55 protein-coding genes and 4 riboswitches (2 of these 59 running past the window's edge) are annotated in these 57,671 nt (G+C 40.3%); of the genes, 7 read left to right on the forward strand and 48 right to left on the reverse strand.

Features of this window, described 5'->3' with window-relative positions; translation table 11 throughout:
* The 36 genes from BMZ99_RS01575 to cobS all read right to left on the reverse strand — a co-directional run.
* On the reverse strand, positions 1-1,256 hold the 5' portion of the coding sequence (locus BMZ99_RS01575; RefSeq protein ID WP_090932276.1) for a serine hydroxymethyltransferase. Its footprint begins 4 nt before the window's first position; the window shows 1,256 of its 1,260 coding nt (coding positions 1-1,256); its start codon is at positions 1,254-1,256; the stop codon falls past the left edge of the window.
* Between the two features lie 54 nt (positions 1,257-1,310).
* Positions 1,311-2,708 carry a dihydrolipoyl dehydrogenase gene (gene lpdA, locus BMZ99_RS01580; protein ID WP_090932278.1) on the reverse strand — a complete coding sequence of 466 codons (1,398 nt, stop codon included), beginning with the start codon at positions 2,706-2,708 and terminating at the stop codon, positions 1,311-1,313.
* An 18-nt stretch (positions 2,709-2,726) separates the two neighbouring features.
* Positions 2,727-3,557, reverse strand: coding sequence for a lipoate--protein ligase family protein (locus BMZ99_RS01585; protein WP_090932280.1), 831 nt, complete (start codon positions 3,555-3,557; stop codon positions 2,727-2,729).
* Positions 3,538-4,512, reverse strand: coding sequence for a radical SAM protein (locus BMZ99_RS01590; RefSeq protein ID WP_090932282.1), 975 nt, complete (start codon positions 4,510-4,512; stop codon positions 3,538-3,540). Before BMZ99_RS01590 ends, BMZ99_RS01585 begins: the two co-directional genes overlap by 20 nt.
* Complete coding sequence (locus tag BMZ99_RS01595) at positions 4,509-5,372, reverse strand: radical SAM protein (RefSeq protein ID WP_090932284.1); 864 nt, start codon at positions 5,370-5,372, stop codon at positions 4,509-4,511. Before BMZ99_RS01595 ends, BMZ99_RS01590 begins: the two co-directional genes overlap by 4 nt.
* The gene (gene gcvPB, locus BMZ99_RS01600; protein WP_090932286.1) at positions 5,360-6,811 is read right to left on the reverse strand and encodes an aminomethyl-transferring glycine dehydrogenase subunit GcvPB; all 1,452 of its coding nucleotides are present in this window, start codon (positions 6,809-6,811) and stop codon (positions 5,360-5,362) included. The genes BMZ99_RS01595 and gcvPB overlap by 13 nt, the downstream gene beginning before the upstream one ends.
* On the reverse strand, positions 6,808-8,154 hold the full coding sequence (gene gcvPA, locus BMZ99_RS01605; RefSeq protein WP_090932288.1) for an aminomethyl-transferring glycine dehydrogenase subunit GcvPA: 1,347 nt from the start codon (positions 8,152-8,154) through the stop codon (positions 6,808-6,810). The genes gcvPB and gcvPA overlap by 4 nt, the downstream gene beginning before the upstream one ends.
* Before the next feature lie 2 nt (positions 8,155-8,156).
* Complete coding sequence (gcvH, locus tag BMZ99_RS01610) at positions 8,157-8,546, reverse strand: glycine cleavage system protein GcvH (RefSeq protein WP_090932290.1); 390 nt, start codon at positions 8,544-8,546, stop codon at positions 8,157-8,159.
* Between the two features lie 2 nt (positions 8,547-8,548).
* Positions 8,549-9,649, reverse strand: a complete 1,101-nt coding sequence (gene gcvT / locus BMZ99_RS01615) for a glycine cleavage system aminomethyltransferase GcvT (RefSeq protein WP_090932292.1) — start codon at positions 9,647-9,649, stop codon at positions 8,549-8,551.
* Positions 9,650-9,719: 70 nt separating this feature from the next.
* Positions 9,720-9,802, reverse strand: a riboswitch (glycine riboswitch).
* A gap of 3 nt (positions 9,803-9,805) precedes the next feature.
* A riboswitch (glycine riboswitch) is annotated at positions 9,806-9,895 on the reverse strand.
* 135 nt (positions 9,896-10,030) lie between these two features.
* Positions 10,031-10,114: riboswitch (glycine riboswitch) on the reverse strand.
* Positions 10,115-10,374: 260 nt separating this feature from the next.
* Positions 10,375-11,586, reverse strand: coding sequence for a CaiB/BaiF CoA transferase family protein (locus tag BMZ99_RS01620; RefSeq protein ID WP_090932294.1), 1,212 nt, complete (start codon positions 11,584-11,586; stop codon positions 10,375-10,377).
* 4 nt (positions 11,587-11,590) lie between these two features.
* A complete protein-coding gene (locus BMZ99_RS01625) occupies positions 11,591-12,529 on the reverse strand; it encodes an HpcH/HpaI aldolase/citrate lyase family protein (protein ID WP_090932296.1) in 939 nt (312 codons plus the stop codon).
* 390 nt (positions 12,530-12,919) lie between these two features.
* On the reverse strand, positions 12,920-13,792 hold the full coding sequence (locus BMZ99_RS01630) for a LysR family transcriptional regulator (RefSeq protein WP_090932298.1): 873 nt from the start codon (positions 13,790-13,792) through the stop codon (positions 12,920-12,922).
* 460 nt (positions 13,793-14,252) lie between these two features.
* Positions 14,253-15,365 (reverse strand): aminopeptidase, encoded by a 1,113-nt coding sequence (locus BMZ99_RS01635; RefSeq protein ID WP_090932300.1) that lies wholly within the window; start codon positions 15,363-15,365, stop codon positions 14,253-14,255.
* Between the two features lie 58 nt (positions 15,366-15,423).
* Positions 15,424-16,677: a porin gene (locus BMZ99_RS01640; protein ID WP_090932302.1), complete on the reverse strand. Its 1,254-nt coding sequence runs from the start codon at positions 16,675-16,677 to the stop codon at positions 15,424-15,426.
* 767 nt (positions 16,678-17,444) lie between these two features.
* Complete coding sequence (locus BMZ99_RS01645) at positions 17,445-17,996, reverse strand: BMC domain-containing protein (protein WP_090932304.1); 552 nt, start codon at positions 17,994-17,996, stop codon at positions 17,445-17,447.
* A 20-nt stretch (positions 17,997-18,016) separates the two neighbouring features.
* Positions 18,017-19,348: a 4Fe-4S dicluster domain-containing protein gene (locus tag BMZ99_RS01650; RefSeq protein WP_090932306.1), complete on the reverse strand. Its 1,332-nt coding sequence runs from the start codon at positions 19,346-19,348 to the stop codon at positions 18,017-18,019.
* A 158-nt stretch (positions 19,349-19,506) separates the two neighbouring features.
* Positions 19,507-20,949: an aldehyde dehydrogenase family protein gene (locus BMZ99_RS01655; protein ID WP_090932308.1), complete on the reverse strand. Its 1,443-nt coding sequence runs from the start codon at positions 20,947-20,949 to the stop codon at positions 19,507-19,509.
* Positions 20,950-21,143: 194 nt separating this feature from the next.
* Positions 21,144-22,127, reverse strand: coding sequence for a cob(I)yrinic acid a,c-diamide adenosyltransferase (locus tag BMZ99_RS01660; protein WP_090932310.1), 984 nt, complete (start codon positions 22,125-22,127; stop codon positions 21,144-21,146).
* A gap of 47 nt (positions 22,128-22,174) precedes the next feature.
* Positions 22,175-22,990, reverse strand: coding sequence for a flavoprotein (locus BMZ99_RS01665; protein ID WP_090932312.1), 816 nt, complete (start codon positions 22,988-22,990; stop codon positions 22,175-22,177).
* Between the two features lies 1 nt (position 22,991).
* Positions 22,992-23,657, reverse strand: coding sequence for a phosphate propanoyltransferase (gene pduL, locus BMZ99_RS01670; RefSeq protein WP_090932314.1), 666 nt, complete (start codon positions 23,655-23,657; stop codon positions 22,992-22,994).
* Between the two features lie 136 nt (positions 23,658-23,793).
* Positions 23,794-24,081: an ethanolamine utilization microcompartment protein EutM gene (gene eutM, locus BMZ99_RS01675; protein ID WP_007933515.1), complete on the reverse strand. Its 288-nt coding sequence runs from the start codon at positions 24,079-24,081 to the stop codon at positions 23,794-23,796.
* A 1-nt stretch (position 24,082) separates the two neighbouring features.
* On the reverse strand, positions 24,083-24,655 hold the full coding sequence (locus BMZ99_RS27285) for a BMC domain-containing protein (protein WP_090932315.1): 573 nt from the start codon (positions 24,653-24,655) through the stop codon (positions 24,083-24,085).
* Entirely contained in the window at positions 24,637-25,140 is a 504-nt protein-coding gene (locus BMZ99_RS01685; protein ID WP_245754764.1) for a glycerol dehydratase reactivase beta/small subunit family protein, read from the reverse strand. The genes BMZ99_RS27285 and BMZ99_RS01685 overlap by 19 nt, the downstream gene beginning before the upstream one ends.
* Positions 25,124-26,947 carry a diol dehydratase reactivase subunit alpha gene (locus BMZ99_RS01690; RefSeq protein ID WP_090932320.1) on the reverse strand — a complete coding sequence of 608 codons (1,824 nt, stop codon included), beginning with the start codon at positions 26,945-26,947 and terminating at the stop codon, positions 25,124-25,126. The genes BMZ99_RS01685 and BMZ99_RS01690 overlap by 17 nt, the downstream gene beginning before the upstream one ends.
* A gap of 12 nt (positions 26,948-26,959) precedes the next feature.
* Positions 26,960-27,487 carry a diol dehydratase small subunit gene (locus BMZ99_RS01695; protein WP_090932322.1) on the reverse strand — a complete coding sequence of 176 codons (528 nt, stop codon included), beginning with the start codon at positions 27,485-27,487 and terminating at the stop codon, positions 26,960-26,962.
* Positions 27,488-27,502: 15 nt separating this feature from the next.
* Positions 27,503-28,156: a propanediol/glycerol family dehydratase medium subunit gene (locus BMZ99_RS01700; RefSeq protein WP_090932324.1), complete on the reverse strand. Its 654-nt coding sequence runs from the start codon at positions 28,154-28,156 to the stop codon at positions 27,503-27,505.
* 23 nt (positions 28,157-28,179) lie between these two features.
* Complete coding sequence (locus BMZ99_RS01705; RefSeq protein WP_090932326.1) at positions 28,180-29,850, reverse strand: propanediol/glycerol family dehydratase large subunit; 1,671 nt, start codon at positions 29,848-29,850, stop codon at positions 28,180-28,182.
* Positions 29,851-29,869: 19 nt separating this feature from the next.
* Complete coding sequence (gene pduB, locus BMZ99_RS01710) at positions 29,870-30,667, reverse strand: propanediol utilization microcompartment protein PduB (protein ID WP_090932328.1); 798 nt, start codon at positions 30,665-30,667, stop codon at positions 29,870-29,872.
* Positions 30,668-30,693: 26 nt separating this feature from the next.
* On the reverse strand, positions 30,694-30,969 hold the full coding sequence (gene eutM / locus BMZ99_RS01715) for an ethanolamine utilization microcompartment protein EutM (protein ID WP_007933527.1): 276 nt from the start codon (positions 30,967-30,969) through the stop codon (positions 30,694-30,696).
* A complete protein-coding gene (locus BMZ99_RS01720; protein WP_090932330.1) occupies positions 30,966-31,409 on the reverse strand; it encodes a EutP/PduV family microcompartment system protein in 444 nt (147 codons plus the stop codon). Before BMZ99_RS01720 ends, eutM (BMZ99_RS01715) begins: the two co-directional genes overlap by 4 nt.
* 1 nt (position 31,410) lies before the next feature.
* Positions 31,411-31,752, reverse strand: a complete 342-nt coding sequence (gene eutS / locus BMZ99_RS01725; RefSeq protein ID WP_090932333.1) for an ethanolamine utilization microcompartment protein EutS — start codon at positions 31,750-31,752, stop codon at positions 31,411-31,413.
* Positions 31,753-32,060: 308 nt separating this feature from the next.
* Complete coding sequence (locus BMZ99_RS01730; protein WP_090932335.1) at positions 32,061-33,683, reverse strand: response regulator transcription factor; 1,623 nt, start codon at positions 33,681-33,683, stop codon at positions 32,061-32,063.
* A gap of 24 nt (positions 33,684-33,707) precedes the next feature.
* Positions 33,708-34,919, reverse strand: a complete 1,212-nt coding sequence (locus BMZ99_RS01735; protein WP_090932337.1) for a sensor histidine kinase — start codon at positions 34,917-34,919, stop codon at positions 33,708-33,710.
* Between the two features lie 263 nt (positions 34,920-35,182).
* The gene (locus BMZ99_RS01740; RefSeq protein ID WP_090932339.1) at positions 35,183-36,217 is read right to left on the reverse strand and encodes a nicotinate-nucleotide--dimethylbenzimidazole phosphoribosyltransferase; all 1,035 of its coding nucleotides are present in this window, start codon (positions 36,215-36,217) and stop codon (positions 35,183-35,185) included.
* A gap of 202 nt (positions 36,218-36,419) precedes the next feature.
* Positions 36,420-36,616, reverse strand: a riboswitch (cobalamin riboswitch).
* Between the two features lie 98 nt (positions 36,617-36,714).
* Positions 36,715-37,335: an alpha-ribazole phosphatase gene (cobC, locus tag BMZ99_RS01745; protein ID WP_090932341.1), complete on the reverse strand. Its 621-nt coding sequence runs from the start codon at positions 37,333-37,335 to the stop codon at positions 36,715-36,717.
* Between the two features lie 18 nt (positions 37,336-37,353).
* The gene (cobS, locus tag BMZ99_RS01750; protein ID WP_090932343.1) at positions 37,354-38,112 is read right to left on the reverse strand and encodes an adenosylcobinamide-GDP ribazoletransferase; all 759 of its coding nucleotides are present in this window, start codon (positions 38,110-38,112) and stop codon (positions 37,354-37,356) included.
* Between the two features lie 300 nt (positions 38,113-38,412).
* Between cobS and BMZ99_RS01755 the strand changes: the two genes are divergently transcribed.
* The 7 genes from BMZ99_RS01755 (at position 38,413) to BMZ99_RS01785 (ending at position 44,657) form a co-directional block, all read left to right on the forward strand.
* Positions 38,413-39,573, forward strand: a complete 1,161-nt coding sequence (locus tag BMZ99_RS01755; RefSeq protein WP_090932345.1) for an iron-containing alcohol dehydrogenase — start codon at positions 38,413-38,415, stop codon at positions 39,571-39,573.
* Positions 39,574-39,799: 226 nt separating this feature from the next.
* Positions 39,800-40,102 (forward strand): EutN/CcmL family microcompartment protein, encoded by a 303-nt coding sequence (locus BMZ99_RS01760; RefSeq protein ID WP_090932347.1) that lies wholly within the window; start codon positions 39,800-39,802, stop codon positions 40,100-40,102.
* Positions 40,103-40,114: 12 nt separating this feature from the next.
* On the forward strand, positions 40,115-41,065 hold the full coding sequence (locus BMZ99_RS01765) for a magnesium transporter CorA family protein (protein ID WP_090932349.1): 951 nt from the start codon (positions 40,115-40,117) through the stop codon (positions 41,063-41,065).
* A gap of 80 nt (positions 41,066-41,145) precedes the next feature.
* Positions 41,146-41,715, forward strand: a complete 570-nt coding sequence (locus BMZ99_RS01770; protein ID WP_090932351.1) for a DJ-1/PfpI family protein — start codon at positions 41,146-41,148, stop codon at positions 41,713-41,715.
* Between the two features lie 318 nt (positions 41,716-42,033).
* Entirely contained in the window at positions 42,034-43,488 is a 1,455-nt protein-coding gene (locus tag BMZ99_RS01775; protein WP_090932353.1) for an amino acid permease, read from the forward strand.
* Between the two features lie 150 nt (positions 43,489-43,638).
* Complete coding sequence (locus tag BMZ99_RS01780) at positions 43,639-44,382, forward strand: MBL fold metallo-hydrolase (RefSeq protein ID WP_090932355.1); 744 nt, start codon at positions 43,639-43,641, stop codon at positions 44,380-44,382.
* 86 nt (positions 44,383-44,468) lie between these two features.
* Positions 44,469-44,657 carry a hypothetical protein gene (locus BMZ99_RS01785; protein ID WP_090932357.1) on the forward strand — a complete coding sequence of 63 codons (189 nt, stop codon included), beginning with the start codon at positions 44,469-44,471 and terminating at the stop codon, positions 44,655-44,657.
* A 178-nt stretch (positions 44,658-44,835) separates the two neighbouring features.
* Here BMZ99_RS01785 and BMZ99_RS01790 read toward each other — a convergent pair whose 3' ends face one another.
* From BMZ99_RS01790 to BMZ99_RS01845, 12 genes are all read right to left on the reverse strand, one after another.
* Positions 44,836-45,906: a 2-hydroxyacid dehydrogenase gene (locus tag BMZ99_RS01790; RefSeq protein WP_090932359.1), complete on the reverse strand. Its 1,071-nt coding sequence runs from the start codon at positions 45,904-45,906 to the stop codon at positions 44,836-44,838.
* A complete protein-coding gene (locus BMZ99_RS01795; protein ID WP_090932361.1) occupies positions 45,903-46,598 on the reverse strand; it encodes an L-ribulose-5-phosphate 4-epimerase in 696 nt (231 codons plus the stop codon). The genes BMZ99_RS01790 and BMZ99_RS01795 overlap by 4 nt, the downstream gene beginning before the upstream one ends.
* 65 nt (positions 46,599-46,663) lie before the next feature.
* Positions 46,664-48,019 carry a sn-glycerol-1-phosphate dehydrogenase gene (locus tag BMZ99_RS01800; protein WP_090932363.1) on the reverse strand — a complete coding sequence of 452 codons (1,356 nt, stop codon included), beginning with the start codon at positions 48,017-48,019 and terminating at the stop codon, positions 46,664-46,666.
* 92 nt (positions 48,020-48,111) lie between these two features.
* On the reverse strand, positions 48,112-48,912 hold the full coding sequence (locus BMZ99_RS01805; RefSeq protein ID WP_090932365.1) for an HAD-IIA family hydrolase: 801 nt from the start codon (positions 48,910-48,912) through the stop codon (positions 48,112-48,114).
* A gap of 27 nt (positions 48,913-48,939) precedes the next feature.
* Entirely contained in the window at positions 48,940-50,361 is a 1,422-nt protein-coding gene (locus tag BMZ99_RS01810; protein WP_090932367.1) for a PTS galactitol transporter subunit IIC, read from the reverse strand.
* 29 nt (positions 50,362-50,390) lie between these two features.
* Positions 50,391-50,699 carry a PTS sugar transporter subunit IIB gene (locus tag BMZ99_RS01815; protein WP_090932368.1) on the reverse strand — a complete coding sequence of 103 codons (309 nt, stop codon included), beginning with the start codon at positions 50,697-50,699 and terminating at the stop codon, positions 50,391-50,393.
* Between the two features lie 39 nt (positions 50,700-50,738).
* Positions 50,739-51,188 (reverse strand): PTS sugar transporter subunit IIA, encoded by a 450-nt coding sequence (locus BMZ99_RS01820; RefSeq protein WP_090932369.1) that lies wholly within the window; start codon positions 51,186-51,188, stop codon positions 50,739-50,741.
* Positions 51,189-51,259: 71 nt separating this feature from the next.
* Positions 51,260-54,142: a sigma 54-interacting transcriptional regulator gene (locus tag BMZ99_RS01825; protein ID WP_090932372.1), complete on the reverse strand. Its 2,883-nt coding sequence runs from the start codon at positions 54,140-54,142 to the stop codon at positions 51,260-51,262.
* A gap of 463 nt (positions 54,143-54,605) precedes the next feature.
* Complete coding sequence (locus BMZ99_RS01830; protein WP_090932374.1) at positions 54,606-56,042, reverse strand: SLC13 family permease; 1,437 nt, start codon at positions 56,040-56,042, stop codon at positions 54,606-54,608.
* A gap of 247 nt (positions 56,043-56,289) precedes the next feature.
* Positions 56,290-56,814, reverse strand: coding sequence for a 2-oxoacid:acceptor oxidoreductase family protein (locus tag BMZ99_RS01835; RefSeq protein WP_090932376.1), 525 nt, complete (start codon positions 56,812-56,814; stop codon positions 56,290-56,292).
* On the reverse strand, positions 56,811-57,626 hold the full coding sequence (locus BMZ99_RS01840) for a 2-oxoacid:ferredoxin oxidoreductase subunit beta (protein ID WP_090932378.1): 816 nt from the start codon (positions 57,624-57,626) through the stop codon (positions 56,811-56,813). Before BMZ99_RS01840 ends, BMZ99_RS01835 begins: the two co-directional genes overlap by 4 nt.
* Positions 57,623-57,671, reverse strand: the final stretch of a protein-coding gene (locus BMZ99_RS01845) for a 2-oxoacid:acceptor oxidoreductase subunit alpha (protein WP_090932380.1). The gene runs 1,100 nt beyond the window's last position; the window shows 49 of its 1,149 coding nt (coding positions 1,101-1,149); its start codon lies off the right edge, out of view; its stop codon occupies positions 57,623-57,625. The genes BMZ99_RS01840 and BMZ99_RS01845 overlap by 4 nt, the downstream gene beginning before the upstream one ends.

Consider the following 57,671-nt stretch of genomic DNA (forward strand, 5'->3'; position numbering starts at 1 on the left):
TTTATTTTCTTTGGAGCTGCTTCTTCATAAAGAGGAAATTCCTGACAAAGCAAATGTACTTCAGCTTTTGCACGTTCATGTACTTCTTTGCTTTCAGGATTTTCAAGTACCGCTGCTATGGTATTTCCTATTTTGTTCATAGCTGTTTCTTCCATGCCCCGTGTGGTTACCGCTGCCGTACCAATCCGAATTCCGCTCGTTATAAAGGGACTTGTTGTCTCAAAAGGAATGGTGTTTTTATTCACCGTAATACCGACTTCATCCAGTAATCTTTCGGCTGCCTTTCCCGTAAGCTTCTGCTTCCTAACATCGACAAGCATCAAATGATTGTCCGTTCCGCCAGATACCAGATCAAACCCTGTATTCTTTAGAGTCATCGCTAATGCCTTTGCATTACTGACCACTTGCTTTTGGTAGTCACAAAATTCCGGAAGCATTGCCTCTTTCAATGCAACTGCTTTTGCGGCAATGACATGCATGAGCGGACCACCTTGAATCCCAGGGAACACTGCTTTGTCTATTGCTTTTGCATATTCTTCTTTGCAGAGAATAATACCGCCCCGAGGTCCTCTCAAGGTTTTGTGAGTCGTGGTAGTCACAATATCAGCATGAGGAATCGGACTGGGATGAATTCCGGCTGCTACCAGCCCTGCAATATGTGCCATATCTACAAACAGCATTGCGCCAGCTTCTCTTGCGATTTCACCAAACCGTTTAAAATCAATCACTCGGGAATATGCACTTGCTCCAGCCACAAGCATTTTCGGCCTGTGAGTCAGAGCCAACTCCCGTACTTCATCATAATCAATCAGATGACTGTCAGGATTAACTCCGTAGGAAACCACATGAAAGTACTTACCGGAAATACTGACAGGACTCCCGTGAGTCAAATGTCCTCCATGGGATAAGTTCATTCCCATAATGGTATCGCCAGGTTTCAAAAAAGCAAAATATACTGCGGTATTTGCTGTCGCCCCGGAATGAGGCTGGACATTGGCATGCTGCGCCCCAAATATTTTCTTTGCCCTTTCAATCGCCAGTCTTTCAACAATGTCTACATATTCACACCCACCGTAGTAGCGATGATCTGGATATCCTTCCGCATACTTATTGGTTAACACCGTTCCCATCGCTTCCATGACCATTGGGGTTACAAAATTTTCAGAAGCAATTAGCTCCAATTTATTCTGCTGCCTGTTTTTCTCAAGCTCGATCGCTTCAGCAAGTTCAGGGTCAAATTCTTTCAATTTGATCATTTCTTTCCCTCCACCTTCTATATGTACTGGCTTTTCTTTAGTAGAATCATCCAGTTATGCTTTTCTTTTCACTTGGTGCACAATCGCGCCGTTAATTCCATGGGCACATTCCATAATGGTTTCAGACAAACTGGGATGCGGATGGATAGTGTGTGCAATAGCCTTCACTGGCAGTTTGTTTTGAATTGCCAGTACCCCTTCCATAATTAAGTCACTGGCATGGGCACCTAGAATATGCATTCCCAAAACCTCATCCGTTATCGTATCGGCAATGATTTTTACCATGCCGTCGGTTTCCCCCATTGATACTGCTTTACTATTCGCAGCGAAATTAAACTTGCTGACTTTGAACTCTTTCTCCTGGGCTAGTGCTTCCTGTTCAGTCAGTCCCACCATAGCGACTTCAGGTGTCGTATATATACACCCTGGAACTGCTTTGTAATCTACCTCTACATTTTGTCCGCAGGCGTTTTCTGCAGCAATCATCCCCGCAGCCGAGGCAGCATGTGCCCACATGAATTCGCCTGTGACATCCCCAATTGCATAAACGCCCTCAACGTTTGTCTCCATTTTTGCGTTGACCTTAATACCTTTTGAAGTGTACTCAATTCCGACCTCATCTAAGCCTAATCCAGAAACCATCGGTATTCTTCCGATTGACGCCAGCACCTTTTCTGTTTCGATTTGCTGCGTAGTGGTTCCATTAGAAATCTCTACAATGGCTCCCCTATTTCCGGGTTTAATTCCAGTGACACGGGTATTGGTCAACATGTTAATTCCCTGCTTGCGCAAAAGCAGCGCCATACGTTTTACGATTTCATTATCGATATTCGGCAATATGTTCGGCAGCATTTCAATCACCGTAACGTTGCAGCCAAATGACTGAAAAATTGCTGCAAATTCAATCCCAACTGCTCCGGCACCAATAACAACCATATTTCCAGGCACCTGGTTCATTGCCAATAATTGATCACTATTGATAACCGCTGGCAATTCGCTTCCCGGTACTGGCAAACCCATTGGCACAGAACCAGTTGCCAATATGATTTTCCGAGCAGCATACTGCTCAGTCCCTGAATTCGTGTTCAAGCTTATTTGATTACGGGCTGTAAGACTTGCCCTTCCGATTTTATAATCAATGCCATTACTTTTTATTAATTGTCCAATACCTTTTTGCATCTGCTCTACTACCTGACTCTTGCGCTTGTTCACCAAATTAAAATCGAAGCCAATATTGTCAGCCATAAGACCAAATTCATTGCATTGTTGTAGATCATGCCATTTTTCGGCGCTTTTCAATAGCGTCTTGGTAGGAATACAGCCCTGGTTTAAGCAGACACCGCCTAGTTGATCTTTCTCTATCAAAAGAACCTTAGCGCCTAACTGGGCAGCCCGAATGGCCGCTACATATCCGCCGGGGCCTCCGCCAATAACGGCTACATCGTAACTCATGCCTTTCCTCCTCTCTCCTTAACGCAGTAAATTCCATTGCGATTGACTATATTTGGATTCTATGAGCATATTGCTGGTTTCTACTTCTTTTTGGGTCAGGCATCCTCTTTGGGTATCAACACCGATCTTCGGACCAAATTCAGCCATTACAGCATCACGTGTCTCCTCCCATGTTGTATGGCACCCTCGAATTTGATCAATCGATGTCACGCCGCTAGACAGCATGCCAATCATGAATTGTCGTCTCTGGGAGGAAGAAACCTTCAGTACAGCGGCAAGTTTTTCAGCAGAGAACTGTAACAAAATGGATCCATGCTGAAGTATAACGCCATCTTTACGAACCTGGGCACTGCCAACCAGCTTGCGCCCCTCAACAGTAATTTCATAATGAGATGGAGCATCAAAACATGCGGCAGATGAGTGCTGATCTTTTTCTCTTACCTTACCATCTGCCTTACGCGGCATACTCATCTGCGCTTTGATGCCCATCTTTTCCAAACCGGCAAGAATTCCATTACTAAAATACCGATATGATGCCGATATGGTTTGAGGTATGAGAGGATCATCCTCTTTGACGACAATACTGTAGGTCAATTCCGTTTCGTGCAGTACTGCCCGGCCTCCCGTCAATCTTCTCACTACATCGATGCCCAATGTAGCGCATTGTTCCAGATCAATCTCGGATTTTGCTTTTTGAAAATATCCCAAACTTACTGCGGCTGGCTTCCAGCCGTAAAACCGGAGAGTAGGAGGAACATCTCCCGCGCTATGAGCCAACAGAATTGCTTCATCGATTGCCATATTCAAGGCAGCATCATTTATGCCAGTGTCAAGAACACGCCAGATCATAAGATACACCGCCTATACCGCTCTCCGTTATCGCTTGCTCAACTTCCTTTCTAGTGAGCGGCCGGGGATAATTATACATAATTCCGCCAGGCCGTTCATTATAGTAAGGTCGATTGCAGTCAGCGCAGCCCGTGGTTTCAAAAGCCTTTCCATCGGCCAGCATCTTAGCTAAATCTGAAACGTTGCAGCTGCTAATTTTTCCGTTGGCAAAGCGGATTGCACTGCGGCAATAGCCCTTACGCATAAGATAATGAGCAATTTGCACCCGCCGGTAGTGAGAGATGGAAGGGGGTCTCTTGTCAGCCATAGCCGTACCTGGTATCGGCGTAAAAGCAAATAACCCTACAGTGATTCCGAGTTCAATACAATCAGCGATAAAATTCACCGCTTCTTCTTCCGTCTCACCAAGTCCGATGATCAGGTGCGTCGTTAGAGCTCCCGGAAAAGTACTGGCACACTCTTGTAACAGATGGAGTTTTTCTTCCCAGTCCTGCCCTTTAACAAGTTGATAGATCTCCGAAGTGGCAGCATCCATTGCAATACAAATTCTTTCAGCTCCTGCTGCAATCATTTCGGCGGCCTGCCCGGTATCCGCAATATGATTTGACACGCAGATAGGCTTAGGACCATCCTCACTTAATTTTCGCACTGCTTCTAACGTAGCATCCCAGCTATTTTCGCTGTTAACAACCTGGAGGCAGACTCTTTTTAGATCTCCTTTCGAATAGGCTGAGGAAATACCTGATGTAATTTCATTCGCATCAAAGGCAGGCCATGTTACTCTGGATAAAAGATCTCCTCTTGCACTGCTGCTCTGAGACTGGGAACAAAAGCTGCAGTTGTTGCGACATTTTCCCCCCAGCATAATATAGGCGGTATTGGGAAGCGCTTCACTTTTGATTCGCTTTTTACCAATTACACTGGCTGTTCCCGCAGATAACTTCCATAAGGTCATAATACACAGCACTCCTCTCGCCGCTCTATCGTCAATCCGAGATTTTGAGCCAACCGTACCGCTCCTGAAACCGGATTTACAATACCGTTGATCCCTAAGCGAACTGCCCATAAGTCTAATTCCTGACGATAAGCACCTCCTGGCCGCATGCATCCAAGATGAATCGGCAGCGCGGGAAGCTCTCTTCTCGCGCTGGTCAGTATGTTTACTACATTTTCGATAGAAGGGGGCTTGCAATCGGCAAAACGTGTACCTTTCGTTGGAGTAAATACAATAAAAGTAATCCCGTCTACGCCAAGTGCTTTCAGGTGCCTGATCGCTTCGTATTCACCTCTAATCTCGCCGCCATGAAGTCCAATGCATATATGAGGGATCACAGAACAACTTTCACTAAGCTTCTGATAGCATGCGACATAATCGGAAACGGTACGATCCATTCCTAATACTTCTTTTATCGTCGCATCATCCCCGATAAAATCAAAAGAAACTTTGTCCGCTACCTTAGCTATTTCTTGGATATCTTCCTCGTCAACCAGACCAACATGTACGTTATACTTCATCCTTTGTTTCATTGCCGCAATTCGGGCAATATGCTCAGCGATGGGAACCTTGCCTTCGGCTGTACACCCGCCGCTGATTAAAAGGCTGCGTGCTGAAAGTCCATTCCCCTCCGGGATATCTTTAAGTGCCTTCATCCCCTTTAAATAGTGACCTCCGCAATGCGCGCAGTTTAGCTCGCATTTGCCTCCTGTAACACTTACAGCTTTGGTTTCATTGGGATATGAAAATTTGATATTTGACTGAAAATTTTTCTGCCTGATCCGCCACCCCTCTTGGGCCAGCAAATCTAAGGTTTCCATCTTACTACCGGTTTCCGTGCCGCCGCAGTTTCATCAAGCCTTCCCACAACGGTATCGTGAGGAGCATCAAGAATTTGCGTTACGTCCGTTCTCGCTTCTTTCGCTATTTCCCGCATAGCCTTAATAAAACCATCCAGCGTTTCTTTGCTTTCTGTCTCGGTAGGTTCAATCATGATCGCTTCCTCTACGATAAGCGGAAAGTAAATGGTTGGCGGGTGATACCCATAATCCAACAGCCGTTTTGCAATATCCAGCGTCTTTACGCCAAACTGCTTTTGGTTTTTAGAGGTGATTATGCATTCATGCATGCTATACCGTTCAAAGGGTGCATCGTAATCTTCTCTTAATTGACTCAAACAATAATTTGCATTTAGAACGGCGTCTTCACTTGCCTGCCGAAGTCCATCTGGTCCCATTGTCCGGATATAAGCATAGGCCCGAACAATCACTCCGAAATTGCCGTAAAAAGAATGCATTCTTCCAATGGAGAGCGGCCTATTATATTCCAAATCGTATTTCTTCCCATCGTAGGTTATGATGGGAACAGGTAAAAATGGAATTAACTCTTGTTTTACACCGACAGGTCCGGAGCCAGGTCCGCCGCCGCCGTGAGGCGTGGAAAACGTCTTATGGAGGTTAATATGCACTACATCAAATCCCATATCCCCTGGACGCACAATCCCCATTACCGCATTCGTATTAGCACCGTCGTAATATAACAGTCCTCCGGCAGCATGAACGATTTGGGCAATTTCTTTGATATTTTTTTCGAACAATCCTAATGTACTCGGGTTCGTAAGCATAAAAGCTGCAGTATCTAAACCCACAGCAGCCTTTAGCGCATCCAGGTTAATTGAGCCGTCATCATTGGACTTAATTTCAACGATTTCCAGTCCGCAAACCGTTGCGGTGGCCGGATTTGTACCATGAGCAGAGTCAGGAACAATCACCTTAGTTCTTACTTCCCCCCGGGAGCGATGATACTGCCTGATGAGTTTTAATCCTGTCAACTCACCATGGGCACCCGCCACAGGCTGCATTGTAACCGCATCCATTCCGGCAATTTCTGCTAAATACTGTTCCATTTGATATAGAAGTTCTAACGCGCCTTGGGTTGACTCAACATCCTGCAAAGGATGAATATCTGCAAAGCCCGGATACCGGCAAACATCTTCATTCACTTTAGGATTATACTTCATCGTACATGAACCAAGGGGATAAAATCCTGAGTCAACGCCAAAGTTTCGCTTCGAGAGAGCGGTATAATGCCTTATTAAATCAGGTTGGCTTACTTCCGGAAGTTCCGCGTATTTGGATCTCAAAAGATTAGCTGGTACAAGTGTTTCCATCTCATAGGCGGGAACGTCACTTTTGGGCAGGTCTAAGGCAAAGCGACCAGGTTTGCTGATTTCAAATAGAGTCGATTGTTTTGTTTTCATAACACTTCCCCCATTTCACGAACCAACCCGTCTATCTCTTCTTTGGTACGTTTTTCAGTCACACAGACGAGCATGCAGTTTTCAAGTTCAGGATAGTATTTACTAAGATCCAGTCCTCCTAAGATTCCTTTAGCCAGCAATTTTCTATTAATTTGGGAAACTGGTTTATTCAGCCTAACAGCGAATTCTTTAAAAAAAGCTCCCGAGAATACTGGTTCACAGCCTTTTAAACTTGTCAGTAAACGATATGCATAATGCGATTTTTGAATGCACTGTTCCGCAGTCTCCTGTAAGCCCACTTTGCCCAGCGTGCTCATGTAAACGGCAGACGTCAAAGCACAAAGGGCTTCGTTAGAGCAAATATTAGAGGTAGCTTTTTCACGCCGAATATGTTGTTCACGAGCTTGAAGCGTCAATACAAATCCACGATTCCCTTTGTTGTCTACTGTCTGACCGACAATTCTGCCAGGCATTTTTCTCATAAGCTTTTCCGTTGTTGCAAAGAAACCGAGATATGGACCGCCAAAAGATATTGGAATGCCCAAGCCTTGACCTTCCCCAACTACGATATCTGCACCTAGCGCACCGGGAGATTCCAGAAGCCCCATAGAAATAGGGTCAACAACAGCAATCAGATATGCTCCCTTAGCGTGGGCCATTTCTGCGATGCTTTTCAAATCCTCAATGCAGCCAAAAAAATTAGAAAATTGCACGACAACAGCCGCTGTCGAATCATCTATCAGCTGGGGTATCTTGTTTAAATCAGTCAAACCATCGCTATATGGCGCCAGTTTAAGCTCGATCTTTTTATCCTTGGCATAGGTCAGAAATGTCTCCCGATAATGGGGATGGACAGTTTCGGCCATTACAATTGCCGTTTTCTTAGAACTGGCACACGCCATCATAGCGGCTTCAGCAACGGCGGTACCTCCGTCATACATGGAGGCATTAGCCACTTCCATGCCTGTAATCTCGCAGATCATTGACTGGTATTCCCATAACGCCTGCAAGTAGCCCTGGGAAATCTCTGGCTGATATTGCGTGTAGGCAGTGTAAAATTCAGAGCGTCCAATGATATGATGAACTACACTGGGAATATAATGGTCATAAGCTCCTGCACCTAGGAAGCAGGTTAACTCTTGAAGATTGGTATTCGCTTTTGCCAGTGCTTTGAGATGTTTAACTAAGCCCTGTTCAGGCAGTGCTGGCGGCAAATTTAATGTCCTGGTCATTCGCAAATCAGCTGGTACATCTTCAAATAATTTTTCCGCTGAATCGACACCAATGGCATCCAGCATCTCACGTCTATCAGCTTTTGTATGAGGAAGATAACTCCAAGCCATTTCTAATGTCCTCCCTCCGCCGCCAACTGAGCATATGCGTCGCTATCTAAAAGATCATCCAATTCACTGCTGTCGGACATTTCAATAACAACGATCCAACCTTCACCATAAGGTTCCTGATTGATCAGGTCGGGCGAGTCTGTAAGAGCTTGATTCACTTTCACGATTTTTCCGGAGATCGGTGCATAAATATCCGATACTGCCTTTACTGACTCAATAACAGAAAAACCATCTCCCACTTTCACTGTACCTGACTCATCTGGCAATTCTACAAAAACCACATCACCTAACTGCGATTGAGCAAAATCAGTTACCCCAATGATAGCAACTTTCCCTTCTACCTTGACCCATTCGTGATCCTTGGAGTACTTTAATTCTTTTGGAATATTCATGATTACTTCCCCTCTCTTTTATAAAATGGTTTGGAAATGACTTGGGCGGATACCTTTTTCCCGCGAATTTCAATATCTATTTTTTGTCCAACCTTTGCGTATTCAGCTTGAATTATGCCCAATCCAAGGTTCTTATCAAGGGATGGAGCATAAGTTCCTGTCGTTACCACTCCAACATAGCTGCCCTCTACCAAAATCGGATATTCAGCCCGTGCTACTCCACGATCAACCATTTCAAAACCAACTATTCTGCGTTTTGGTCCATTGGTTTTCTGTTCCTGCAGCGTTCCTTGTCCGTTAAATTCCTCTTTATCAAGCTTTACAAACATTCCGAGTCCAGCCTCAATGGGCGAAATATCTGCCGAAAGTTCGTGCCCATATAAAGGAAAACAAACTTCAAATCTCAATGTGTCACGACAACCTAAACCAGCAGGAAGCAATCCAAGGGGGCTCCCGACTTCCATGATTGTATCCCATAAATATGTAACATCTTCTGGACTGCAGTAAATTTCAAATCCATCTTCTCCCGTATATCCAGTTCGAGATAATAGTACTTTTTTGCCAGCAACATCGATTTCAGGCATAAACCAGTAGTATTTTAGTTTTGAAAGTGGTGCATCAGTCAAATTCGATAAAATCACTTCTGCTAAAGGTCCTTGCAGTGCAATCTGAGCCGTTTCATTTGAGATATTGGTAAGCTTAACGTCAAATTCCTCAGCATTCTCCTGCATCCAATTCCAATCTTTTTCAATGTTTGCTGCATTGATAACCAAAAGATAATGATCCGCATCCTTTTTGTAAACTAATAGATCGTCTACCGTTCCTCCGTGCTTATAGCACATTGGCGTATAGAGTATTTGATTTCTTTCAAGCTTGGAGACATCATTGGTAACTAACGTTTGGAGAAAGATAAGTGCATCTGGCCCATTGACTACTACTTCCCCCATATGGGATACGTCAAATAATCCTGCTTTCGTTCTGACGGCATTATGTTCATCCTTGATTCCTGTATACTGAACTGGGAGAGACCAACCGCCAAACTCTACAATTCTGCCACCATACCGTAAATGAGTCTCATAAAGCGGTGTCTGTTTTACTGTCATGAAAATCACTCCAATCTTTCGTTAATACATAAAAAAGGACAGAGAACAAGAGTGAAAACTCACTCTTGTTCTCTGTCCTTTTACCTGAGAGATTCGCCCGCAGCGGGGCTCCCCATCGGCGACACTTTCAATTACGAAGTGTACTCTCCAGAGTTCGGTCCAGTTACGGTTTTTTTACCTGAGAGTTTGAACAAAGCTTTGCTCCTTCGGTGACGCTAGTTAAGCGTTCTCTCCCGCAACCATCATTCCGTATGTAGTTAATTCCAGGCTAAAAAAATAAGACGGAAACCAACGTAGTTGGCCTCTGTCTTATTTACCTCCAGAGAATCCCGAATATCCCGGTTACTCTTTGGGTGCCGCATAGCGATCTTTCCAGAGTTCCATTAGAATACGGTCCTTTTGCCTGAGAGTTTATTGCCTTTGCTCCTTCGGCGCCTGAAAACAGATCTCTCCCGCATCCCTCACATGGAATATTATTAAGTTTACGAATAATTCGAATATTCCTTACTATGTTTTTCAGTATATCGGATTGCTTTTAATCTGTCAATATTGTATTTAACTTATGAGAATATCACTATGAGTATAAGGTGCATTTGAATAAAATTATTAATGAGCATCGCAAGCATTCTCAGGTGCTATTAAACGTGATGCTGCCATGTCCGCGGAATTTGGCACTTCATATTTTATAGATTGATCCATATTTTTTAGTCCTCCCAAGTAAATCTTCATATAATTTTACAGGCTTTTAACTCCTCAATTTGCTGTTCGGACAGCCCCAGCATTTCGGTGTAAATCTCTTGATTATGCTGCCCTTTTACTGGTCCCACGCTCCTTACTTCTCCCGGAGTCCTGGAAAATTTCGCAAGTACGTTAGGAACCCTTATTTCACCAAAATCTTCATCTTGCAAAGTCACAAAAGACTCGCGATGCTTATAATGGGGATCATCAAACAATTGACTCATATCGTACATCGGTCCAACCACTGCACCGCTTGTAGTCAATATTTTAACAATCTCATCAACATTCCGTTCTCCGATCCAGCTGCCAATGATTGCATCCAATTCTTTAACATTTTTCATCCTCGCAGCATTGTTTACAAAACGTTCATCCGTAATTAAGTCTTCCCGCCCCATTGCTGCAAATAATTTCTCAACGATAGGCTGTGCAGCGCCAGACAGAGCCACCCATTTTCCATCTTTGGTTTGGTAACCATTCCTGGGGGCAATGGACACACTGCCGTTCCCCACTGGTCTGGCAATAGTCCCTACCTGATCAAAAGCCGTGATATGGGGTTCTACTAGTCGCATTAATGGTTCATATAAAGAAATATCGATACATTGTCCCCGATGATCAGGCGAATTATTTCTTTCATAAACAGCAATCATCAGTGCTAGCGCCCCAGAAATACCGTTCACTCCATCGGCTAAAGCCATTCCAGGCAGCGTAGGTGGACCACCGGCCGCACCATTTATAGAGGCAAAACCGCTCATTCCTTCTGCTACAGTGCCAAACCCTCCCCTGCCTGCGTATGGACCACTTTGACCGTAACCTGTTGTTCGCAACATAATTAGGGACGGATTGATCTTTGATAAAACCTCCCAACCGAGACCCCATTTTTCAAATGTTCCAGGTCGATAGTTTTCAATTACGATATCTACCTTAGCCACCATTTTCTTGAACAATTCCTGTCCTTCTGGCTGACCGAGATTCAGCGTAATACCTCTTTTATTTCGATTTAATGATTTCCACAAGACCCCAATGCCATTTTTTTGCTTGCCATATTTACGGGCAGTGCAACCCGTTTCTGGATGTTCAATTTTAATAACCTCAGCACCATAGTCGGCTAGAAAAGTAGCAGACCAGGGAGCAGCCAGCATTGTGGCGGTATCAAGAATTGTAAGCCCCTGTAAAGGCAACCGTTTTTGTTCTCCGCGCATTCTCTCATACCCCCACTAATTCCCGTGCTTTTTGCTTTTTCTGCTCAAAAGCCTCAACTACAGCATATCTGTCCAATAATGTTTTCGCTTTTTCATAATGAACATAGTCAATCATCTTACCTTCAAAAGTTGCTGATGCTCTGCCTGCTGCTACCGCTTCATCAAATGCAGCCATAACTTTCTTGGCGTGTTCGACTTCCTGTATACCAGGAGTAAAACATTTATTTAAAACCTCTACATTACCCGGATGAATGCAACTAGCTCCTAAATAGCCATGTTTATAAGCGAGTGCTGCACTTTGTTCGAATGCATTAGGGTCACTATAATTAGCCAATGAACCGATTAAACCCATCGGCATCTTGCAATGCGCACGTGCAATCAGCACTAATTGCGTCCTTGGTACTAATAAAGCGTGATAAGTATCTGCACATTCTACCATTCCGACATCTCTCAAAAAATCTTCATTACCAATAGAAAGTGTATCAATCCGTTCACTGGCCTTTGCAATTTCATTTAAGTTTACATATCCTTTTGCAGATTCTATTAATACTGATATCTTAATTTGCCCTACTGGGATGCCTCGCTTTTTTTCCAATTCAGCAATAAGCTTCTCAATACCATGAACTTCGGCAGTGCTTTCTACTTTAGGAAGATAAATCCCTTCTACACCCGGCCAGACAGAAGCTTCAATATCATCTTTCAGCAACTCTTTCACATTGTTAACCCGGACAAATACATCACTACCTCCTTTGCCGACAACTGGGATTAAATCTTTAATTAGTGCACGTGTAGCCACTTTTTCAGAATTTGGAACACTGTCTTCCAAATCAAGGACAATTGCATCAGCATTTCTCAAATACGCCCTTTCAACAAACTTAGGCGCATTGGCTGGCATAATTAATCTAGATCTGCGGACAGTGTTTTTTGTGTAATTAAATTCCATTATCTAACTCCCTTTTCTTTCGATTCTTATTTATCAGTTTAGCAAAATGCAAAAGAGCCTTGTCTCTTCGCACTTATGCTATGTTTGAAACATGTCCCGAGTTAATAGTAACTTCAATTCAGAAAATTTTAAAATATATATAATTGATAGCAGGTATCTGAAATAACGATTTCAGATATTCGAATTCACATTGCAATATCGACTATATTTATCTAATTTAACCATCAGCTCATTCATATGAACTAAAAAAAATCCTATAACCGTTAAGGTCATAGGATTTTTTTACGTAAGCAGAAAGGATAGCACCTTCTAAGATTCCAAGTAAGATTGACTAAGGCTTTGGCATAAACCAAGCTTTTTCATATAATACTGTAATAGAGAAAAATTGATCTATATTAAATTATTAAAATCTACCGTTTTGGCAAAGTCAATAAATCGCCTTACCATCTTCAATTCCAGCATTTCTTTTTGATACATTATCAATGTTTGCCTTAATATGGGTTTACCGTCATTATCCATTAGAGCTATTTGGTGTATATTCTCATCATTCTTAAATATAGTACTGGGTACTATGGCATATCCTAAGCCGTTTACAACCATGCCTTTACAGATATCAAGGTGACTAACCGTCATGCCAATTTTAGGTGATTGTGAAAAGTTCTTCCCCCACCAATTATTCAGTAACATTTTATATGAAACATCAGTCTGATAGTCAATTCTCGGCAATTGCGGAAGATCATTAAATTTAATTTCTTGCTTAGACGCAATACAGATCGGTTCCTCATGTAAAATGTGCTTTTCACCTCGCCAGCCATGATCCATGCGTACAAACCCCACATGTATATCTTGATTCTGCAATAAGCTGCAAATATCACTACTCCAAGCGGTAACAACATTAAATTCAACATTTGGGTATTGTTCTTTAAAAAGCCCAAGCAATCGTGGTAGTTTAAACTTAGTCAGATAGTTTGGAGACCCAACTAGCAGTGTTCCTTTTATGTCAGTACCCATGCTGACAACTTGTTCTTTAATTTGACGAATATTAGTTAGCATATTTTGTGCACATTCTGCAAGGTAATCGCCCTCTGGAGTGAAATGAATGCCTCGGCTGCCCCTATAGACCATTTTGACATCAAATTCCTGCTCAATCTGACGTATGCGGGCCGTTAATGCTGGCTGAGATATGAATAATACTTGAGCTGTTTTTGTAATATTTTTCTGTTCATGCAATACTTTTATAATTAGCCAGTCCCGATCTTCCATTCTAGCCCCCTTAATTCATAAGTTAGAGAACATACGGTACTATTGCGCTGATTTACCACTCTTTGTAGAGAAGACAATTATAACTTATCAATTTGATACCTATTTAAAATTATTAATTAATTCTGATTTCTAATCCCTTTGTACTAGGAAAAAATTTTCCCACTTTGCCGAAATTATAATTTGGTGGTTCTTTTAGTACCTTAATCAAATGCTCATTTATGCTAACTTGGTGTAATCGAGTTAACCATCTTTGCCTAACAGTCTCATTAAAAAGTTGTATCCATCAATGGATTACCATGCCTATAATCCAGCTGTGACTAGATCTATCCTATCATACTTATACCAAAAAAGGAACGTCCCCAACGCCAATAAGAATTCCTGCAAATTCTCGATTGAGTTTTGCAGGAATTTATTGTTGCTGCTGTATTATTTGATTGGTACTGTCCAAAAGTATTTTGACTTATATCAGATTTTCTGGATTTAAACCTTTTAGCTCGGCAACAACGAAAGTTCCATCCTTACGAATGAGTCGATCATCAAACCATATTTCACCGCCACCGTATTCAGGAGTCTGGATGCATACCAGATCCCAGTGTATAGCAGATCGATTGCCATTGAAGGCATTATCATAAGCATTTCCAGGAGTGAAATGAAAGCTGCCTTTAATTTTTTCATCAAATAGTGTATCCTTCATTGGTTCTGTAATGTAGGGGTTTACACCTAAAGCAAACTCACCTATATAGCGGGCTCCTTCATCCGTATCCAACAGTTTATTAATTTTTTCAATCTCATTTGCGGTAGCTTTTACAATTTTTCCATTAATAAACTCGAGGCAGATCTTTTCATAAGTAAAGCCACCTTGAATTGAAGGGGTATTATATGAAAGATAGCCATTTACTGAGTCTTTTACTGGCGCAGTATATACTTCGCCATCTGGAATATTCACAGTACCTGAACATTTTATAGCTGGAATACCTTGTATCGAAAAATTCAGATCAGTACCAGGACCTATGATGCGTACTTTGTTAGTCCTCTGCATTAACTCAATCAGAGGATCCATTGCTTTTTCCATTTTCTCATAGTTCAGATTGCATACCTTGAAATAAAAATCTTCAAAAGTCTCTAAACTAGTATTTGCTAACTGAGCCATAGAGTTATTGGGGTAACGAAGAACACACCATTTTGTTTTAGGAACACGGATGTCTGTATGCACTGGCTTATTCCAATATTTTTGGTAAAGCTGCATTTGTTCCGATGAAATATCAGCTAACTCACTACTATTTTCTGCAGCCCTAATAGCAATATACGCATCCATACGGTTCATACGTGCTGCTTCCCACTCTGCAATCATCGCTAACTGATCAATGCCAGCCCCTTTTAATAGTTCCCGGATCATCTTATAATTTTTTATTGTTACAAAAGGAATTCCTCCTACCCGATATACCTCTTCCACCAATGCCTTTGTTAGCGGTAATCCGTCATCAAACATTTCAATTAAAATTTTCTCACCCTTTTGTAACTTAATCGAATACCCGATTAAGTTCTTAGCTAACTCTCGAATTCTCTGGTCCAAAATAAAATCCTCCTATACATTATGTAATCTCATCCGGCATTTTCATAAAGTAATTGCACTAAAATTTATAGCTAAGGTTACTGATAAAATATTGACGATCATTACTATCATTTCCAGCATAATTTTTCATATCACCATAACTCAAATGAAGTATTGCACCTTTCATCGGAACATAATCTATGGCATATTCAATGCCTTGAATATCATTCATAGCATTGACATCCATAGCATAGGTAGCATCTGCTGTACTCCAGTATTGTGGATCAAATCCTGGTGCGGCCTTTCTGTAAGTAACACCTACATCCCAAGAACCTACTTTTTTACGGTCAGCCTGCCTGAATGTCAAGCCTGCCATCCATGCTTTAGCATTTTCAACATCATTTTTGCCATATTCACCAACTACTGCAAGATTTTTAAATCCGTTATAGCCAAACCCTGCCGTCCAAGCCTTATACTGGGCAGTAGTTGTTTTATCATCAGAATCCTTTAAATAGGATGCCGTAACGTCAAAATCGTTGGTTAAATTCGTCGTAATATCAGTAAAGAAGTACTTTTTCTTATCGGCTGCACGGACATAACCGATCTGAGTTTTAATCTTGCCATCAAAATCAATCTTGGCCCCATCCCAATTCTTATCAGTATCCACTAGTAAACCTTTCCCTAGTGCCAACGGCAATCTGCCAACAGCTACACCCACCTCACCAACGGTACCTTTTATAAAAGATAAATCGACTTTTGTAGCTGAACTTCCGCTGTCATGCTTTCCATCAAATGATGTAATGTTGTTGCTATTAACAAAGCGAGTGCGAAAATTCCAACCATCGCCCATATCAACATCAATATTAAATCTTGTTCTAAAGTTTACGTCATCCGAATATTTATTACTCTTTGTATACTCATAGCGGAAACGAGTATCACCAGAAATCTTGACTTTATCAATAAGAGCAGCAGCAGTTCCAGTAGCTGGTGCAGCCGGTGTTGTTGCCGAAGTATACACCCCGAGATTGCTTAGTTCAACCTTAAATTCTGCGGCTAATTTATCTATAGTGGCTTTTTGTTCTGCATTGGCCTTATTTTGATTTGCTAATGCCTTTCCAACAAAAGTAGCCAATTCGTACCGGGTAAAGGTTTGCTGTTTACTGAAATTCATGTCTCTATATCCTTCATAGAGATCAGCTTGGACTAGTGTGTCGATTGCATCATAGGTCCAGTTACTCGTTGGAACAAGTTCGAAAGGATTCGCGGCAAAAGCTGTTGCCGACATGCTCAATAAGTATCCAACAACTAAGGTCTTAAGTAAATTCTTTCTCATTGTATTCGCTCCCTTTTATTATCGTTTTTTAGTTAGTTCATTGTTTGAGCAAGATTGCTTCTTTTATGGCTTCCTTGTGCTCATAACGATAATACATATATAGCTGCTATAGATGCTCTCTCGCCCTAATTAATAGAATAAAAGCAATTGCCATAATTCACTAACTGCTCTTAGCAGTAACACAACATTAAGTAATGCAACATCAGTATCACCTATTGAAGTCATCTTCAGGATAAAGATCTAATCTATTTTTTTCTTGTAAGCACAGACATAATGATCCCCCCCAAAATATTTTGATATTAGTTATTTATAAGTTAACATTCTACCCTCCCGTTTAAATAGTAAATATACTTTTAATTTTTGTTTTAATATTCAAAATATTCAATGTATATTTCCGATTGCTTTTAATGCAACTATTATGCCAAAAGAAAAATGTATATAGCAGGTGTTTCTTTATAATAAAGAATAGCAGTCGCCTACTATAAATTTAGGCGACTACTCAATAAAATGTATCTCATTTAGTAAATGAAATCAGATTGAAATGGGATTTATAGGTATTTAATCTCACCTATTAATTAACCTATTATGTTTTTCATTACTCATTTTATAAACCTTAACAGGCATAAAGTCATGACGTTGCTTACAACCTAAGTTACCATCAAATAAAATACGTTATTTTTATAAAGTTATCCGATATAAAGCAGCGAAGGGTGTTAGAAAAAATTTTCTAACACCCTTCGCTGCTTTATATCATTCTATAATTATTGTTAAAATAATACTTTATGTAAAGCACTGTGAGGTGCTGGCAATACGAGTTGATCGACTAAAAATCCGCTGTCATGTATAGCATTGCTGCCAGCCTTAATGGCAGCCGTTACTGCTCCTACATCGCCAGTTAGCGTCACCATAGCTTTGCCGCCCATTCCTCTTGCCAGACGAACTTCAATCAATTCTACATTGGAAGCTTTTACAGCCGTATCTGCTGCAATAATCGCAGAAGCTACAGAATAACTTTCAATTACCCCTAAAGATCTTACTTCTTTGACTTCGGTACAGCCTGACAATGCTGGAAAAATACTATCATGCAAATTAGGAAGTATAAATTCATCCACAACATTTTCAGCGCCGCTTACTGCCGTTCCACTTCTGACTGCGCTTTGGACGGCTCCTACATCACCTGCAATCATGACAACATACTTGCCAGGGCACATGGCTTGTGCCATGAGGATCTCTACATTAGCTGCCTTTAGCATGGCATCTGCTGCTAAAAGGCCTCTGGTAATATTCTTTAATTCTAATAGACCAATAGCACGCTTCATCTTATTTCCCCCCTGTTATCCTAAACCGCCCGGATACCAATACTAGTATCTACTCTACAGATCTCTCCTGATATACTGGCATGTAAATTAGCTCCTACCGCTGCGCCTTCAGGTATAATTCCAATTAAATCACCTTTTTTAACCGTATCCCCTACTTTAACAATGGGTAGGGCTGGCGCTCCAATATGCTGTGAGAGAGGCAACGTAACTTCTTTTGCAATCACCTCGTTTGCACTCAATGGTGCTTTTACATCATATTGAGCAATACCGAGACGGGCTGTCAAACGTTTGGTAGGAATTAAACGATTTATACGGGTTGACAGAGTCTGCTGTGGTTTATTATTATGAGGATTCTTTATCCCGGCTTTTCCCAATTGCTTTTTCAACTCTGCATTCACTCTGCGGGGAGATAAACCCATGGAACAGCCAAAAGTATCACATGCACCACATTCTGAACACAGCAAGGCACGAGAAAAAATAGCCGACTCCCCTACCTGTCCTTTACCAATCGCCTGCATGATACGATGAGGTTCTAAACTATGACCTAACAGGTGACGCGGACAAACATCAGTACAGGCTAAACAATTACAGCATACTGCCTTCGCCCGATTGGCAATCATTTGCCATGTTGTATTTTTCTGTGTAATTAAGGAATGATCCATAGGTAAGATCAAAATTCCTCCTGTAGTTTTAGTAACCGATGCATCTGCGGTAATTAATTTTCCCATCATCGGACCGCCGTCAATAATGGCATACGGATTCACAAGTGCTCCCCCTGCCAGCGTAATCAGTTCCTGTACTTTCATGCCAATGGGTACTTTTAACGTGACTGGTTTCGCCACGGCGCCGCCAACTGTAACATATTTATCCGTTACGCCTTGACCTTTTAAAGCGTCCGCAATATTGATCAGGGTTTCAACATTAGCCACTACCACTCCTACGTGGAGAGGTATACCACCTTCAGGTACAATTCTGCCCGTAACCTCATGAACAAGAACTTGTTCATCTCCTGCTGGATAAATGTCAGGTAAAAAAAACAATTCAATTTCCTGTTCACCGATCTCTTTTATAGCAGCCTGGAGGTTTTTCGTGGCTTCTTCGTACTTACGTTTTAAGCCAATATAACCGCGTTTTGCCCCAGTGGCCAGCATCACTGTTTTCAAACCTAAAACCATTTTTGTACTTTCTGCTGCCATGATATGCTGATGAGCCCTTAATAAGGGTTCGCATTCCGCACCATTAACAATCACAAATTCAACAGCAGCGTTGATTTTAACATGGGTAGGGAAACCAGCTCCGCCAGCGCCTACTACACCTGCTGCTTTTACCGCGGCGACAATCTCGTCACGCATTTTCTATCAGCTCCCAAACTTTCATCTATCCACTGACTAAATCGCTCTAAAACTTCCAATTATATAGTTGGAAGCACTAGAGCGACTAAGCCTGAAAGATAAGTTCACTCTAGATTCGGATGGAGTAAATACTCCATCTAAATCTAGAATTTTTTTAATTAAACAATGGAGAAAGCATCAACAAGAACACATCTTCTCTGCCGAGTAAAGCTGCGTGGTGAGGTAATTCCTTCACCTGTTGGGCCGGCAAGAGTAAAACTGGTAAAGCCTTCTCCGCCTACTCCAATTCCTGCATAGGAAGGAGCATTCTTGACGAAAATTGTCGTTTCAACCGCTCTGGCAAATCGAGTTAAGTGATCAACGTTTTTAGAGTGCATCGCTGCTGTATGGCGATTGCCATGCTCTACTCTTACAGCCACCTCAATGGCTTCATCAATGTCTTTTACCTGCACTACCGGCAACACTGGCATCATTAACTCTTCAATGACAAAAGGATGATCTGCTGGTGTTTCGCACAGAACAACTTTCACACTATCCGGTACATCAATACCAATTTTGCTTAATAGATACTTTGCATCTTTACCAACATAATCTTTATTAATGCCATAGCTTCTTTTCGGCTTATCTGTGCACCCTTCTGCTATCTTTTCTTCCTGCACTGTCATGATAACGTCAAGCAGACGATCAATATTAGATCCTGAAATCAGATAGGCACCATATTTTTGCATGTAGGTAATCAATCGATCTGCAATGGATCCTACGGCAATTACTTCTTTTTCTGCAATGCAAGGCAAGTTATTATCAAAGGAGCATCCCGCGACAATATCCCGAGCTGCCTTTTCAATATCTGCAGTTTCATCTACGATAACAGGTGGATTGCCAGCTCCCGCACCAATGGCCTTCTTACCAGAAGATAAAACTGCCTTAACGACTCCAGGACCGCCTGTTGCTACCAACATATTGATTCCTGGATGTTTCATCATTTCATTAGCTGCCTTGATGGAAGGATTCGCAACTGAAGTTAACAGGTTATTGGGACCGCCAGCTTTGACGATGGCATCATTTAATAGTGTGATGATCTTTATGGATGTATTTTTTGCAGTAGGATGCGGACTGAAGAATACAGTATTCCCCGCTGCAATCATGCCGATACCATTGCAGATGACGGTTTCAGTTGGATTCGTAGTAGGGGTAATAGCACCAATAACGCCGTAAGGTCCCATTTCAATTAACGTTAAACCATTGTCGCCGCTCCAAGCCTGGGTAGTCAGATCTTCTGTTCCAGGAGTTTTAAGAGCAGCTACCTGATTTTTGATAATTTTATCAGATACTCTTCCCATACCAGATTCATCCACAGCCATTTGCGCCAAGATTGTGGCATTCTCATACGCTACATCCCGCATGGCTTTAATGAGAACTTCTCTTTTTTCTAAAGATAGAGTCTTTAACTCCTGATATGCCTTACGGGCTGCAGCCACCGCTTCATCCACCGTTTCAAAAATTCCGCTGCCATAACCAGTTGGAGCTGCCTTTGCGCCGGTTTGCATTTTCGATAATATTTCTAATGTTATTTTCTCAATTAGAGCTTGATCAATACTCATATAATCTCCTCCTACTAGTATATTGAGTCATTTAGAACATTGGATAAGTTTGCAAATATTTTTTCGCCCAACATGGCGAAGTATCGGATCAGGCCAGTGAAGCTGTAAGGTGGTAAGAACGAAGCAGGGCGGAAAAAGACTGCAAAATTACCATTGCTTTTAGATGACGCAATGTACTAAATACCATCTACTACTTAATAAGCAGCTAGTGCAGCCTTAGCAACTGTTATGTCTTCCTCAACTGTACCGCCGCTTACACCTAACCCGCCAATTACATTTCCTCCAGCAATAAGAGGAAAGCCACCGCCAAAGGTGATAAACCTGCCATTACTTGACGTATTTAAACCAAAGAGCGGCTGTCCTGGCGCTACCACAGAAGCAACTTCTTCTGTAGACATTTTTAAGGCAAGAGCAGTGTATGCTTTATCAAGGGCTATCGAAATACTCCCTAGTAAAGCGCCATCCATACGATGCTGTGCTACCAGATTGCCCCCTGCATCGACTACTGCAATTACCATAGGTACTCCTATTTCTGCTGCTTTTTGCTCTGCGGCTGTGATCAGTTGTTTTGCTTTTCCTAATACACTTACGTGTTCTTCCGCTTTATCCTGTGATTTTCCGCCTTCTAATGCTGCTAATACCTTGCTCTTAACAGTTAGTATGACTTCCTCTTGTTCTACACACCGCGCTAAAACATATAGGAAATCGGAAAGGCGATTTAAGTATAAGGAAACTGGCACAGTAACTTTTTCTTCTCTTTTCAGACGAATAACACAGCGTTCTGCCCTCCGTACCATTGTTCGTGCCAGATCCAGTGCTGCACTGGCAGAACAAGTGCCAGGAGTTATAAAATAGTTTTGAGGAATCCGCTTTTGTTCTAGCTGATCAATCATCAACTCGATTCTGGCAACATGTGCTTCTGTAATACGATAGTCAGCAGCTTTTAATGATTCCGTTGCCAAGTCTGCATTTAAATCAATTAACTCTTTTTGAACAGAATCAAGCATATCAGCCGCCCAAGGTGAATGATGAATTAACGACTTGCCTAATCCCATAGCAGAAGTTGCTTCATCTACTGTTCCATACGCTTCTACACGTAAACTATCTTTATACACTCGCTGCTTGCTCAGCAAGCTGGTTTGTCCTTCGTCTCCCGTTTTTGTATATACTTTCATCATACACTACTCCTCGAGTAAAACTGTATTTAACTCGATATTATCATTTTCTACCCCTGCACAAGCTCTACACCGCATTCTCGGGCAATATCTCTAGCTAATGGCGTCAGAATGGCTCCTTTCGGAACCGTGATACTCTTCGTGCCATTTTGTGCAGCAGTCTGTATTGCGGCGGCATCCAGCACAGTCTTTTTATGAGTTGACTTACTTACTGGCTGCTCTGTTGTATGACTCACTTTCATCTGCGCTTCTTGGCATAGTCGTTTTTGGCTGACTGCTGCGATGCTTTCTACAGGAACGAGTTCCATACCAAAATCCGCTAATTTCTGCAGATTTCCCTGCAATGCTTTAATAAGACCTGGGGATGAGTTCCCCATAGTATATTGCGCCCGCCAGCTATCCAAAGGGTCGGCAGCATTATACGCTGCTATTACTGGTTTTCCCATCATTAATCCTTGCAGAATCAGCGTTGAAACCATCGTATCGGATAGGGTATGGGATAACTTCGCTGCTGTATTTTGGGTGAGTACAGGAACGATCACAATATCTGCTTCACGCAATGCTTTTCCTGGATACGGCGAATGGGCAGTAACAATATCAATGTGACTGCCCAGTGCCTCTGTTACTCTTTCAATTCCCAAGATTTGTTCAGCAGCTGCAGATAAAACTGCTGTTATCGCAAAACAAAGGCCCTGTAATTTTTTTATTTCGGCTAAACCTTGTTCAAATCCAATGGTTCCGCCAGTGAAAATAACTAAAGCCTTATGCTTAATTTGGACAGATTGTCCCTGGGCAATAACAGGATTTTGTTGCAATTGGCGCAGAATTTCGGCTGTGACAAGCTGCACCATTTCTTCATTATCCATGTTACACCTCCTGGCATCGAGCTATGGTTACCACGTCACCACTTTTTAAACCAGTGGCGTTTGCTTCATCCGTATCAATATGAAATTCTAATCGAAAATCAGGCTTTACACGCACTAACACATTCTTTAATATTGTCGACCTAGTTCCACTAGTTTCAACCCATACACGCTCTCCATCGGAAACACCAAAATGCCGAGCATCATCTGTATGCATGTGAATATGTCTGGTTGCACAGATCAAACCTTCTGATAAAGTAACTGAACCCTGGGTACCAACAATCGTTATACTTGCTGATTGTTCAATATCACCTGAATCACGTAAAGGCGGCACAACACCAAGACTAAATCCGTCAGTCCGAGATATTTCAGCTTGTGTTGTTTTGCGCACAGGTCCTAAAACCCGTACACCGCGAATGACACCTTTTGGTCCCACCATGGTAACCGTTTCCGCTGCAGCAAATTCACCAACTTGTTTTAGATCTTTTTGCCGCGTTAAGGTATGACCAGCACCAAACAATATTTCAATATGCTCAGCAGAGAGGTGGATGTGACGGTTCGATACTCCCACAGGAATGTCCATACTTCTTGTCTCTAGTGAGGTAGTCTTCTCCAGAGCCTGCATGACTTGTTTTACGACTTCATCCAATATCTTCTTTTCCACTATCACACCTCAATCCACCTATTTTTCTATTTTATTTCAAGAATTGTTAAATCATCCTAAGACTTCCACTTTTTTCGCAAATGGAAGTCCTAGTATAACTACGATTCATATAGTGCTTACACATCAATGAGTCGTAACTTTTTTATAAAGATTCGTCAATTTTAGGAAGTATTTTCTCAATATCGGTATGAGGACGTGGAATGACATGAACTGAAATCAGTTCACCAACTCTTTGAGCTGCTGCAGCTCCTGTATCAGTAGCTGCTTTTACTGCTCCTACATCACCACGAACTAAGACAGTCACCAAACCAGATCCAATTTTTTCATAACCTACTAATATTACATTAGCCGCCTTAACCATTGCATCCGCAGCTTCTATTGCACCTACTAAACCTTTTGTTTCAACCATTCCTAAAGCTTCTCCGCGCATATTATTCCGCCTCCTTATTATTTCTATCATAATGAATACAAGTTATCTTAGGGTCACCCTTGACTCTAGGGCAAGCAGGATCGCCGCAAATATTACAATAACCAGATACCTTTTTGGATTGTTCTATAATTGGCAATTGTTCACTCGGCTCTATCTTTTTTTTTTCTGCCGCTTCGATTTCCTCCTGTACTTCTAACTGCAGTTCATCTACTGCAACAATCTCTTTATTTTTCTGAATTTCTTCAATTTTTTCTTTTTCAACGATTAAACTCTTTTTCTCTTTGAATCCCACTGTATCCTTGGTTGTTACAATGCCGGACAACGTTTCGTGAGGTCTAGGTATAATATGTGTAGCAAATACTTTATTTACCTTACTGCCAGCTGCTTTACCAGCTTGAATTGCAGCTGAGACCGCACCAACGTTGCCAGTCAGTTTAATAACTACCATTCCGCCACCTTTTGTCATCTCATAACCAATTAACTGTACATTGGCTGCTTTCAGTGCCGCATCAGCAGCTTCCAATGCTGCAGCTAATCCAACGATTTCAATGAGACCTAAAGCGTTTTGGACCATGCTTTCACCTCCCCATGGCCTTGTGCACTTTCTTGAAGAACCTTTTGAACGATACGGTAGACTACCTGGTATAAATCATCTCGAAGATTTGTTTCGTAGTTTTCATTTTCCGACGGTCGGTCTTTAAAAGGAATTCCTTTTACCAAGCGTGCAGCATTATAGCCAAAATGCCGCCAATGAACAGGGCTTCCAACTTCTTGTAAGGAAAAGAGCGGTTTTGGGGCAGGCAGTTTGACATAATGGATGCACAAGCCTTCTGGTCCAATTCCGACACCGACTCCCAGCTTTGATTTAGAAGCTCCTTCATACGATAGTGCTGCGGCATTTGTTTCATTGCTTTGCACCACAGTATAAGGTATTCCCTCTTCTTCCATTCCCGCTTGCACTTCTCGTAACTTCTCTTCACCGCCTGGGTGAGGAGCTAAATAGATGAGGATACAAGGTTTATTTTGATCTGGCAGCATAGCATCACGCCTCTCTGTCAAGATATGACAGTACCAGTCCAGTAGCTACCGCATTGCGTGAGCCTTCGGAACCTCTAATATTTCCTCGTCCGCATACAATACTATATTCAGCCAATGCATCGGTCACCATATCTCCTACTTCAAAATCCATGGCAGATCCTCCTACTAATACAACAAACTCAATATGACGAATATTGCCTGTAGGCGCTACACGGCTCAGAGACCGAATTGCATTTGTTACAAAAACGCGTTTTTTAGCCTCTCGCCTTACATGACGAATCTTATCCAAAGGGTGAGAACTAGGTATTGGAACCATTTCTCCATCTTTTAAAATTACCACACGAGAAAAAACTTGTGGAGGAAGGTGCTGTTCGTAAAAACGCACGGTTCCGTCTTCCAGCCTAATATGATATAAACTTTCAACTTTGGCTAATGGATATTTTTTTATATCTTCTGCCAGATCAAAATCATTTAATCCCAGTTCAGAATTGATCAGCATGGTAACCATATCACCAGCACCAGCCAAATGGATGGACAATACACGTTCATCTCTTGTGATAATCGCAGCATCTGTTGATCCGCCGCCCATATCAAGGATTGCCAAAGGTTTATCAGTACCGGGAGTTGTTAATGCCCCGCGAATCGCCATATTAGCTTCAACCCCAGCTATGACCACTTTTACCCCCAAATTACTTCTCAATTGATTTGCAATTTGTTCCATGGGAAGACGGCTTGTTTTTACCATAGCCGCTAGAGCCACCGCATTTTCCAAAGCAAATTCTCCTGCTAAGCCACCTTGTACTTTTTGCGGTACAAAAGTATCAACAGCCAGAATATCTTGTATTTTCATATCGCCAAGATGCTGCTCGGTAAGCTCGCTCATAACCTGACGAACCCGTTCTAACATTCCACTTACATGAGTGCCAGCTTCTCCTTGCACATCAAGAACTGGCTGCACTCGCTCCACCGTTTCCATAATTTTATTAGCCCCAGATTCAACATCAATATCAGCTTTACCCTTTGATCCAAAGATTGTGATAAATCCAGCAGGGATGGTTCGTGCCTTTACATCACCTTGGGGGGTGCGCACAACAACCGCTGAACGATTGCCAATTAAAGCACGAGCAATGGGTACCACCATCTTTGTATCACCAGCTGACAACTCAAAAACTGTGGCAATTCCGTAAGGATTTGATAACGTTCGAATGGTTTGCCCCGGTTCTGCCACTTCTACAGCTGCCAACATCCCAATGGGAACCTTTTCAATCATTGTTACTTCATCCACTACGGGTATTATTTTCTGCAAACGATTTGCAATAAGTACAGCATCATCTTGCCGTACAATGACCCCTTGAAGATCAATACCTCGCGCTAAGGCTTGATTTAAAACACGAGCAGCATCTTCAAAATCAATGTTTTCGGGGATGACACAAATCACTTTTTCTCCAGAAGTAAGGCTTTCCAGCTGAGTAAAAGAAACGGTTTGCCCAACACCTAAGCCTACACCCCCTGGGGTAGATGGATTATGTCCAATCATTGTAGATTCTGTAATAATTGTTTCGGTAATGGTTTCCATTGCCAAGTCACCAATTACAGGTGTTGCTTCATTCAACCTGATTTCAGACAAGTCCGCCATTGTCATTCCAGCTTTTTTCAGCGCTTCTTCTAAAGCAATGACAATGCCTGGAATATTTGCCAGCGTACCTTTTATACCAGTAGTCTTGACAATACTGCTGGTATAAAACTTTGTTACTTTTGCTGATTCCATTGCAGCCAAGCAAACTTCTGTTGTAGAGTTTCCAATATCTACACCTGCAATTATAGCCATGAAAATTCCACCTTATTCCGCTCTGAGACGATTGCGCCGTTCGTATACCCCTGCAGCCTCTCTCACAAAAGCGGCATTTATTTTTGCATTGTATTTCGTATCTAATTCATCTGCAATAGCTATTAATTCTGCTCTTGTAGACCTGTAAGGACGAAGAGCATTGTAAATTTGCAGGATTCGTTCATCAGGAATGGCCGTTAATTCAGCAGCCCGGCGCAAATTGTCACCAAACTGCGTTCTGCCAACACCATCAGCAATTTCGCCTTGCATGCGTAATGTTTCAGGAGCAATACGTACATCTTGGGGTTTAACATCACCATTCAGCACATTTGCTAAGGTAATATCTGAAAGTTTCTTCCCAGTAGGAGATTTCAATAACTCTGGTCTTTTTGTAGCTAAAGGATAATCTCTATCCGGATTTAATCCTTGAGCACCCACTGTTGGAGCAGTTTGCGCTGTTTGTACTGCTGGCGCACTGCCTTTCGTCATGGATTTTAATACTTCACGAACCATATCTTCAATCAATTTTTCTTGAGACATATCAATCACCTCCGCTTAGTTAAATTTCACTTCGATTTCGACTGGTTTAGCGCCTTGAATTACATGTTCAGTTTCTTTTATATGCAAGACGGCTGCCTTTGCTTGAAACTTTGGTCTTGCCATTTGATCATTTTTGGTTGGTACTGGCACTGGAGACTCACCTTTTGCGTATTTTGCCGCATTACGCCCAATAGCACGATAAGCCTGCAAATCCAATAAAGGAGATTGAGAGAAAAGTTCCAAATTACTAAGTGGCGGCAAATCTTTCTGATGGATAACCGTTGTCCCTCTGGATTGTATACCAATGGCAATTCCAGATCCGCTTAGCTTAGTACCATCATGAGCATCAAAAGCAACGTCAGAAGTACGCAATACTCTGATTACTCTGGCAGTTAACCCTTCTTCTTCAATGCCTGCGATCATTTCACGCAATACGTCACTATGAGGAATATTTACAATGGTTTTATTTTGATATTTTCCAAAAGCTGGAGCTAAGGCAATTACTACTTCATCGGCTCTTGTACCGGGACGTGCTTCTCCTTTTTCCACTAAGGTCATGGGACGACCTGTCGCAGCAGCTGTTGCTGTATTTGTAGTAGGTTTAGGCTGTTCCATACCTTGCAGCACTTGCAGAATGATTTCCCGAATCACTTGCTCGTTAATTTGCATTACACTACACCTCTCTTTCTAACTTAAGCATCATAATCAGACGGATTGATTGCCTGACTGATGTTTTTGATTTCATTCCATCTTTCATCACTCATCTGGTAGCCAGTTCCTGGACCTTGATAGTCATTACGGCTGTTTACCGCACTGATAACATTAAAGTTTTTGTCCAGAATCGCGGATGTATGGAGATAATCTCCGGAAATACGCTGTTTCAAAATATTTAAGATATGTTCCGCCAAATCGGTAAAGCCAGTTTTAGCCAATGCTTTGACGATATCGATACCTGTAATGCCGCGGCTCATTAGTTCTTGAGCAGCTTTTAAATCTTCAACAACATTACGTGCTGGCACATCTTTACTGCCGTGAGCATAGGTTGCAGCCTCCACTTCTTCATCGGTAATTGCTGGGAAGCCGAGTTCTTTAAATACAGCCTGAAGTCCTTTAGCTGCCTTATTACGAACTGCGATGACTTCTTCTTCTAAAGCTGGACGCAAGCCGCCATCTACTTTCAAGTCGCGCTGTATAATATTCCAATCATCATAATCATCAACATCCCAGTTTGAACCGGCAAACATATTATCATAATTTGGTGTACCGCTATAGCCAGAGCAGATAAAGTCTGTACCAGGCAGGAACTGCATTAAAGTGCGGGCTGTTTTGCGAATGTCCGAATGTGTAAAGGTTTGGTCATTACTAGATGCTACTTCCATGTCTAACATCGCTGCGCAAAGATTTTCTGCCAATACAGCGCGAATACCAGAAGGAACAGCTGCAGGAACGCCAATACAACTTACGGAACCATTCTGCAAGCCTTGAACTCCAGCACCTCTGGTAAGCATGATGCAGCGAATTTCTAGATACAGCATGGATTTGCCTTCTGCATACCCCATCTGTACTTCTGAGCCAGTACCGGAAGTAAACCTCATTTTTAATCCTCTTGAAGCATAGGCTGAAGCAAGAAATGCTTTTGACCATGGTGTATCATCACCATCAACAAATACATTTTCTGTTCCATATACGGAAATCGTTTCTGCATAGGCAGTAATGCCACGCATGCCAAGTTCTAATTCTGTTGCTTCTTCCAAAGCACATTGAATCAGCGTGCCACCTCGTCCAGCTTGGCTGCCAATTAATAAAGCCAAAGCATTGAAAGGAGCATAACGTACGACAGCAACGGTAGTTTCCATTTCATCAAAACCACGTAATGCAGCTTCTGCACCATCAGCTGCAATCAACACTGGATTATCATTTACATTCGTAATATGACATTGGTTGGACGGAGTTTTGCGTGCCCGCATTTTCTGTAAGGCCATCATCATTTCTACTACATTCATGGTATTAAACACAGCTACCAGTTTAGCAGCAGTTAAACCACGCACAATGTCAACCACTTCTTTTCTGGAAACATTGACATCAACAAGCATTTTAGCGATTTGACTTGCTTCCATTGCCATTGCTTTCTCAGCAATCTTCACATCGATGGCGTAATCGGCAATGAACTGTTCAATAAAATCAAAGTTACTCCGAGTAACGCCGTCCATTTCTACGATTTTGCCATTCTCAATTTTAATGCTAGGCACCGGATCGTTTGGGCTGCCCATAGCGATCAGGCCAACCTCTGGCCATTCTTTTACGAAACCGTCCTGATTTACAGGGCGGGCAGCTAAGACTTCAAAACGTTTTGATCTCTTCATTGTTTTTCCCCTCCCTGCTTTAGATATATGGTTTAGTTGATGATGGAGCCGGACCAGCCATAGCTTCCAATAATTTGACACCTACTTCTTTAGCAGCAAGTACTGCTTGGCGTACGGCACCAGAATCACCAGTAACCTGAAGAATTACTTCATTGGAATAACTCGTCCCACCTGCTGGGCTGCCATAGCCAACCACTTCTACATTAGCAGTTTTTACAGCAACATCAGACATAAGTACGCCAATGGCAGCAGGAGCACCAACAATCAATCCAAAGGCTTTTCCCACTGGAGCGCCAAAGGCTTTATTAATTGCATAACTTGCCCGAGCTGTATACTGTAATTCAATATGCCCAGCATCATTGCCATACACATCACCAAAAGTACGATTCAGTTCTTTTAGTGCTACTTCAATTGCGCGACGAGCATCTGATACTTCTTCTGCACCAAAGAGAATCAAGGAACCATGTCCTGCTCCACCTTTTGTGTCACGAGGCAATTCAATGGATATAATCTCGGTATTCGTTGCTTTTACAGCTTCATCAGCAGCCATAATATGTGGGCCAGCGCCAGTACGAGCACCTAAAATACCAATGGAACGATATTTAGGATCGATTTTCATTTTTTCATGCAGCATAGGATCCACATTGGCAATCACTAAACCAATGGTATCGCCAATTGCAGTTCCCACAAATTCAGTGATACCAGGATTTCCTGTTGCTTTAGGTTTTTCTTGAGCCCCTTGGGCAGCAGTAGGAGCATGATTCTCCATACGCTTTTTAATTTCATCCATAACCTTATCAATTAATTGCTCTTGCATATAATTTCTACCTCCACATTAAATTCCTATTTTATTTTGGGAAGAATTTTTTCCACATCGGTATGGGGACGTGGAATAACGTGAATAGACACAACTTCGCCAACTTTTTGAGCCGCCGCGGCACCAGCATCTGTTGCCGCCTTGATGGCACCAACATCACCACGCACCATTACTGTCACCAAGCCAGAGCCAATTTTTTCATATCCAACTAATTCAACATTTGCAGCCTTTACCATCGCATCTGCAGCTTCAATAGCACCTACTAATCCTTTTGTTTCAATCATCCCTAATGCTTCGCTCATGAATTACACCTCCCTTCCCCAAAGTGTGCAATTAATTCTTCGATCCCTTCTCCAGTACGAGAAGAAACGAAGAAGATTGGTTCTTTAACTCCGATCTCCATCAAGCGAGATTTAGCTTTGTCTCGATCAATGCCAGGTGCATCGACTTTTGTTACTACCCCAATAACAGGACGGGAAAACATTCCGGCAAACCCAGGCGGCAGAGTTACTTTCAGATTGGTTGCATCCTGCACAACAACGACAACAGATGCTTGCATAGCCGTCGTCATCAATGCTGAATAGAAACGCGGTATCTGAGCATATTCTCCCGGAGTGTCAATGGCTCCATCTGAAAACTGAATACTTTGGGTCTTTTCGGCTGATCGGACATCTTTTTGCAGCGTATGGATCAAAGATGTCTTGCCCGCCCCTATGGCCCCAACTAACATTACCTTCTGCATATCATGACTTTGTTTGTTTAGGGCCACTAAACCCCAAACTATTGACTAATAAATTGGTCACCTGCCTAAGAGATGCTTCCACATTGGATACAGTACCGACCAGTACTAGTGATCCAGTAAAACGATCCATAAAGCCAATTTTTACATCTGCTGCTTTTGTTGCCACATCCGCTGCAATAATAGCAGCTTCACTAGGGGTAATGGTTAAGATTCCAATCGCCGATGTGCTCTCTAACCCTAACTTCTCACATAATTCTTTTTTAGGATTAGATATGAGGTGAGCTAAGGTTACTTGTTTGCCTGGTACATATTCTTGAACCACTCTTGCCTTTTCTTCCGACATACCATTTCCTCGCAATCCTTACATTAGTTTGACAATTATAACTATTTCTCATTTTTAGTTTTTTACCTTGCATATTTATTGCTTAGCCACTGGACATAATTGCTGCATCCATTTCAACCATAATCTAGATATTTTTTTCACACTCGTCTTACAGGATTATTTTGTTTTATTATTCAAATATTTCTACTACAAAAGCAAAATAGGACTACTTTACCGTAGTCCTATTTTATCTTTCATAATCCTTTTTTATTCAAAATTATCTTTTATTCTTTTTTTGCTTAAATATGGAACTTTTTTGCATTCGTTTTTTATTCTTGCTTAGTATTACGAAATTCATTTCGATACTGATTTGGTGTCATTCCCATTGTCTGACGAAATACACGGCTAAAATAGCTGGCATCTTGATATCCTACCTCCGCAGCAATTCGCACTGCCGTAAAATCAGGATTCTGCAGCATTTTTTTGGCTTTTTCAATTCTAACTTTCGTTAGAAAGTCTACAAAATTATATCCTTTTTCTTGTTTGAAAAGCCTGCTAAAATAAAAAGGACTTAAATGAACCGTTTGAGCAACTTCTTCTAGCGATATATTCTTATGATAGTTTTTTACAATGTAGTCACATGCTTTATTAATAACCCTCAAATTCATGCTGCTTCTATTTTCCAGCATATTGTCCATAAAGTGATCCAATGAGGCAAGCATCCATGCCTCTACCTGCGTTTTATTATTACACTCGTTCAAGTGATTTATGCAATTTAAATTTAATAGCGTCAATTGTTCTATGTTAGCACCACCTTCCACTGCTGACCGCGACAATACAATTAACAATTCCAGCACACATGCTTTAATCGTATCCATATTAGCCTTACTAGAAAAAATTCCATCTAATAATTCATGCAGCGCTTCTTTAGCTTGCTTGCGATCACCGCATCTCACCTTGTCTAACACATTTCGCTCGTAGTGAAAAGGATAGTTAAAAGGTCCTGTAGTCAGATAGGGCACATCCTCTACGTGAATAATCTGGCTATCACCTAAATAAAATCGCTGCCGCTGCGCATGCAGAGCTTCTAAGTAGGACTTATGAATTTCTCGTGGATCATCGTAATATCGTCCAATTCCAATAGTAATACTGATATTCATAGCTTGCGCAATGCACTCTTGTATATCGGCAGCAACTTTATGTGCATTATCTTTTATTCTTTCTTCACTTTCTACTTCAGCAAATCCTAACAAAACAATCAAATTATCACTGCCAAAAGGAGTAACCAATGCATCATCGCCAGCGACACTAGAAATAAGCTTGTGAATTTTTTGTTTAATCATTTGTTTTTCCAATTCACTATCACTAGAGGTCAGCTGTTTAAAATTGTCAACATCAATCACTAAGACCACACCAGGATCAACTCTCATTCCCAAGAAACGGGAGCGTTCTTGAAAATGTTCCATTTCTTTAATATTCCCGGAAATCAAATCATAGACAAAAGACATTTGAATAAAAGGAATGGCATCTTCCACACTTTTTCGTAAGGAAGCTTCTTCTTGTTTTTTTCGTTTCAATTCCTCCACTCTTTGAATTGTCAGTTCTAATGTATGCATAATATCATCCGGGCGGACAGGTTTTAAGAGATATTCAACGACTCCAATGGTTAATGCTTGTTTTGCATAACTGAATTCATCAAAAGCTGTAAGCATGATAATTATTGTATCAGGCGACAAAGCGCGAATGCGCTTTGCTGCTTCCAGTCCGTTCATTTCCGGCATACGGATATCCATTAACACAATATCTGGTTTGTGCGTTGCAGCAATTTGGACAGCACTCTTCCCATCTCCTGTTTCGCCAATCACTTTAATAGTAGGACATTTTTGCGAAACAATAAAATGTAACGCCTGTCTTTCTAATTGTTCATCATCTACAATCAATAATGTATACATTCTTTTCTCCTTGCTAAGCTGCTCCTACATCGGACTGTAAGGAAGGCAGATGTAAATACTCGTCCCTTCTCCCAGTTTACTCTCCATTGTAAGGCCGTATTCATTACCGAAGTAATGCTGAATTCGCTTGTGAACGTTAATAATTCCCAAACCTGTCGTCTGTCCATGAATTTGCTTACGTTTTTCCGCACGAAAAATAGTTGCAACTTCTTCAGAGGATATCCCAATGCCAGTATCCTTAACAATGAGAATCACATGTTCTCCTTCAAGTCTCCCACTAATTTGAACCACTCCACCTTCCACTTTACTTTCCAGTCCGTGAATAATGGCATTCTCTACTAAAGGTTGAAGAGTCAGAGGAGGTATTTTCATTTCCATAATAGACGTATCCACATCAATAAAGGTCTGTATACGTTCACCAAAACGCATCTTTTGAATGAGCAAATAATCTTTTATCGATTTTACTTCTTGCTCTAAGGTTCTTAATATTTCAATATCACGCAAATTATTACGTAATAAATCCGATAAAGCATAAACTACTTCCTGAGTCTGACCCGCTCCTTCCAGCATTGCTAAACGAGCGATGGTGTTCAATGTATTAAATAAAAAATGCGGATTCACCTGAGATTGAAGCGCTTTTAATTCCGTAGCACGAAGCATTGTTTCTAATTCCGCCTTGGCCTTTATCTCTTTTACAAGGTGCTTCCCGGCAAGATTAGCTACGCCAATTTCTACAATATAATTTGACATTATGTAAATTAGATCAGCTGCTGCCTTTATGCGTTTTTCCGGTACCACTTCCACAATATCAAAAAATTCGGATAATCGTTCTGCTTCCAGTCCCAAATCTTTTGTACAGCAGAACATATTACTTTTAACATCCTTATCTTCCTGAAGTAAAATAACTTGTCCTGCAAGAAATGCACCAATATATTGATTTTCTACAACTATGGGAGCTGCTAAATCTGTCAAACCAGCATGGCATGTATACACAAAAGGTTTCTGATTACGGCGCCCTCCCTCATCGTCACATTGTACACATCGAGTTAACCCTTGTGGCAAAGAACGAACATAGCTGCAAAATTTCGTAAAGTTGCTGGGATTCGTTATCGGATTACCTGCAGGATCAACGATGACTGCCGCTAATCCAGTTGCTTCAGAAAATTTATCTTGTATTTCTTGTAAAATTTGAGTATTGACAATTTCGCCTAAGGTAAATCGATTTAATGCTTGCACTAGCAATCCTCCCCTTATCAAAACCTCTATACTATATCATTTTATTGCTATCATCCAACGGCCACTCCATTCCAAGGTCCCCATCTTTGATAAGCAAGGTCTCTTCGAGTGGCTGCATCTTTTGATAAACGACTTCATGCAGCTAATGCAATAAAGATCAGCTGAACTAAGCCTTCTTTAACATGATAAGTATTAGATAAAGGGGAAACCAGTTCCTGCAAACAGCAATATTTTACTATATTACAGCAAGTAAAGATAATGCATTATACAGCAGCAGTCTTTGCAGAGGCGGATTCACTTAATACAAAATCAGAAAGTCTTGCCATGTTTTGCATTGTGTATGATATGGTTTTCAGCATAGAGACCATAAGAATCGCACCTGTGCCCTCACCTAAAGCCATGTTAGCGTGAAGAATCACATCCTCTGCCGGAATATTCCCTAATAATAATGAATAAGCCATACCTGGTTCTTTTGACATATGAGAAGGAATCCCGTACTTTTCAATTGTTTGGTCTATGCGGAATGCACAAGCATAGGCCACTGCAGTAATAAATCCGTCAATTACGAAGGGAACTCCTAATTTGGCACATTGCAGCATTCCTGAACAAATACCTACAATGTCAAATCCACCTACACATCGTAAAATATCTTCAACTTTTTGCATTTTATTTTTATGACGCTCAACGCCTTTTGCTACTATATTTCGCTTATGCTTTAAGAACTCATTACTGCTCAACCCTGCCCCGTATCCAACGATAAATTCCGGAGGCATTCCTGTAAGAGCATGTAAAACAGCCGACGAGGTTGTCGTATTACCAATCCCCATTTCACCAAAAGAGAAGATATTTACTCCTTCCCGCTGTATCAGATCTGCTACCATTTTTTCTCCAACAGTCCAAGCTCGATCAAATTCTTCCTGCGTCATAGCTTCTTCTTTCATAAAATTCTTCGTTCCAAAAGCTACTTTATGATCTATACCAGCCTCTTGGGCATTATTAATACCAATATCAATCACACTATAAGGGATCTGATTACATTGGCAAAAACAACTTATCGTTGCTTTGCCATCTGCCATATTCTTGGCTTGCAGATAGGTAATTTCTCCAGGATAATTGACAACGCCTTCCTCAATGACTCCGTTATCAGCCGCAAAGATGATATGATGCGGTTTCATCTCCGAACGAATTTCTCCCCATGCCAATATGACTTTCTTGAGATGCTTCTCTAATTTTCCCAAACTCTGAGGTGGCTTAGCCGCCCCATTCAGCAATTCATCAACTCTGGCTTCCAAATCCATATCTACCCCTCCTAAAATTATAGTTAAGAAAAATATTAACAAATCCTAAAAAACAAAACATTTTGAACCGCGAAGATACGAAGAATAAGAACATAAAATTTAATGAATCGTTTTAAAAAATATACAAAAAAACCTAGCCCAAAAGGCTAGGTTTTTTTGTATAAAAATCCCATCCTTCTGGCATTACCCCTTACGCGGAGGTAAATGACAGCCATAACAGGCAGGTCTCCTGACTTACGGATCCTTAAAATCCCTGCGCCTTCCTGGTCTCCCAGTGGCATTTGCAGGACTTTCTCCCCGATTACAGTGGCGCGACCGCGTCGTTTAAGGAATATAATTCCCTTCCGAACTTCCCTATTCTCCTCTAGCTAAAGAGGCACCTGTTTGGTGGCAATTTATTATTCTGTTATCACAATAGTACTACAGTTTATCTCATTCTCCTATCTATTATTCGTAGATGAGCAATATAATCAAGTAGTTCGTTAAAAAAATCCCATTTAGTCTAAATTAATATTTCTGACATGCCAAGTATCATTCACTAACGCTACTATTGCTCGATTATCAACATACTCAATTATATTGATTGCCGAGCTATCCTGCCGCATAGACCACATTTTATCTAAACCAATTGCGAGTGCAGCACAAAGCAGCACTCGCATCGTTCCCCCGTGGGAAACAAGCACAATGTTCTGCTCTTGATGCTCTTTAATACACTCTTGCAATGCATAAGTTACACGCTGTTTAACAGCCTGAAAACTTTCCCCTTGAGGCGGACCAAATTCACCAGGCTTATCATACATCGCAGTTAGGATTTCTGACCAATCTTCCATAATCTCCTGATAGGTAAGTCCTTCCCAAATGCCAAAATTAATTTCTCGAAATTCAGGCTTCGTTATAACGGACAATCCGTGATACCCGGCGATTGCCTCAGCGGTCTGCTGTGCCCGAAGTAAATCACTGCTATAGATTGCGCTAATTTTTTCATTTGCTAAGCGTTTTGCTACTAAATTCCCCTGTCTTACTCCCCTTTCATTTAGTGAAATATCGCTATGCCCTTGATATTTCCCCTCTTGATTCCAAGAAGTCTGGCCGTGACGCACAAAAATTACCCTAGTCAATGAATCACCTTCTTTCTGCTATGAATAAATAATAAATACCAACAAAGTAACAATTTCAGTCAATTCAATCGTCGCTCCATATACATCCCCTGTTAAACCGCCAAGACGTTTACTGACATACTCAGAAAAAAGATATGCAAAAACAATGCCGATTACTCCACTTGCTATTACAATTTTCCCCAAAGGAATTAATAGCAGTGCTGCTAATATTCCTGCTATAGAAAGGGTATACTTATGTGAAGATTGGTAAAATGCTTTCCCCAGCCCTTCCGGTCTGGCATAAGGATAAAAAGTTATCGGAATGATAACGGCCGTACGTCCTATAATTGGCATAACTAAAATGGCTAAAGGCAATAGCCTAGGGTCCATATCCATAATTAACGAATATTTCACAAATATTAGGAGACAAAAAGACATTGCACCAAAGGCACCAACTCTACTGTCTTTCATAATTTCTAACATTCTTTCACGAGATTTTCCTGAAAAAACACCATCAATAGTATCCATTAACCCATCACAGTGTAAGCCGCCAGTCAATATGATTTCAAACAAAATTACTCCGATGGCCAGAAGGTGTACCGGTACATTTACTCCCCAAAAAGCCTGTGCTCCATACACACTCCCAGCTAATAGCAAACCAATTATCCCACCGATAAGAGGAAAATATTTAACGCTCTGACTGAAGCTATCTGGCGACCATTGGGTTTGTGCTTTGATTGGAATTCGTGTCAAAAATTGAAATCCCGTAATAAAATCACCAATCACATTTCCAAACAAAATTTTTGCCTCCCTCGTACCTTGCTGCACTTTCCATAATATAATCATTCCGTAAGGCGAAGTTCCTTTCCTTCTCAATTTAGATAGTTGGCAATATTTTTTCCTAATGTGTTAATAAATTTCCATACTTTTACTTACTCTTACAACTGGGCAAGAGAAAACACATATAGGTTCTCCTTTGTTATTTTGTATTGATTTATTGCTCAATCACCAAAACTAGCCATAATAGACCTTGCTGAAATAAAATAGCAATGATATGGTTATTTTAATTATGCTGATATAAGGAGGTATACAGAAGCCATGAATAAAAAAGTCATCGAATATTTTATGACACCTATTAGTATTCTGGGCGTTGGCTGCTTAGAGCAGATCGTAAACTATATAAAGCCTATGGCATTTCGAAAGGCTCTTATCGTAAGCGATAAAATCTTAGTGGAAATGAAATTAATTGATAAACTAACAGATGTGTTAAAAAGCGCAGGTGTATTTTACATCATCCATGATGATGTTTCCCCCAATCCAACAATTCCGCAAGTGGATTATGGCTTAAAATTATTTCAGGATAATGGCTGTGATTTTCTAATATCCTTTGGCGGAGGTTCACCCCATGACTGCGCTAAAGCGATTGCCCTGCTCGCAACCAATGGAGGAGAAATTAAAAACTATGTAGGACTTAATAAATCCAAGAAAACCTCGGCTCCTTTAATTGCCATCAATACAACTGCCGGTACTGGCAGCGAATTGACTCGTTTTTGTGTAATTACAGATGAAACAAATCATATTAAAATGACAATTACAGATTGGCATGTAACACCAATTATCGCCGTAAATGATGCAGAACTGATGTTAGGAATGCCGCCGAGTCTTACTGCCGCTACAGGAATGGATGCATTGACTCATGCGATTGAAGCCTATGTATCTACCAATGCTACCCCTGTGACAGATTGTAAAGCTCTAAAAGCCATTGAACTGATTGCTGGTTATCTAAAAGCAGCCTTTTTAAATGGCAGTGATATACATGCCCGAGAAATGATGGTTTATGCTGAATATTTGGCTGGAATTGCTTTTAATAACGCCAGCTTAGGTTATGTACATGCTCTAGCACATCAGCTAGGCGGAATGTATAACCTGCCTCATGGCTTAGCCAATTCAATTATGCTGCCTTATGTTGTCGACTATAATCGCCATGCCGTGCCTGGACACTATGCCTCTATTGCACGCGCTTTAGGCAAAGATACGAAAGATCTCTCTGACGAATCTGCAGCTTTACTGGCCGTAGCAGCAATCAAAGAGCTAATTCAGGATCTTAATATCCCTAAAACCCTCTCTGAGGTAAAGGGATTTAATGAAAGAGATATTCCAATGCTTGCAGCAAATGCTCTCAAAGACATCTGCTGCGTAACCAATCCTCGCCAAGGTCCTCAAGAGGATATTGAAGGTATCTTCAGATCAGCTATCTAAAAATAAGACTTTCCTCTCTTTAAGAAAATAGGACATACTTGAATCACAGAAGCAAACTCCTACTTGTAAAAATATCATTTCCAATGTAATTTCTTTTATATTCATAATGGCAACACAATATTATTCCATGGTGACACAAAATAATACAAAGGGAATTGCAATCTTTCATCTAATAAGATTATAGATAAGGTAAACTTAAATCGAAAAAGGACTGGGAGGAAATTTTATGTGGCTTGGCAAAGTGGTAGGAACTGTTGTAGCCCCAACCAAAAATGAAAGTTTAGTTGGTAATAAATTGTTAGTGGTTCAACCCTTAAATTTAGACGGAATGAACACCATCAGCCTGCAAGTTGCAGTCGATACTGTGGGAGCTGGCAATAGTGATACAGTATTAGTATCCACTGGAAGCTCTGCACGCCGGGTAATGAACAACGACAATAGTGCAGTTGATGCAGCCATTGTCGGAATTGTAGAAAATATCGATTTAGAAGGTATTTCTAAAGCACAATATTGGGTGCAAAAAGGCTAATAGGAGAAAAATATGCTGACAACCTACAGAACATTGCAAGACAAGCTCCAGGAAGTTCCATGGGACCCTTCTGAAAAGGGAGTTTGGATAAAGCTCATCGACCCAACAGCAGAAGAAATCCTACAACTGTCAGCTGCAGCTCAAATTCCCGAATACTTTTTTCGATTTGCAATCGACGAGGATGACTGTCCTAGAATCATATTAGGACAAAATTGTATTCTTGCTATTATTCACGTACCTCTTTCCCTAGGAGAGGATCGTTATGAAACGTCCCCTCTTAGCATTATTCTTACCCCCTATACAACGATCACTATCAGTGATACGTTAGTACAAGTGCTCCCAGATTATAATGAGCGCAGCCGTTTCTTATTTGATACTGCCAGGAGAACCCAATTTTTCTTTCAAATCTTGTATCATGCAGATACGGTATTTTTAAAGTACATACGCCAAATCCGCAGACGAACGGATGAAATTGAACTTCATCTACGTAAATCAACAACAAATGAAGAAGTATTTCAACTCCTTGATCTAGAAAAAGGGCTCACCTATTTTACTGCTGCCTTGCGCGGTAATGTAATTGTGGCTGAAACAATACTTCGGATGCGCTCAGACCCACAGATGCGCCATTTACTTCAAATGCATGAAGAGGATGAAGATGTTTTAGAGAGTGTTATTATTGAAAATAAACGGGCATTAGAACTTGTGCAGACCTATAGTGAAATTCTAAGCAGTATGATGGATGCCTTTTCTTCCGTTATTAATAACAATCTAAATCATATTATGAAATTCCTGGCTTCCGCAACCATATTGATCTCCATTCCAACAATGATTTCAAGCTTCTGGAGTATGACTCTTCCTGTACCCGGAAATGATACTGCAATAGGTTTCTGGCTTGTTTTGCTTCTTGCTCTAACTACAAGCTGCTGTGCTGGTCTTTATCTTAGAAAAAAAGGAATACTTTAATCATTTATCGATGGTATTTGCAGGAAAGATAGCTTATGATCTAGAAATCCTGTGGTAATTAAAAAGGAGGTTTTACAATCATGACAAAAAAGATCTTATTGTTAACGGGTGACTGTGCAGAAGACTATGAAGTGAAAGTACCTCAGCAGGCATTAATGATGCTAGGCTATCAAGTAGATGTCGCCGCTCCAAACAAAAAAGCAGGCGATACCTTACAGTTAGTCGTACATGATTTTGTAAATCTAGATACCTATATCGAATTAACTGGTCATCGTATCCCCGTGGATATAGCAGCCGCCGATGTAAATCCTGATGATTATATAGGTCTTGTCATTCCAGGCGGACGGGCCCCTGAATATATTAGAATGTATGATGAAAGTATTGCTATTGTGCAAGCATTTTTCACAGCAGATAAGCCAGTTGCCGCTGTTTGCCACGGTACACAGCTCCTCGCTGCGGCTGATGTGTTATCGAATCGCAGTGTTACCTCTTACCCCGCCTGCTCTGCAGAATGCCGTTTGGCAGGAGCCGCTTGGCAGGATCAGCCCGTTGTCACCTGCGGAAAATTAGTCACAGCTCAAGCTTGGCCGAATCATCCTGCTTGGCTCAAAGCTTTTGTTGACTTATTAGGTGCTCAGATTACAATTTAATTCAGTTAAAGGTATCAGTGCTATGCTGATACCTTTTATTTTTAAATATTTCATATTTTTATCTACTAAAATACGTCCACATAGAGGACGTATTTTCCATTCACAGTGTACTATAAGTGAAATTATTACCTTAATCGATCTTTTTAAAATTCTTTTTTGTAAAAACTGTTTTACAGCAATGAACTTAAGCTTCCTTCCAGAGGTTGAATCAATTGAAGTATTATTAGTTTAGCTTATAAGCCTGATTGCCTCCTTTCAAAAAGAATGATAGAATAAATTGTCTTCTGTGAGAAGACAATTCGAAAGGAGAGATTATATATGACGACCCAAGATGATGCAAAAAAACTTCGATGGTATAATCTTGCACTCATGGTATTTGTTATGGTGTGGGGTTTCGGCAATGTGGTTAATAACTATGCCAACCAAGGACTCACAGTAATCGTTTCATGGATACTCATTATTTCACTTTATTTTGTTCCGTACGTACTCATGGTAGGAGAAATGGGTTCGACATTTCAAGAAGGTAAAGCAGGTGTTAGTACCTGGGTAGCTTCTACGATGGGACCATTGCTTGCCTATTTAGCCGGCTGGACCTATTGGGTAGTACATGTTCCCTATCTTGCTCAAAAGCCACAGCAAATTTTAATTGCCCTAGGCTGGAGTGTATATCAAAACGGCACTTTTATTAAAACATTCACTCCTATGGTATTACAGCTTACAACATTGGTATTATTCCTCTTTTTTATGTGGATTGCCTCTCGAGGTATTACATCCTTAAAACGCATAGGCATGGTTGCTGGTACTTCAATGTTAGTCATGTCATTTATGTATGTACTCTTAATGCTGGCAGCCCCTTCTCTTAGAGGAGTTTCCATAGCAACCACTGATTTAAGCTTACATACCTTTATCCCGAATTTCGACTTTACCTATTTTACCACTATCTCCATGCTGGTTTTTGCAGTTGGCGGATGTGAAAAGATCTCGCCTTATGTAAGGAATACCTTCAATGCAAGCAAGGAGTTTCCTAGAGCCATGATTATAATGGCAGTTTTGGTTGCTCTCTCAGCGCTTTTAGGCTCGCTTGCTATGGGTATGATGTTTGATTCTAATAATATTCCAAAAGATTTAAAAATGAATGGTCCATATTATGCTTTCAAACTATTAGGAGAATATTATGGCGTTGGCAACTTATTCCTTGTCTTATATGCAATCACAAACTTTCTTACCCATACCTCTGCATTGATATTTTCCATTGATGCACCTCTTAAAGTATTGTTGGCCGAAACCGATTCCAAATACATTCCTAATGCATTAAGCAAAACTAATGAATACGGGGCACCAATTAATGGCTATAAAATGACTGCAGTATTAGTCGGCATCATTATTATCATTCCTGCGTTGGGCATTGGCAATATGAATGATTTATATAATTGGTTACTCGATTTAAACTCAATCGTAATGCCGCTTCGCTATCTATGGGTATTCGCTGCATATATAGCAGTTCGTCGCCTTATCGGTCAATTTTCTTCCGATTATAAATTTGTAGAGAATTCATTCGCAGCAAAAACGATTGGTTTGTGGTGTTTCCTCTTTACCGCTTTCGCATGCATCATGGGCATGTTCCCGAAAGGCGTACAGCTTTATACTTCACAATGGTATTTTCAATTGACACTTAATTTATTAACCCCTTTTGTCCTTTTAGGTTTAGGGCTCATACTGCCTTCAATCGCTAAATGGAGCAATCGGAAAGATAGTAATACAATTTCAAACTAAAAATGAAGAAGCTGTTATGATTTTTTCATAACAGCTTCTTTATTTTTAAAATATCTGAACTAATGCTATAATGGTTTTAAAAATAGATGTATGCTCTTTAAAATTACTTTTTAAAAAGTAATTCATTAAAAATAGTATGGGGTGAATAAAATGAATCCTTCGAAAGCAAAAATTACGTACTTGTTCCATAGTGGCTATGCTGTAGAAACGGCAAATCATTTTATTATTTTCGATTATTATCAGCCTTTTGCTGCTAATAATCGCAGTCTCGCTGATGGAGTGGTTACCGGTGAATTTCTAAAGAACAAAAAAAATGTAATGGTGTTTTCTTCTCATGCCCATGCCGATCACTTTGACCCAACGATACTAAAATGGGAAAAAGATAACCCTAATATTCATTACATACTCAGCAGTGATATACAGGCTAAAAGTAAAAGTCAGCATCTTCATAGCGTTTCTGCATATGAACAACTGACAGTCGATAATATCGCTATTGAAACCTTTGGCTCCACAGATCAAGGTATTTCCTTTCTCATTCAGGCAGATGGTATATCTATTTTCCATGCAGGAGACTTGAACTGGTGGCATTGGTCAGGAGAAACAAAAGAAGAACGAGATTATGCTGAGAAAATCTTCAAGGCAGAAATGATGCGAATAGAAGGAAAGAAAGTAGATGTTGCTTTCTTCCCAGTAGATCGCCGTCTAGAAGAAGCATATTGCCTGGGAGCAGAATATTTTGCCGGAAAGGTCAAGCCTAAACTATTGCTGCCTATGCATTTTGGCAACGACTATGATGCCAGTAAAGATTTTACCCAAAGAGCTAAACAATTAGGAATCACTACGACCCAAATTAGTCACAAAGGGCAAGAAATCATTTTTTCATCGGATAAATAGTTCTCTTATTACGTGGAACACTACTCATAATGAAGACTAATTTTTTCAGATAAACACGTAATTATCAAGGAGGTATAGTATTTATTATGAAAAAAAACAAGCCTGCCTATGCTCCTAACAAAAGAGGCTTTTTCGAACAAAAGCCTCGATTTATGAAATCCTACTCTCAAAAGGATTATACCTTATTACCCGATCCAGTAAGAGATCCTATCGTATCAAACAATATATCTAATGTAGAGTTTGATTATACCTATGACCGCGGAGAACAAATATAAAGAATGCTAGAATGACGAAACTAGGTGCGAAGAATGATTCTTCGCACCTAGTTTATTAAAGTAACACTAATCTGTCGTTGCGGCCCTGCTTAGAGATTGCTTCACTCTGTTCGCAATGACAAAACGACACAAAGGACACAGAGGTCCACAGAGAAATTCGGATTCTCCTCTTTGTGGTTCAAGGCATCCAGCCTCTCCAATTGATACGATCATAATTTACTACCATATCGCTTTTTCCATGATCTAAGAATGCAATCATCTCATTGACTAATAACTTGGGAGCCTTAGGTATGGCATCGACGGTATCTCCGGCTATATGAGAGGTTAACGTTACGTTTTCCAGCTTTAAAAGAGGATGATCCTTAGGGATGGGTTCCTGCCAGAAGACGTCTAATGCTGCACCAGCAATTTTCTTTTCTTGCAGGATCTTGATAATCGCATCTTCATCTATAATTCCAGCTCGTGCTGTATTAATCAGATAAGCACTTGGCTTCATGAGAGAAAGTAATTCTAAGTTCACCATGTTTTGGGTTTCCTTCGTTAAGCGTGTATGCAATGATACAATGTCCGCTTTCTGAAATAGCTCTTTAATCGAAACGAAGTCAATCTGAATGCCTTCTTGCTCCAAACTTTCTTTCGTAAGATAAGGATCGTAGGCAATCACTTGAACCCCTAGATTACCCATCTTTTTCGCCACTAACTTTCCAATAGCACCTAATCCTAATAAACCGATCTTCTTTTCTGAAAGAACAGTAGTAAATTCACTATTTGGAAAGGTCTTAAGCCATAGTCCTTTTTTTATGGCTTCATGACTCCGTGTTATGTTTCTGGATTCATTTAAGATTAGGCTAAGGGTAAACTCTGCTACGGGTTCTGCATTGCGAATAACGTGAATCACAGGTATATTTTTCTTTGTTGCTGCTTCTATATCAATATGCTCTATCCCGCCCCGACATGTACCAATCAGTTTCAAATTTCTTGCATGATCCAATATCTCTTCTGACAAGGGAGCAAAGTGACCAAGAAAGACTTCTGCTCTTTCTAATTCTTTTATAATGGGATTGGGTAATACTCTCGCTTCAGGTCCATTTTTTTCTAAATCAAAAATGATTTTCTGAAATTCTTCTTTTGTCGTTACTTCCCAATCAAATTTTACAATTTCTTTATCAATGCCTGGAAGTAATCGTTTCGCTTGATCCTCCATATAGTCAGCACTAACTAAGGTATCTCCTACTACTAGGATTTTCATAATGTTCCTTGCCCATAATAGGCGTTTTTTCCATGTTTTCTTAAAAAGTGCTTATCAAGCAGCACTTGATCAATTGCCTCAATTTCTTTATTTAAGATGCAAGTATGAAGAGCCATTTTAGCAAGCTCCTCTAATACTACACCATGATAAACCGCTTCATGAGCATCTTTCCCCCAGGAAAACGGGCCATGGTTCGCTACTAAAATTCCCGGAACATGAAGAGGAACTCTTCCCTTCATCGTCTCCACAATGACGTTTCCGGTTTCATCTTCATACCTTCCTTCGACTTCTGCTGATTTTAATTTACGAGTACATGGAACCTCACCATAAAAATAATCTGCATGAGTCGTGCCAAATGTAGGAATGCTTTTATTGGCTTGAGACCAAATCGTGGCGTAAGTAGAATGAGTATGTACAATTCCTCCGATACCAGTAAATTCTCGGTATAGTACTAAATGAGTAGGAGTATCGGATGAAGGGCGAAACTGACCTTCTACTTGATTCCCTGCTAAATCCAATACAACCATATCCTTGGGTTCTAATTTTTCATACTCAACACCGCTGGGTTTAATGACAACCAATCCACTTTCCTTGTCAAAACCGCTTGCATTACCCCAAGTATATAAGACGAGCCCTCTTTTTTGCAGCTCTAAATTAGCTTCCCATACTTGTTCCTTAAGTTCCTCCAGCAACTAAAAACCTCTCCTTTCTTTTAGCATAAAGAATTTCTCCCTCAAGAAGATTTACCTGCAAAAGATTATAAATAGTACTTAGCAGTTATCATTTCTGCCACTTCTTCTAACAGTCCCAAATCGTCCAGCATTTGCATTACGCCGAATCGCTGACGAATTTCCTTAGCGGTAATCAAACTCAAACGGAAGGATTCTCGGTCCAGTTTTAGATCCAACGGCCCCAGATGTGATCCAGCTTCTTCCATCATTTTACGGTAAGAAGATGGGGAAGGCATTTTTAAGAAAACATGTTCTTTCATCTCTTCCCATTTGTCTACAATATGTTTGGCAGCTTCTTCGCGATCCGTTTCACTAAAGTTCACATAAGGTTCCTTCTGCTTGATAATTTGAGGTGCAACATCACCAAATAATTGTTTTATATGCCTCTCCCATTTCTCTCGTGTAAACGATCTGAATTTGCCGTCCGCATATACTTTATGTATATCCAGCTGTAGTAAAAATTGGTATACATGCAGGATAATTTCCGTTCCAATCCCAACTTGATTGCCATGTAAGTGGGTTTCCTGCCTTCGAATGAGCCCCAACATCTCCCAGGTATGAGATAAGAGATGTTCTTCACCTGAAGCGGGTCGGGAGCTTCCTGTCATACCGATGCACATACCAGATAAAATTAGACCTTCAATGATGCTGCGAATGGATTCTACTGACCTTGCCATAATACCAGGAGCACTAGAAACACACTGTTCAACAGCCTTTTCTACTAGCTGAGCTGTAATCTCACAATAATATTCATCATGAAGAATATTGGCTAATTTCCAATCTGCCAGAGCGCTGTATTTCCCTACAATATCACCCAGCCCTGCATGAATCATATGAAATGGTGCCTCTTTCATAATGCTAAGTTCTGCAATAATCGAATATGGATACACTGCATTATAGGTCACCTTAACGCCTTTGGTAATCATCGGTGACACCATAGAAGCATATCCATCCATAGAAGGCGCAGTACACACTACAAGATAGGGGACTTTTGTTTCAAAACTGACATAGCGGGTAATATCATTCAATGTTCCCGAACCCACAACGATAATTCCTGTAATATCTGGATTCATGGCTGATCGCAGCTGCTCAACGGACACTTCATCCGGATGGAGATGAGGATTGGAATAAATCAGTTTTTCTATTTTAAAGTTCTTGCTAAGAATGTCTTCAACCTCTCTTCCTCCTGCCTCAAAAGTATTGCAATCTGCAACCAGCAGCAATGTACCCTTTGGAAAAGACTGCAAAGAATCTGTAATATCTGTAAGGATGTGATTACCAAGGCGAACATCGTTAATATCAATACTATGTTTTTTTCCGCAGGAGCACACAAATTTCAAACCTGCCAACTCTTGCAGATTTTTCTGCAATAATTCATTCATATCACTAACCACCCCATATTCTTATTTATATAATTTGTATAAAAGGCTGCTGCAAGGAGCTCGCTGGCGCTTCTTGCAGCACTTCTTTACATTTAGCATACTTTTTGCAAAGCGTTCTTTACTTCTTTGAGTGAGTCAAAAATCAGGGTTGGCTGTATCTTTGATCCTTGTAAATCTTCTAACTTCGTTTCTCCGGACAAGACTAAAATTGTAATCGCATCATTGCCTTGACCGATAGCAATATCGGTATACAATCGATCGCCAACAAAAGCAATCTCCTCTGCCTTAAGTCCAGTTTTATTTAAAATATACTGCAAAGTGTGAATGGACGGTTTGCCAAAATACTCTGGTTTTACTCCCGTAGATGCCGTAATCATCGCACAAATTGACCCGCAGTCCGGAATAAAACCATTTTCAATCGGGCAATTAAAATCCGGATGTACCCCTAGAAAAATCGCACCATTTCTAATAAATCTGCAAGCTTTCGAGACATTCTCATAGGCTAAGGATGTATCAAAACCAACCACAACAACATCAGGATCCTCTTCTACTACATTAATATCAGCGTAAATAAAATCACTCTTTAAATATTCATTACCCAGGACAAAGATTTTTTTATCCTGCATTGTATTTTGTATATGATTGATGATAACTTGATTGGAAATCAACATCATGTCATCTTTTGCATCATATCCCATATTTCTTATCTTCTTCACATAAAATTTTGCATTTTTAGATGAGTTATTGGTAAAAAACTTGAACTGTATGTTTTTTTCTCCTAAGATTTCTAAAAAATCCATTGAACCATCCAACACTTTTTTTCCTAAGTAAACCGTTCCATCTAAATCAAGAATAAAGCACTTTATCTGTTTTAATACCTGTAAGTTATCCACCCTGCATCTCCTCTCTGCCTTTATGTATTATGCAGTTATTTCTGATTTTGCCTCTTCTGCTGTATTTTTCAGGGCACTTTGATCTAAATAATCATACACAGCCTCTTTGTTCTTTCTGAACAAGACATACAAGATCAGATAGACTGCTACTGCAATACCAATTAATACTGGGGATTGACTGAGGAAAGCTAAAAAGACTAAACCCATCAACGGTTTTCCTAAGATATTAAAGCTGGTAATCAATAAAGCACCTACTGGTAAATGAACGCCTACGGATGCACAAATATCAGTGAACATGGGCGCTGTATAGGTACACATATACAAACCAGCACTAAACCAGATGGTACCTGTAATTAGAACTTTGAAAATATTACCGTTTACCAGAGGTACAATCCCTTGTACCATGAAAGGCAATGCTAATAAATCAACGACGGGCAATACTTGATTACCTGGTAAAGCGAGGGCCATAAAGACCATAATGGGAATGAGAATGATACCGGAAATTAAAGTCGCTGGTTCGCCATAACCAGTCGCATCGTTTACGCCAAGATACCATTTCCGTGATTTACTGCCGTTCTTAACGGACTTTTTAGCAGCATCCGTTATTGGCAGAAAGGCTTGGGCAAATAAGCCTGCAACTCGAGGAAAGATCGCCATGATCGCACTTGTAGCAATCCCCATTGTCGCAACCTGCCCCCATGCTGCTAATGTACCTAAGGCTTTGAAATTCCCCATGATGCCGATAAAGATACCTAGCAGTAAACCAAGGGAGACAGGTTCACCAAAAAAACCTAATTTTTTTTGCAGCTCCTCAGGACTCAATTTAATTTTATTCAAACCAAAAGCGTTTAATATCGGATCAAAGGCTACCGTGAACAATGCCGCTTCAATATTATGCATAGCAATAATGGTACAATTAGGGTACTTATAATAGGTTGACCAGCGCTTGGCAATGAGCTCCGCGATGAGCAGACTATACATATTTAATAAAATCATACATCCTAAGGATAGGATCATATTTTTAGTTGCCATATAGATCATTGAACCCCATACCATATAGGAGTAGTTATTCCATAAGTCACCAGGCTGAAATACATCAGTCCATCTGGTCAGAAACAATACTGTCTGTACTAATAATCCAACTCCTAAGAAGATCATACCGGCTTCTGTAGAGTAAGCTACCAATGCGGTGGCCTGCCAGCCTACATCAAATGCAGGAAGTTGAATCCCCGTATTTTCTACCATGCTTTTAACGACGGGTGTAATAATCGGCGTAAATGCATTCAACAGAAGTGTAAAACCTTCTAATCCAACTCCAGCATATAAGGCAGCGAAGAAAGCTTTTTTATTATTCACTTTTAATATCTTTGAAATAATAAAAATGATAACTGGGACAAATACAGGCGATCCAAAAGTCTGAAAAACCTCTTTTAATGTTTCAAAAAACATATTGATTTCCCCCTTTAAGTTTATTTAGTTCAGTATTTACTTTCGATTTCTTTAATGACGCGTACAACCTCTTCCAAAAATTCTTCCTCGCCAAAGCCAGTCAAAAAACCGACGGCATCAATAGTAGGTACAGGATAGTTACCCTTTGGCAGCGGACTTGTATGGGTGATAAAATCATAATTACCACCTTCGGATAATTGCAGTGCTTCCGTTGGCTTTGCCTCTGTCGCCGTAATTTTAATTCCTTGCTCCTCCATTGCTTCCTTTAGTTTCTCAGCGATCATTGATGAAGTAACTGTACCAGAACCACACACTGATAGTACATTAAACTTTCTCATTTCATTTCTCCCTTCTCACTCTTACTTTATTACATTGCCTTATTGGTCCAGGCAACTTAATAACTCCGAAATCTCCTCTTTGGAGCTGGCATCACGAACTTTAATCAGCAGCTCTTTATTCTGAAAGACAGACATTAGATTCTTTAATAATTGAATTTGCAAGTTAGGATCTTTCACAGCTAATAAAAATACGACTTCTACATTTAATATTTCTTCTGGATTTACCATCGAATGAAATATAGTTGGTTTTTTCAGTGTTGTTATAGCAATAGTCGACCGATTGACATGACCCGAATCCGTATGAGGAATCGCTACACAAAAATCACCTATAGGAAGTCCAGTAGGAAGATTTCTTTCTCTTTCTAATACCGCTTTAATATAACTATCCCTAACATAGCCTTTGGCGAACATTAAAGCCCCCAAGTTCTGAATAATCTCATTTGAAGTTTCTGCTTCCATATGTAATATAACTAAATCCAAATCCAGCATAATGTATAACCACTCCTTAAATTAAATATCAATATGTTTAACAAAAATCAGAATGCATACCACTTTTTCTTTTATTCCTTCATCTTTTCATAAAGCATTTCTTTAAATTGATTCATATCCCTTACCTCTTTCCATTTCTCAATAAATCCTAGATTTAAAAAAGGTTTTAAAAGACTCTTTACAATTTTTTTATCATTAATTTTAAATGCAGGTAAGCATACAACATTTACATAACCTCTGCCCCACTGAATCGGCTCTTTTAATTTAGCAACCACAATCGCCGATTTCATAACGACATGGGAGTCACCATGAGGAACAGCAATTCCCCCTTTCAGAAAGGTAGGTGACATCTCTTCACGCTGCACGACAGATTCCAAAAATTCTTTTTTTACATAGCCTTTGTTAATCAGTAATAAGCACATCACATCGATCAATTCTTTTTGAGAACTCATATCCGATTCAAAAACAAGCAGATCTTCTGTCGGGAAGTCTACCCATGCATTCGTTCTTTCGGCATTTAAGAATATATCAAACTCTTTAATACCGCTATCAAGCAAGTAAGGTTCATATACAACAAAGTTCATTCCTTCAATCTCCGGATTAATGGTTCCTATGATCGCCAATACTTTATATTTTTCCTGAAGCTCTTTTATTTTTTCTTTTAGGCGCTCATCCATAATACCCATTTGAAACACGGTGACATTGGCATATTTCCTTTCAATTGCCTGCCTAATGTTTTGCGCCGTGCCTTCACCAGTAAGGCACAAGGCAATCAATGCTATTGGTTTGCTGGTTTCTTCTATGCTCAATAAAGGATAGTTATAGCGTGTCTTCACTAAACTAGAATAAATTTGCATCAAATTATTTTCAGGAATAGATGCCTTGCGCACCGCTTCTATCACCGTAAGCAAATCTACTCGGTCGAGAGTTTGAGTTGGTATCCCCAGCTTGTCGGTAACCATCTTACCAATGCCTACAAGGGAACCCATGTCCACTAAAAACAAGATCCCTCTTTCCTCATCCACAATTCTTGAAATCCCAATAATTTTTTCATAGACTACAGATGGACTTTCATCTAAAGGCATATCGATAGCGATGGGAAAATTCACATTCAGCAATGCTCTCACTACGTTGATAATTTCCGTAGCAATACGCCCATGTGATACTACAATAACTCCTACCCTGTTTTGAGGCAGTTTTTTTTGAAGAGCTGCTTTCACATACATGGCAATAAAGCCAATTTCATCTTCAGGTATTTCTACCTTTTTCAATTCCTGCAGCCAGGCAGCAACTTGAATGGCAATTTCATATTCTTTAATAAAATCTTTTTTTATTTTTGCTAAATTGATGTTAATAATTTGCTGTTTCAATCGGACTCGTTTGATGGTTTCATTCAGATGGATGGCTAAGTAAATAAAGATATTTTCATTAATGTCATTATGCATATGTTCATTCAACAATAGCAGCCTTACTTTTTTCACCAAATCAATTATGTCTTTATCTACGATATTTACTAATTCATTTAAAGAGAAGTATTTGTGATGGCTTGTAGATTTCGGTTCAAGATTACTAAATTTATTGATAATAAAAGTCCATAATATTTCTTCTACTTCTGAAAAATCGATATGCAGTTTGCTTAATTCATAATACTTCTTCTCAATCTGCCGATAAAAATCTTCCGGCAGCAGGCTTTCACCATCTTGATTTCGTTTCATTATATTCACGTGATTCCTAAGGAAGGGGATAAACAACATATCCTGTATATAATTTCTGATTTCTAAAATATTAATATCTTCTAAAATAAAATCATGCTGAATGCTGTTGGTTTCTAATATATCCTCATACCCGATACTGATAATGTCTTGATTCTTTCCTATGTTTTTCATAAAGGCTCTAGCGCAAACCACTTGGATTGTACTTTTTAATTGACCAATGTTGCCGCTAAATCGCTTTAATGTTAAAATTTCGATTACTTTCGACTGCACGAAGATTTTCACATGAATTCGATTGCATTCCTGTTGGAGAAATTCATAGATAATCTCAACTTTTTCAACGAAAGCACGTTCATGCAGGGATGGAATCGAAATGATCATGGGTATACGTCTTCTGAAACTTAACAGTAAGCTTGATTCCAAATTTTCTGTAGTAGCACCAATAAAGAGGATTTTTACTTTTCTTTCATCTCTGGTTTCACCTAATCTTCTGAATTGTCCCCGATCTAATATTGAAAAAAGAATTTCTTGACCTTTCGGCGGCAGCCTATGGATTTCATCTAAAAATAAAATACCGTTATCAGCATGCTCTACCAGTCCCTCCGTATCATTATCAGCACCGGTAAAAGCACCCTTTTTGTAGCCATATAATAGCGACAAAAGAAGCTGGGGATTGTCACTGTAATCGGCACAGTTGAAAACGATAAATGGTATATTGTCAGCTATGATTTGCTGCTGCTTTGCAAAATGGTACATACATTCAGCAAATTGCGTTTTACCAACGCCGCTTTCCCCGATAATCAGCGTAGATAACCCGAAAGGAGGATATAAGATTGCTGATTTTGATTGTGTAATACTTTGTTCCAAGCTTCCATCATGGCCCACCAAATTTGAAAAAGGATCTTGCATTACGTGGATCTCCTCTTGTACTTGTAATTCACTGCTATTTACTTCACTGAAGAATTCTTCTACTACATGTCTGGATATATCAAAGCCAGACTCCATTAGCTTCTTCGTAAGTTCAGCAATGTTTAACTTTCCATTTTGGGCTATGATTCTTTCCATCGCTTTTTTCAAATGAGGTCGTCGCCGTTCTCTTGAATTGCCAATCCCTAATTCTTTGCGTAAAATAGTAATTTGTTCCCTTGTAGTAGATAGCATTTTCCCTAATTTTGCATCTGTAAATGGTTCCTTTCCATTTTCCGTTTTTATAATACTTAACATCTTATCCTTTACATCCATTACAAAACCCCTCTTCTGCTTATATAATACGCAAGTCCCGTGCCATACAAAAAATGATTTTTCAGATCGCCGCAATCAGTATTTTCTCTGTACCCAAGTGACTTTTCACCATTTTCTGAATATTTTATACCAATCTTCAATATCAAATGAAGATTGGTAATCTACACGAAAATTCCAGTGGATACAAAAAATAAAAACTCATCGGAATCTCCAGATAATGGTTGAGAAACTACCCAAACACATTATATAACGATTCCCATGAGTCAAAAAGATTGTATTATAGAAACAAAAGTTTAGCCCACGCTGCTATAATAGCAGCGTTAAGTGCCATATGATCTGCTCACCTCACCACTTACTTTTCTCATTATTATAGATGAGTCCAGTATATTATCTTCCCAAAAAGGGAACTTAGACCTAGAACCTAACAACAAAACAGATGTTGTTAGGTTCTAATCTGGCTATTTTAATATAGCCCAAGCCACTTCCAATAAGTCATTGCACACAAACCATACACTAAACATGCTACAGTACAGATAATAAATCCAACCTTAGGAAAATCTCCAACTTTTAATTTCCCAGTTCCATAGATAAGAATATTAGGTAAAGTGTTGTAGAACATCAACAGAGGATATCCACCAATAATCATACCTGCTGGCAAGGCAAAGATAATCGGATTTATATTCACCACCTGAGCCATACCAATCACGATAGGTAAAAATGCTGTTGCCATCGCAGTTGTTCCTACAAACAATATATGCATGTATTGAATAACAAACATGATAAGTACCAGCATTAAAATCACAGAGAAACTTGATAAACCTAAACCGTGAAATATGGTTACAGCCAACCACTTTGCCGCCCCAGTTTTCATAAGCATTTCTCCTAAACTAATTCCCCCACCAGCGACAAATATGATTTGCCAAGAAATTCCTTTGTTGGCATCCTCCCAAGTCAAGAAGCCAATTTTAGGCAGAAATAATAATGTAACTCCCACCAAGCAGGCAATCGTCGTATCAATTTTTGTTATTCCACCAGTTATCCACAGACCAACAACAACCGTGAATACAACTAAAGCTCTTATTTCATTACTTGTTATAGCACCAAGCTCTTTTAGCTTTTCCTTTACATAGATTTCACCACCAGGTAAGTTATCAATTTCCGCTGGATAATACTTTTGGATGACCCACCAAGCAAAAAATGTCATTAGTAGAGCTGGGGGAAAACCATAGAGTAACCACTCTCCAAAATTGATCCCATGACCGCTAATTTTAGTGATAAAATCAACCGTAACTGGATTAGGCACTGTCGCCGTTAAAATCCCTGCACTAATGGTAGCGTTGGTAAAAGCTAAAGTAAGCAGCAAATTAACAGCAAAATTAGTACGTCCTTCTTTACCAAATACATTAATGATACCAATACAAACTGGCAGCAGAATTGCCGTACGTGCCGTTGAAGACGGAACCAAAAAAGCCAATACAATATTAACTAAGACAATTCCAAGGGTGATTCTCGTACTACTAGTCCCTACTGCCTCCATGATTTTATAGGTCATCCTTTCAGCAAGCTTTGATTTAACCATAGCTGCTGCTAAAACGAAGGCCCCGACGATCAGATAAACCGAAGTAGACGCAAATCCCAGCAATGCTCCGGTTGGCTTTTCGATTCCCATCAATACCGCTAGAGGAACAATCGCTAAACTGGTAATGGGTAGTGGAATGGATTCCGTCAGATATAACACGAATATCCCAGAAAATAAGGCTAATGCCTTATGAGCAACAATGGATAATTGGGGAGGAGCTTGTAGCATCAAGACAAAAATGGTCGTCAAAATTGCTACCGGTAGCCCTAATCTTTTTTTCCATTCTTCAAAAGATACTTTTTTTATAGAACTTATATGCATAAATAAAGTCTCCTCTCATATGAATAATTTCACTTCTGCTTAATCTATAAACAAGATTGCTAAAACCCTTTACTGTAAGCACCAGAAACAAACTCTGAAAATTTAGTGATTTCCGACTATAACATTCTGCAGAAAGAAAATTACTTAAATATAAAAATAACTTTGCCTTGAAAGTATTTTTAATTTAATGCTAACTTGTCCTACTTTCAAAGCAAAGCTTCTTTTCTATGGGGTCTTGCTGCCACTATTACTTAATAGAATCGTAGCCAATTTGCAAAGCCTTCATATTTTTTTCGATAGTAGCTTTTGGTACTCTTTTCGCAACAGCCTTTTGAATCGTTTCAAAAGACACTACACCAGTTACTTTCACTAAAAGGCCTAAGGCAACAATGTTTGTAAACAAATCTTTTCCCAATTCCTCTACAGCCAGCCGGGTTAAGGGTACCTTGACTATACTAGGATGAATAGGAGACTCAGGTACTAAATCCTCATCAATGATAAGGATACCATTACCACAAAGATCGGATGAATATCTATCTGCCGCTTGTTGGGTCAGAGCTAACACCACATCTGGCTTTACTACTTTAGGATGATAAATGAACTGCTCAGATATAATAACCTCCGCCTTAGAAGCACCACCTCGTGCTTCTGGTCCATAAGACTGGGATTGTACTGATTCCTTATTTTCCATGATGGCTGCTTCTGCCAAAATGATCGCAGCAGTAATTACGCCTTGACCACCAGATCCGCATAATCGTAGTTGTTGCATTATTTTCCCTCCTGGGCCAATTTAATGACTTTAGCATATTCTGCGCTATATTCTGGGGCTGTTTTTTGATATAAAATACCGATTGGGAATTTATCACCTTTTTGATCTTCCGCTAGTTTTTCATAAGCAGTTAAAGGAACTGCGCTTTCACTCATCCATTTCAGCATTCCTGCCGCATCACCCATTTTATTTCTCCGTCCATAGGAAATAGGACACTGGGTAATGGCTTCAACCAAGGAAAATCCATTATTCGATATCCCTTGGGCAATTAGGTCTACAAGGGGTTTTGCATGAAAAGCAGTGCCACGAGCAATATAGCTAGCACCAGCAGCTTTCGCAAGTTTACAGGGATCAAAGGCTGTATCAACGCTTCCGAAAGGAGCCGTTGTCGCCTTTTTGCCTGTCGGTGTAAGAGGAGAGGCTTGCCCTCCAGTCATGCCATAAATGTTGTTGTTAAACAATACCACCGTTAAGTCAATATTTCGTCTGGCACCGTGAATAAAATGATTACCGCCAATGGCTGTACAATCTCCATCACCAGTGATTACAATGACTTTCAGTTTAGGATTTGCCAATTTAATGCCCGTGGCAAAGGGAATTGCCCTTCCGTGAGCTGTATGCAAAGTATCAAAATTCATATAACCAGAAGCTCTGGATGAGCAGCCGATACCAGATACGATAACTGTATTATCTTGATCAAGTCCTAATTGTTCTGCAGCTTTTGCAATGGACTTCATGATTATTCCATTACCACAGCCTGGGCACCAAATATGTGGCAGTCGATTCATTCGGAAATATTTTTCATAGCTTCTCATTTTACCACCTCCGCTGCAAGTTCTTCGATTGCTGTGCTTATTTCC

It is taken from the genome of Pelosinus propionicus DSM 13327 (genome assembly GCF_900114615.1).
GTDB lineage: Bacteria > Bacillota > Negativicutes > DSM-13327 > DSM-13327 > Pelosinus > Pelosinus propionicus.

What these genes read in the sequence shown, in the direction of transcription:
- lpdA (WP_090932278.1), bottom strand. Translation starts at nt 2,708, where the DNA reads ATGAGTTACGATGTAGCCGTTATTGGCGGAGGCCCCGGCGGATATGTA.
- BMZ99_RS01585 (WP_090932280.1), bottom strand. Translation starts at nt 3,557, where the DNA reads ATGATCTGGCGTGTTCTTGACACTGGCATAAATGATGCTGCCTTGAAT.
- BMZ99_RS01590 (WP_090932282.1), bottom strand. Translation starts at nt 4,512, where the DNA reads ATGACCTTATGGAAGTTATCTGCGGGAACAGCCAGTGTAATTGGTAAA.
- BMZ99_RS01595 (WP_090932284.1), bottom strand. Translation starts at nt 5,372, where the DNA reads ATGGAAACCTTAGATTTGCTGGCCCAAGAGGGGTGGCGGATCAGGCAG.
- gcvPB (WP_090932286.1), bottom strand. Translation starts at nt 6,811, where the DNA reads ATGAAAACAAAACAATCGACTCTATTTGAAATCAGCAAACCTGGTCGC.
- gcvPA (WP_090932288.1), bottom strand. Translation starts at nt 8,154, where the DNA reads ATGGCTTGGAGTTATCTTCCTCATACAAAAGCTGATAGACGTGAGATG.
- gcvH (WP_090932290.1), bottom strand. Translation starts at nt 8,546, where the DNA reads ATGAATATTCCAAAAGAATTAAAGTACTCCAAGGATCACGAATGGGTC.
- gcvT (WP_090932292.1), bottom strand. Translation starts at nt 9,649, where the DNA reads ATGACAGTAAAACAGACACCGCTTTATGAGACTCATTTACGGTATGGT.
- BMZ99_RS01620 (WP_090932294.1), bottom strand. Translation starts at nt 11,586, where the DNA reads ATGCGCGGAGAACAAAAACGGTTGCCTTTACAGGGGCTTACAATTCTT.
- BMZ99_RS01625 (WP_090932296.1), bottom strand. Translation starts at nt 12,529, where the DNA reads ATGGAATTTAATTACACAAAAAACACTGTCCGCAGATCTAGATTAATT.
- BMZ99_RS01630 (WP_090932298.1), bottom strand. Translation starts at nt 13,792, where the DNA reads ATGGAAGATCGGGACTGGCTAATTATAAAAGTATTGCATGAACAGAAA.
- BMZ99_RS01640 (WP_090932302.1), bottom strand. Translation starts at nt 16,677, where the DNA reads ATGAGAAAGAATTTACTTAAGACCTTAGTTGTTGGATACTTATTGAGC.
- BMZ99_RS01645 (WP_090932304.1), bottom strand. Translation starts at nt 17,996, where the DNA reads ATGAAGCGTGCTATTGGTCTATTAGAATTAAAGAATATTACCAGAGGC.
- BMZ99_RS01650 (WP_090932306.1), bottom strand. Translation starts at nt 19,348, where the DNA reads ATGCGTGACGAGATTGTCGCCGCGGTAAAAGCAGCAGGTGTAGTAGGC.
- BMZ99_RS01655 (WP_090932308.1), bottom strand. Translation starts at nt 20,949, where the DNA reads ATGAGTATTGATCAAGCTCTAATTGAGAAAATAACATTAGAAATATTA.
- BMZ99_RS01660 (WP_090932310.1), bottom strand. Translation starts at nt 22,127, where the DNA reads ATGATGAAAGTATATACAAAAACGGGAGACGAAGGACAAACCAGCTTG.
- BMZ99_RS01665 (WP_090932312.1), bottom strand. Translation starts at nt 22,990, where the DNA reads ATGGATAATGAAGAAATGGTGCAGCTTGTCACAGCCGAAATTCTGCGC.
- eutM (WP_007933515.1), bottom strand. Translation starts at nt 24,081, where the DNA reads ATGCGCGGAGAAGCTTTAGGAATGGTTGAAACAAAAGGTTTAGTAGGT.
- BMZ99_RS27285 (WP_090932315.1), bottom strand. Translation starts at nt 24,655, where the DNA reads ATGGTCCAAAACGCTTTAGGTCTCATTGAAATCGTTGGATTAGCTGCA.
- BMZ99_RS01690 (WP_090932320.1), bottom strand. Translation starts at nt 26,947, where the DNA reads ATGGCTATAATTGCAGGTGTAGATATTGGAAACTCTACAACAGAAGTT.
- BMZ99_RS01695 (WP_090932322.1), bottom strand. Translation starts at nt 27,487, where the DNA reads ATGTCTCAAGAAAAATTGATTGAAGATATGGTTCGTGAAGTATTAAAA.
- BMZ99_RS01700 (WP_090932324.1), bottom strand. Translation starts at nt 28,156, where the DNA reads ATGCAAATTAACGAGCAAGTGATTCGGGAAATCATTCTGCAAGTGCTG.
- BMZ99_RS01705 (WP_090932326.1), bottom strand. Translation starts at nt 29,850, where the DNA reads ATGAAGAGATCAAAACGTTTTGAAGTCTTAGCTGCCCGCCCTGTAAAT.
- pduB (WP_090932328.1), bottom strand. Translation starts at nt 30,667, where the DNA reads ATGCAAGAGCAATTAATTGATAAGGTTATGGATGAAATTAAAAAGCGT.
- eutM (WP_007933527.1), bottom strand. Translation starts at nt 30,969, where the DNA reads ATGAGCGAAGCATTAGGGATGATTGAAACAAAAGGATTAGTAGGTGCT.
- BMZ99_RS01720 (WP_090932330.1), bottom strand. Translation starts at nt 31,409, where the DNA reads ATGCAGAAGGTAATGTTAGTTGGGGCCATAGGGGCGGGCAAGACATCT.
- eutS (WP_090932333.1), bottom strand. Translation starts at nt 31,752, where the DNA reads ATGTCGGAAGAAAAGGCAAGAGTGGTTCAAGAATATGTACCAGGCAAA.
- BMZ99_RS01730 (WP_090932335.1), bottom strand. Translation starts at nt 33,683, where the DNA reads ATGTATACATTATTGATTGTAGATGATGAACAATTAGAAAGACAGGCG.
- BMZ99_RS01740 (WP_090932339.1), bottom strand. Translation starts at nt 36,217, where the DNA reads ATGGATTTGGAAGCCAGAGTTGATGAATTGCTGAATGGGGCGGCTAAG.
- BMZ99_RS01755 (WP_090932345.1), top strand. Translation starts at nt 38,413, where the DNA reads ATGAATAAAAAAGTCATCGAATATTTTATGACACCTATTAGTATTCTG.
- BMZ99_RS01760 (WP_090932347.1), top strand. Translation starts at nt 39,800, where the DNA reads ATGTGGCTTGGCAAAGTGGTAGGAACTGTTGTAGCCCCAACCAAAAAT.
- BMZ99_RS01765 (WP_090932349.1), top strand. Translation starts at nt 40,115, where the DNA reads ATGCTGACAACCTACAGAACATTGCAAGACAAGCTCCAGGAAGTTCCA.
- BMZ99_RS01770 (WP_090932351.1), top strand. Translation starts at nt 41,146, where the DNA reads ATGACAAAAAAGATCTTATTGTTAACGGGTGACTGTGCAGAAGACTAT.
- BMZ99_RS01775 (WP_090932353.1), top strand. Translation starts at nt 42,034, where the DNA reads ATGACGACCCAAGATGATGCAAAAAAACTTCGATGGTATAATCTTGCA.
- BMZ99_RS01780 (WP_090932355.1), top strand. Translation starts at nt 43,639, where the DNA reads ATGAATCCTTCGAAAGCAAAAATTACGTACTTGTTCCATAGTGGCTAT.
- BMZ99_RS01785 (WP_090932357.1), top strand. Translation starts at nt 44,469, where the DNA reads ATGAAAAAAAACAAGCCTGCCTATGCTCCTAACAAAAGAGGCTTTTTC.
- BMZ99_RS01790 (WP_090932359.1), bottom strand. Translation starts at nt 45,906, where the DNA reads ATGAAAATCCTAGTAGTAGGAGATACCTTAGTTAGTGCTGACTATATG.
- BMZ99_RS01800 (WP_090932363.1), bottom strand. Translation starts at nt 48,019, where the DNA reads ATGAATGAATTATTGCAGAAAAATCTGCAAGAGTTGGCAGGTTTGAAA.
- BMZ99_RS01810 (WP_090932367.1), bottom strand. Translation starts at nt 50,361, where the DNA reads ATGTTTTTTGAAACATTAAAAGAGGTTTTTCAGACTTTTGGATCGCCT.
- BMZ99_RS01815 (WP_090932368.1), bottom strand. Translation starts at nt 50,699, where the DNA reads ATGAGAAAGTTTAATGTACTATCAGTGTGTGGTTCTGGTACAGTTACT.
- BMZ99_RS01820 (WP_090932369.1), bottom strand. Translation starts at nt 51,188, where the DNA reads ATGCTGGATTTGGATTTAGTTATATTACATATGGAAGCAGAAACTTCA.
- BMZ99_RS01825 (WP_090932372.1), bottom strand. Translation starts at nt 54,142, where the DNA reads ATGGATGTAAAGGATAAGATGTTAAGTATTATAAAAACGGAAAATGGA.
- BMZ99_RS01830 (WP_090932374.1), bottom strand. Translation starts at nt 56,042, where the DNA reads ATGCATATAAGTTCTATAAAAAAAGTATCTTTTGAAGAATGGAAAAAA.
- BMZ99_RS01840 (WP_090932378.1), bottom strand. Translation starts at nt 57,626, where the DNA reads ATGAGAAGCTATGAAAAATATTTCCGAATGAATCGACTGCCACATATT.